The organism is Lysinibacillus sp. BPa_S21 (assembly GCF_023337795.1).
Taxonomy (GTDB): Bacteria; Bacillota; Bacilli; order Bacillales_A; family Planococcaceae; genus Lysinibacillus.
In genome coordinates this window covers 1-57,671 of sequence record NZ_JALIRS010000017.1, presented here as the reverse complement: position 1 = coordinate 57,671, position 57,671 = coordinate 1, and the positions used below count along the sequence as shown (strand labels likewise).

The 57,671-nt window shown below is 37.6% G+C and carries 39 protein-coding genes, 1 pseudogene and 1 riboswitch; of the genes and pseudogenes, 24 read left to right on the top strand and 16 right to left on the bottom strand.

From position 1 onward, the window contains the following. The first annotated feature begins 188 nt into the window (after positions 1-188). The 3 genes from MOK21_RS21605 to MOK21_RS21595 are packed head-to-tail and all read left to right on the top strand — an operon-like array spanning position 189 to position 3,175. Positions 189-956 carry an ABC transporter ATP-binding protein gene (locus MOK21_RS21605; protein WP_249076021.1) on the top strand — a complete coding sequence of 256 codons (768 nt, stop codon included), beginning with the start codon at positions 189-191 and terminating at the stop codon, positions 954-956. Next, positions 943-2,811 (top strand): ABC transporter permease, encoded by a 1,869-nt coding sequence (locus MOK21_RS21600; protein ID WP_249076020.1) that lies wholly within the window; start codon positions 943-945, stop codon positions 2,809-2,811. Before MOK21_RS21605 ends, MOK21_RS21600 begins: the two co-directional genes overlap by 14 nt. A gap of 1 nt (position 2,812) precedes the next feature. After that, the gene (locus MOK21_RS21595; protein WP_249076019.1) at positions 2,813-3,175 is read left to right on the top strand and encodes a YxeA family protein; all 363 of its coding nucleotides are present in this window, start codon (positions 2,813-2,815) and stop codon (positions 3,173-3,175) included. Positions 3,176-3,202: 27 nt separating this feature from the next. Here MOK21_RS21595 and MOK21_RS21590 read toward each other — a convergent pair whose 3' ends face one another. Continuing rightward, complete coding sequence (locus tag MOK21_RS21590) at positions 3,203-4,594, bottom strand: sensor histidine kinase (RefSeq protein ID WP_249076018.1); 1,392 nt, start codon at positions 4,592-4,594, stop codon at positions 3,203-3,205. After that, positions 4,591-5,313, bottom strand: a complete 723-nt coding sequence (locus tag MOK21_RS21585) for a response regulator transcription factor (RefSeq protein ID WP_249076017.1) — start codon at positions 5,311-5,313, stop codon at positions 4,591-4,593. Before MOK21_RS21585 ends, MOK21_RS21590 begins: the two co-directional genes overlap by 4 nt. Positions 5,314-5,850: 537 nt before the next feature. On the opposite strand from MOK21_RS21585, the gene MOK21_RS21580 reads away from it, so the two are divergent. From MOK21_RS21580 to MOK21_RS21565, 4 genes are all read left to right on the top strand, one after another. Next, positions 5,851-6,414 carry a sigma-70 family RNA polymerase sigma factor gene (locus MOK21_RS21580; protein WP_249076016.1) on the top strand — a complete coding sequence of 188 codons (564 nt, stop codon included), beginning with the start codon at positions 5,851-5,853 and terminating at the stop codon, positions 6,412-6,414. Continuing rightward, on the top strand, positions 6,411-7,445 hold the full coding sequence (locus MOK21_RS21575; protein ID WP_249076015.1) for a DUF4179 domain-containing protein: 1,035 nt from the start codon (positions 6,411-6,413) through the stop codon (positions 7,443-7,445). Before MOK21_RS21580 ends, MOK21_RS21575 begins: the two co-directional genes overlap by 4 nt. 462 nt (positions 7,446-7,907) lie before the next feature. Continuing rightward, positions 7,908-9,266, top strand: coding sequence for an acetamidase/formamidase family protein (locus MOK21_RS21570; RefSeq protein WP_249076014.1), 1,359 nt, complete (start codon positions 7,908-7,910; stop codon positions 9,264-9,266). A 614-nt stretch (positions 9,267-9,880) separates the two neighbouring features. Beyond that, on the top strand, positions 9,881-11,326 hold the full coding sequence (locus MOK21_RS21565) for a hypothetical protein (RefSeq protein ID WP_249076013.1): 1,446 nt from the start codon (positions 9,881-9,883) through the stop codon (positions 11,324-11,326). Positions 11,327-11,416: 90 nt separating this feature from the next. Here the strand turns inward: MOK21_RS21565 and MOK21_RS21560 are convergent, their stop codons facing one another. Further along, on the bottom strand, positions 11,417-12,601 hold the full coding sequence (locus MOK21_RS21560) for a CaiB/BaiF CoA transferase family protein (RefSeq protein ID WP_249076012.1): 1,185 nt from the start codon (positions 12,599-12,601) through the stop codon (positions 11,417-11,419). Positions 12,602-13,399: 798 nt separating this feature from the next. Further along, entirely contained in the window at positions 13,400-14,311 is a 912-nt protein-coding gene (locus tag MOK21_RS21555; protein ID WP_249076011.1) for a CAP domain-containing protein, read from the bottom strand. A 434-nt stretch (positions 14,312-14,745) separates the two neighbouring features. Here MOK21_RS21555 and MOK21_RS21550 point away from each other — a divergent pair, with 434 nt between their 5' ends. After that, positions 14,746-16,314: a sensor domain-containing diguanylate cyclase gene (locus MOK21_RS21550; protein WP_249076010.1), complete on the top strand. Its 1,569-nt coding sequence runs from the start codon at positions 14,746-14,748 to the stop codon at positions 16,312-16,314. Positions 16,315-17,090: 776 nt separating this feature from the next. Continuing rightward, positions 17,091-21,458: an S-layer homology domain-containing protein gene (locus tag MOK21_RS21545; protein ID WP_249076009.1), complete on the top strand. Its 4,368-nt coding sequence runs from the start codon at positions 17,091-17,093 to the stop codon at positions 21,456-21,458. A 219-nt stretch (positions 21,459-21,677) separates the two neighbouring features. Here MOK21_RS21545 and MOK21_RS21540 read toward each other — a convergent pair whose 3' ends face one another. From MOK21_RS21540 to MOK21_RS21520, 5 genes are all read right to left on the bottom strand, one after another. Next, positions 21,678-22,457, bottom strand: coding sequence for an SDR family NAD(P)-dependent oxidoreductase (locus MOK21_RS21540; protein WP_249076008.1), 780 nt, complete (start codon positions 22,455-22,457; stop codon positions 21,678-21,680). Between the two features lie 59 nt (positions 22,458-22,516). Continuing rightward, positions 22,517-23,803, bottom strand: coding sequence for an MFS transporter (locus MOK21_RS21535; RefSeq protein WP_249076007.1), 1,287 nt, complete (start codon positions 23,801-23,803; stop codon positions 22,517-22,519). Between the two features lie 343 nt (positions 23,804-24,146). After that, positions 24,147-25,223, bottom strand: coding sequence for an MDR/zinc-dependent alcohol dehydrogenase-like family protein (locus MOK21_RS21530; RefSeq protein WP_249076006.1), 1,077 nt, complete (start codon positions 25,221-25,223; stop codon positions 24,147-24,149). A gap of 58 nt (positions 25,224-25,281) precedes the next feature. Beyond that, complete coding sequence (gene aldA / locus MOK21_RS21525) at positions 25,282-26,724, bottom strand: aldehyde dehydrogenase (RefSeq protein WP_249076005.1); 1,443 nt, start codon at positions 26,722-26,724, stop codon at positions 25,282-25,284. Positions 26,725-26,786: 62 nt separating this feature from the next. After that, a complete protein-coding gene (locus MOK21_RS21520; protein WP_249076004.1) occupies positions 26,787-27,464 on the bottom strand; it encodes a class II aldolase/adducin family protein in 678 nt (225 codons plus the stop codon). 158 nt (positions 27,465-27,622) lie between these two features. Here MOK21_RS21520 and MOK21_RS21515 point away from each other — a divergent pair, with 158 nt between their 5' ends. After that, positions 27,623-29,059 carry a rhamnulokinase gene (locus MOK21_RS21515; RefSeq protein WP_249076003.1) on the top strand — a complete coding sequence of 479 codons (1,437 nt, stop codon included), beginning with the start codon at positions 27,623-27,625 and terminating at the stop codon, positions 29,057-29,059. Between the two features lie 472 nt (positions 29,060-29,531). Beyond that, the gene (locus MOK21_RS21510) at positions 29,532-30,287 is read left to right on the top strand and encodes a DeoR/GlpR family DNA-binding transcription regulator (RefSeq protein WP_249076002.1); all 756 of its coding nucleotides are present in this window, start codon (positions 29,532-29,534) and stop codon (positions 30,285-30,287) included. A 59-nt stretch (positions 30,288-30,346) separates the two neighbouring features. Here the strand turns inward: MOK21_RS21510 and MOK21_RS21505 are convergent, their stop codons facing one another. The 4 genes from MOK21_RS21505 to MOK21_RS21490 all read right to left on the bottom strand — a co-directional run bounded on the left by MOK21_RS21505 (position 30,347) and on the right by MOK21_RS21490 (position 34,427). Next, complete coding sequence (locus MOK21_RS21505; RefSeq protein WP_374110274.1) at positions 30,347-31,741, bottom strand: nucleoside recognition domain-containing protein; 1,395 nt, start codon at positions 31,739-31,741, stop codon at positions 30,347-30,349. Then, positions 31,713-32,438 carry a FeoB small GTPase domain-containing protein gene (locus tag MOK21_RS21500; protein WP_249076000.1) on the bottom strand — a complete coding sequence of 242 codons (726 nt, stop codon included), beginning with the start codon at positions 32,436-32,438 and terminating at the stop codon, positions 31,713-31,715. Before MOK21_RS21500 ends, MOK21_RS21505 begins: the two co-directional genes overlap by 29 nt. Continuing rightward, on the bottom strand, positions 32,435-32,695 hold the full coding sequence (locus tag MOK21_RS21495) for a FeoA family protein (protein ID WP_374110273.1): 261 nt from the start codon (positions 32,693-32,695) through the stop codon (positions 32,435-32,437). Before MOK21_RS21495 ends, MOK21_RS21500 begins: the two co-directional genes overlap by 4 nt. A gap of 427 nt (positions 32,696-33,122) precedes the next feature. Further along, on the bottom strand, positions 33,123-34,427 hold the full coding sequence (locus MOK21_RS21490) for a hypothetical protein (protein WP_249075999.1): 1,305 nt from the start codon (positions 34,425-34,427) through the stop codon (positions 33,123-33,125). 283 nt (positions 34,428-34,710) lie between these two features. On the opposite strand from MOK21_RS21490, the gene mntA reads away from it, so the two are divergent. Both mntA and hepT read left to right on the top strand, forming a co-directional pair. After that, positions 34,711-35,124 carry a type VII toxin-antitoxin system MntA family adenylyltransferase antitoxin gene (gene mntA / locus MOK21_RS21485; protein ID WP_374110272.1) on the top strand — a complete coding sequence of 138 codons (414 nt, stop codon included), beginning with the start codon at positions 34,711-34,713 and terminating at the stop codon, positions 35,122-35,124. Next, positions 35,117-35,492: pseudogene (hepT, locus tag MOK21_RS21480) on the top strand (type VII toxin-antitoxin system HepT family RNase toxin). The gene mntA and the pseudogene hepT overlap by 8 nt, the downstream one beginning before the upstream one ends. Before the next feature lie 139 nt (positions 35,493-35,631). Here the strand turns inward: hepT and MOK21_RS21475 are convergent. After that, positions 35,632-37,290 carry an S-layer protein gene (locus MOK21_RS21475; protein WP_249075997.1) on the bottom strand — a complete coding sequence of 553 codons (1,659 nt, stop codon included), beginning with the start codon at positions 37,288-37,290 and terminating at the stop codon, positions 35,632-35,634. A gap of 439 nt (positions 37,291-37,729) precedes the next feature. Between MOK21_RS21475 and MOK21_RS21470 the strand changes: the two genes are divergently transcribed. Continuing rightward, entirely contained in the window at positions 37,730-38,659 is a 930-nt protein-coding gene (locus MOK21_RS21470) for an AEC family transporter (RefSeq protein WP_249075996.1), read from the top strand. 212 nt (positions 38,660-38,871) lie between these two features. Next, positions 38,872-38,986: riboswitch (TPP riboswitch) on the top strand. Positions 38,987-39,122: 136 nt separating this feature from the next. Then, positions 39,123-40,901: a phosphomethylpyrimidine synthase ThiC gene (gene thiC, locus MOK21_RS21465; RefSeq protein ID WP_249075995.1), complete on the top strand. Its 1,779-nt coding sequence runs from the start codon at positions 39,123-39,125 to the stop codon at positions 40,899-40,901. 655 nt (positions 40,902-41,556) lie between these two features. Here thiC and MOK21_RS21460 read toward each other — a convergent pair. Together MOK21_RS21460 and MOK21_RS21455 are read right to left on the bottom strand one after the other, a co-directional pair. Then, a complete protein-coding gene (locus MOK21_RS21460) occupies positions 41,557-43,062 on the bottom strand; it encodes a catalase (RefSeq protein WP_249075994.1) in 1,506 nt (501 codons plus the stop codon). A 439-nt stretch (positions 43,063-43,501) separates the two neighbouring features. Further along, positions 43,502-44,947, bottom strand: coding sequence for a response regulator transcription factor (locus tag MOK21_RS21455; protein WP_249075993.1), 1,446 nt, complete (start codon positions 44,945-44,947; stop codon positions 43,502-43,504). 233 nt (positions 44,948-45,180) lie between these two features. Between MOK21_RS21455 and hutH the strand changes: the two genes are divergently transcribed. The 9 genes from hutH to MOK21_RS21410 all read left to right on the top strand — a co-directional run bounded on the left by hutH (position 45,181) and on the right by MOK21_RS21410 (position 57,169). Then, positions 45,181-46,695: a histidine ammonia-lyase gene (gene hutH / locus MOK21_RS21450; protein WP_249075992.1), complete on the top strand. Its 1,515-nt coding sequence runs from the start codon at positions 45,181-45,183 to the stop codon at positions 46,693-46,695. Positions 46,696-46,808: 113 nt separating this feature from the next. Further along, complete coding sequence (locus MOK21_RS21445; RefSeq protein WP_374110271.1) at positions 46,809-48,137, top strand: YjiH family protein; 1,329 nt, start codon at positions 46,809-46,811, stop codon at positions 48,135-48,137. 15 nt (positions 48,138-48,152) lie between these two features. Beyond that, positions 48,153-49,823 (top strand): urocanate hydratase, encoded by a 1,671-nt coding sequence (gene hutU / locus MOK21_RS21440; RefSeq protein WP_249075991.1) that lies wholly within the window; start codon positions 48,153-48,155, stop codon positions 49,821-49,823. After that, a complete protein-coding gene (gene hutI, locus MOK21_RS21435; RefSeq protein WP_249075990.1) occupies positions 49,820-51,106 on the top strand; it encodes an imidazolonepropionase in 1,287 nt (428 codons plus the stop codon). The genes hutU and hutI overlap by 4 nt, the downstream gene beginning before the upstream one ends. Positions 51,107-51,416: 310 nt before the next feature. Further along, entirely contained in the window at positions 51,417-52,217 is an 801-nt protein-coding gene (locus MOK21_RS21430; RefSeq protein WP_249075989.1) for an NUDIX domain-containing protein, read from the top strand. 89 nt (positions 52,218-52,306) lie between these two features. Next, entirely contained in the window at positions 52,307-52,858 is a 552-nt protein-coding gene (locus MOK21_RS21425; protein ID WP_249075988.1) for a cysteine hydrolase family protein, read from the top strand. A gap of 15 nt (positions 52,859-52,873) precedes the next feature. Beyond that, a complete protein-coding gene (locus MOK21_RS21420; RefSeq protein ID WP_249075987.1) occupies positions 52,874-54,355 on the top strand; it encodes a nicotinate phosphoribosyltransferase in 1,482 nt (493 codons plus the stop codon). A 3-nt stretch (positions 54,356-54,358) separates the two neighbouring features. Then, positions 54,359-54,973: a nicotinate-nucleotide adenylyltransferase gene (nadD, locus tag MOK21_RS21415; protein ID WP_249075986.1), complete on the top strand. Its 615-nt coding sequence runs from the start codon at positions 54,359-54,361 to the stop codon at positions 54,971-54,973. Between the two features lie 348 nt (positions 54,974-55,321). Continuing rightward, the gene (locus MOK21_RS21410; RefSeq protein WP_249075985.1) at positions 55,322-57,169 is read left to right on the top strand and encodes an SLC13 family permease; all 1,848 of its coding nucleotides are present in this window, start codon (positions 55,322-55,324) and stop codon (positions 57,167-57,169) included. Positions 57,170-57,671 lie beyond the last annotated feature (502 nt).

Sequence of the window (57,671 nt, the reverse complement as noted above, 5' to 3'; positions counted from 1 at the left end):
TGGTAGATAAAACATGAAAGTTGGTAGATAAAATTCAAAAGTTGGGTGATAAATCTCAAAAGTTGGATGACATTTTGCTAAAACGTATATCATGCGGATAAGTTGATTTAAGGTTGTTGTAAGCTTGCGACAAATTTGCTGTAAGTTTGGAGGGGTATACTAAAGTCAGAAAGAAGAGGTGAGCGTTTATGACGCCATTATTAAAGGTACAAAATGTAGAAAAAACTTACGGCAAAGGCGCAAATACATTTACAGCGCTATCGAATATATCATTTGAAGTAGAAAAAGGAGAGTTTGTTGGTGTAATGGGACCTTCGGGGGCTGGGAAATCGACACTATTAAATGTGTTAGCGACAATTGATACACCAACGACTGGTGAAATCATTATTGGTGATACAAATTTAGCACGCATGAAGGATGCAGAGTTAGCAGATTTTCGTCGTGACAACCTAGGTTTTATCTTCCAAGACTATAACTTACTTGACTCTTTAACAGTTCGTGAAAATATCGTACTGCCGCTTGCAATAGCAAAAGTGCCAACAAAGGCAATTAACGCAAGGGTAGACCGTATAGCTTCACTATTTGGAATAAAAGAGTTACTCGATAAATATCCATATCAAATTTCTGGTGGGCAAAAGCAACGTACAGCATCATCACGTGCGTTGGTTACAGAGCCGAAATTAATCTTTGCGGATGAGCCGACAGGTGCACTAGATTCAAAATCAGCAACAGACTTGCTTGAAAGTTTAAGTGATCTGAATAATTCACAAGCGGCCACGATTATGATGGTTACGCATGATGCATTCGCAGCAAGCTTCTGCCAGCGCATTCTATTTATTCAGGATGGACAGCTTTCTAAGGAAATTCATCGTGGTACTCAAACTAGAAAGCAATTTTTCCAAGAGATTTTACAGGTGCTTGCTGGCATCGGAGGTGGAGTAAATGACGTTATTTAGTTTAGCGCGAAAAAATATTCAACGTAATTTGTCGAACTACTTTTTATATATTGCTTCAATGGTTTTTAGTATCGTCATCTACTTTACGTTTGTGACATTGAAATATAATGATGATCTTTTAGCTTCAAAACAGTTTTCACAGCAAATTAAAGGACTGATGAGTGGATCATCTGTGGTGTTATTATTCTTTATCGTCATCTTTATGGCGTATTCCAATTCGTTTTTTATGAAAAAACGAAAAAAGGAAGTAGCCCTTTACTCGCTATTAGGTGTGCGTAAGCAGAAAATCGGCTTAATGCTCTTTTTCGAGAATTTAGTAATTGGGCTTGTTTCGCTAGTATTAGGGATTGTTCTTGGATTCTTTATGTCACAAGGGTTATTAATGATTTTAGTACGTTTAATGGGCTTTGAGGTTGTAGGAAGTTTAACATTCTCCCCTGAGGCTCTAGTAAATACAACATGGATTTTTGCGTTACTATTTTTATTCACATCTTTACAAGGCTATCGTGTCATCTATCAATTTAAATTGATTGATCTGTTCCATGCTGAGAAGCAAGGAGAGAAAATTCCACGTGCATCATTATTAGCAGCTATTCTTGGGACAGCGCTAATTGCATTTGGTTATTATACAGCGTCTGAAGATATATTTACGAGCAAGATTTGGCGATTTTTCACAGTGCTAGGTACTCCACTAATGGTTATAGGTGTAACGATTGCAGGGACATACCTATTATTCCATAGCGTTAGCGTATTTGTGTTAACGGCGTTGAAAAAAGCAACTTCTTGGTCATGGAAAGGCTTGAATTTAATTGGTGTATCACAATTATTGTACCGTATTCGAGCAAATGCTAAATCGCTTTCGATCATCGCTATTTTAAGTGCGACAACAATCACAGCTGGTGGCGGCGTTTTCGGAATGTATTACAATGCAGAAGCCAGCGTACGTCATATGCTACCTAACACATTTATGTGGAAGGGCGATGCGGTAAAATTTTCTCAAGAGGACGTTTTGTACAACGAGTCGCTTTCTGTGAAAAATTTACGTGTGGATAATGAATATTCGTTTTTTGAATATACATTATTAAAGGAATCCGATTATAATCGTTTAGCAAAATTGCAGGGGAAAGAGGAAGAACTACACATTGCAGATGGTTCAACAGTTTTACTTGATGCAAGCTTTGATGAACGTTTCTCGCATGATTTTACGGGTGAAGAGTTTAAATTAGAGAACGGGGAATCATTCTATGTTGATAAAATGTATACAGAGAGTGTATTAAACTTTATTCCAGCTGGGACAGTTCTCGTTGTGAATGATAAAGTGTTCACTGCAACAAATGCAGAAGATGTTAAAATGCAGGTAGTTGGTATGGATAATGACTTGAAGCAACAGGCTGTTTCAAAGGAAATATATAAACAACTATCTAAGGAACAGCAGGATGGATTCTCAAGTGTTCCGCAAAGTTATGAGGATGGTTTAGCTACTGTCGGATCACTATTGTTTGTAGGAAGCTTTTTAGGATTAGTATTTTTAGCAGCGACAGGAAGTATTATTTACTTCAAAGTTTTAACAGAGGCAGAGGAAGATCAGTCAAAATATGCAATTTTAAATAAAATTGGTGTTAACAAAAAACAAATATTAAAAACAGTTGCAGGACAGGTTGCCGTTATCTTTAGTGCACCACTCGTTGTTGGTATCGCACATAGTGCATTTGCGCTACTAGCTTTTTCACAGTTATTTAGTATGGATATAACTAAACCCGTCATACTGTGGATGATTGCTTATTCAGCAATTTATGGCATATATTATATCTTTACAGTTCGTTCATTCTATAAAATTATTAGACAGGGGAATTAATATGAAAAAGGTTTTCTTAGGTATAGGAGCATTGTTCTTGTTGTTCGTAGCAGGTCTTGTTGTTCTGATGACTGTAGATTTTAATCGTTTAAATAAAGAAGCTTACTATGTTCATATCACTACTGACGGTGAAGTAGAGGAATTCAAGGCAAGTGATGGTGAAATAATGAAGTCGTATTGGTATGAGGTACCTGCTTATGACGAAAACGGTAAAGAGCAAACATTAAAGTTTTCAGCTCAGAAAAATTTACGTCACGATGCATACATGAAGCTTTATGTAAAAAAAGAAACGGAAGTTACATCATATGATGAAGTAAAATTCAATGAGCTACCTGCAAAAGTACAGGAGCTAATGAAGAAATAACAAGAAGGAGTAGTCCCAAATAAAGGGCTACTCCTCTTTTTCTTCTGGTAAATGAATGCTGACAGTTGTCCCTTGTTGTTCTTCTGAGGTCATAGTGACAGTTCCTCCGTGCGCTTCGATAATATCTCTAGCGATAGCAGTACCTAACCCAGTACCATGTGTTTGCTCAGTATTTGTCCCTCGATAATAGCGCTCAAAAATATGTTCAAGGTCTTTTGCAGAAATGCCATTACCGTTATCAGAAATCGTAATAGAATGATCTTCAACAAGAACATTAACTGAAACATCAGAAGGATTATGAAGCAATGCATTGTGTAAAAAATTCATCACTGCTCGTCGCATAAAATGTTCGTCAATGTGATGCTTGATAACATCTTTAGTTGCATTAAATTCAATATTAGCTTGCTCATATTGTGGTGTATTGAGTGTATCAATAACGATTTCACGAATAAATTGCACCATGTTTACCTCGGTTAAGCTGAGCGGAAGCTGTTGATGTCGTAAGCGCATAGTTAAATTTAAATCATCCAGTAAATTTTGCATATGCAATGATTGTTTTTCGATAATCTGAGTATATTCTGTTTGTTCAGAAGGCGTTAATTTTCCATCATTCAGTAATTCCGCATAACCACGAATCGAGGCAAGAGGTGTTTTCATATCGTGTGAGACATTGCTAATCCATTCCTCGCGCATCATTTCTAATCGTTTACGTTCCTGCTCATGTGCAGCAAGCTCTCTCGATACTTCATTTAAATTCTCAAAAACGGGTTTGTACACACCGCCTGGCATTTTGCTCGTCACATGCTCACGATTCTTTAAATGACGAATACGTTCAATCATTGCGTGAAGAGGCTTGGTCAACGTTCGACCGAAAAGCCAGCCAACGAGTGTAGCTACTAATAAATCAGCAATGACAATGAGTAAACCAAACTTGCCAATGAACTGTAATACGGATGACCCAGAAAAATGAGTGACATATCTAGTAACGCCACTTCCTTCGATGCCGATAAGATAACTAAAACTTTCTTTACTTCCCACATATACGGTTGTGTCGACATCGAATTCTTTATATTTATAAACTTGAATTAAGTCAATCGGCGCATAATGTGAAGGCGCTTGATCTGGAGCGAAATGGGCTTCAACGACCTGTCCATTATGATCAAGTACTTGAATCCAAGCATTTCGCTGATGCAATTGTTGAAGTCCATCCTTGCTTACTGCAGGTGTTTCATTATTTATATCAATATACTGTTGGAACTCGCGTACGAAGTTTTCTTCTGTATACGAAGTTGTTTGATCGTATTTATTGGTCTGTTGGAAAATGAAAAAACTAATTAAAATGGCTGTATTCACGAAAATTACAATAATAACAATAGACAGCACAGACAGAAGGAATCTAGCTGTTAATCTCCATTTCATGCTTGCTCCTCTTTTGGAATGACAAATTTATAGCCAAGCCCTTTTACAGTTGTAATATACATAGGCTTTGATGCATCATTTTCAACCTTTTCACGCAGTCGTCGAATATGCACCATAACAGTATTGTCTGAGCCGAAAAAGTCCTCTCCCCATACACGCTCAAACAGCGTTTCTTTACTTAAAATTCGATTAGGATTATTCATAAAGCAAGCCATCAAACCGATTTCCTTCGCCGTTAGTTCCAATAAATCGCCGTCCTTATGTACCTCCGTTTCATCTCCATTAAGTAAAAATGGACCAACTTGAATCGACTTCCCGGAAGTTACTGAAGCTGCTTCTTGCGTTTGATAGCCAGCTCTGCGAAGCTGTGCCTTCACACGATAGGCAACCTCTTTAGGACTAAAAGGTTTCGTAATATAATCGTCCCCTCCGATAGCGAGCCCTAAAATTTTATCAATTTCTTCATTCTTTGCTGACATGAAAAGCACCGGCACATGCGACACTTCTCGAATGCGTCGACATAAATCATAGCCCTCACCATCGGGAAGCATCACATCAAGAAGTACAATATCGGGTTGTGTCTGTTGAAAGCTCGTCCACGCTTCTTGTATGGAGCCAGCTGTATGAATTTGCTTATAACCTTCTTTTTGTAGGCTAACTTTTAGGAGGTTCGCTAAATCTGCCTCATCATCCACTACTAAAATAGTTGGTTCTTGCATTGTTCACACGTCCTTTCTTCTTTATGTTGTAAATCGTCATTAGAATTTTAAGAATAGCGTATAGCTATTAAGTTTAGCAGTAGCCCGATAAACAATTCTTTATTATCCTAAAAAGATTATTCAATATAATGTGGAGTTGATTACTGTTCCTCTACTCGTTCACTCCAGAATCTTATTTGTGATATTGGTCGCCAAGAATTCACCACGTCTTCACTCCAAATATTATGTTTTAACAAATTTCATCCCTGATTTTTTGTAATGAGTCCTAAAGAAGTTTGATCTATTTAACCAGAATAGAGTCGTGGGTGATAAATTTCTTTAAGAAGTGACCATCTTAGCTTGGGATCTGCTAACAGATTGAAGTTCCTTATGTGACTCATTATAAATGAAACTCGCTTGAAAGAGGAGATTGAAACATTACTGAAGGTTTTTTTAGAAATCTTCATTTTCCACAGAAATAGTTGAGAGTTTTAGTGACTGAGTTTCGATATAGTTAGTGAAGAAGCTTTTTCAAATAAACATAAAGGGGGCAAAATGTTGAGATGTACATCTAAAAACTTCATTAGCCGTTTACAAAACCAAAAAGAAGATGCGCTTGAGTATGTAATTGAACATTATTCTGGCTTCGTACATGCGATAGCATATAAGGTTCTTTCCGGTATTAATAAAGATTCTATTGATGACTGTGTTAATGATGTATTCCTAGCCATTTGGCAAAATTCAAAGCAATTTAAGGGCGAATCAGAGGATTTCAAAAAATGGATAGGGATGCTGACAAAATATAAAGCCATAGATTTATTCCGTAAGCTTGAAAAGCAACAGCAAAGAGAAAAAGGGGACGAGGAGCTTTTGCAAAAGCCTGGCATAAAAGATATACAGCAGGAGCTTTTGAAAAAGGAGCAACGAAACGATTTACTAATTGCTATTAGTCACTTGGAAAATATTGATCGAGATATTTTCATGATGAAGTATTATGTGCAATTAACGAATTCTGAGATAGCAGAAGCGCTGCATTTATCAAAAGCAGCCGTAGAAAACCGACTTTATCGAGGGAAGAAGAAGCTAGCAACAACAATACAGTTGGAGGAGGCATTTATATGACTAAAAGTTATAAAGAGTGGCTGGACCTGGATGTGGATCAAATTGAACCAATCGAATTATCTGCACAACGAAAAATGAACCTTAAACAAACGGTTTTAAAGAAGCAAGCAACAAGAAAGCGTATGCCAAAATGGGTGCGTCATATAGCAGCGGCGGCGATAATTGGCGTCAGTATGGTAACTTCCGTAAGTATTGCTTTTCCTACACTTGCTTCACAAATTCCGTTTATGAAAAATATTGCTAGTTATTTTGATAATAAAAGCACAATGCTGGAGAACTTTGATAGTTATGCAACGGAAATTGGACAGGTTCATTCTAGTAATGGCTTATCTATGATGATAGAAAATGCTGTGTATGACGGTACATCAATGACAATTTCTTTTGCACTTGAAACAGATAAAGATTTAGGAGATTCTCCGTTTATAGAAGGAGATTTCATAGATATCAAAGGAGCTGTAGGTGGTGGAGGAAGTACTCGACTTGAAAAGATAAGTGATAATAAATATGTAGGGTTAGCAAATATAACACCTCATTTTGATAAAGAGGCACCAGATGAATTAGAAGTAATATGGAAACCAGAAGCTTTTCTCAATGTGAATAATGATACAAAAGTGGAAGGGGATTGGGCATTTAATTTTAAGGTCTCTAAGTTAGCAGGTGAGCTACAGCTAGTCAATGAAACTGTTTCAAACTATGATGTCACGGCTCGATTTACAGCCCTTGAAAAAAATGATATGTCAACTGTTATTCGTTTTGAGTATGAAACTATTCCAGAAGTGTTAAAGAAGTGGCCAGAAGTTACAGTTCAATTTGATGAACTACGAGATAATTTAGGCAATACTTATGTGGTAAATGGAAATGGTGCTGCAAGTCGCGACGGTGGTATTTCTTATAAATCAAGTGCCACTGTACAGGCGATCAATCCAACTGCTACTTCCATTACATTTGTCCCTGTTATTTATTTCTCCTTGGGATCAGGAAAAGGTACGGAATTAAAAGAGATGGATCCTGTGACAATCCCATTAAATTAACAGTAGCCGTTGAAAACGTGTGAAGATTGACCATGAAAAAACTCGCACTAGGAGATTAAATATCATAATAAAGATAGACGAAAGGGTTTTTGTGCCATCAAAAAGCACAAAGACCCTTTATTATTGTAAATTGTCATTGGAAATTTAAATACATTTGTATGAGTCTGTGCTTTTTTATGTTAAATGGTTGAAAATACATAAATTAAACGGCATAATTTTCCATGTACTCAATAGCCTTTCTATTGGACGAAAATAATGCATAAAGAAAAAAGGATTTCAACGCGACTTCGAGTTTGCATACATACAATTAGTGACATTCCCCTCGAAATGGCAGGAACTATCAAACTTGATGTCGAAATAAGTTTTACAATCGACAAATCACTAAATTTATAAAAAGTGTTGAAATCAAATGTAACAATCATCTATATACATAAAATAAAAACTAGGAGCGTGATGAAAGAAATGACAAGCGAATTGCATGTACTAGAAAAAGAAGGAATGCAAAGTGAGGACCTTGTACAGGGTCAACTAGCCGTCGAAACATTATTCGTAAATGAGTTCATAGATGGAATTTTAGATCCACGAGAGAAAATGCTTGGTCCGGTCAAAGACGGTGGCACAATTATTGCTAATACAACGCCAGGCTGTTGGGGCCCGATGCTAACACCAACGATTCGTGGCGGACATGAAGTAACAAAGCCTGTATTTGTAGAAGGGGCAGAGGTAGGGGATGCCATTGTTATCAAGATTAAATCAATCCAGGTAACATCAATAGCAACAGCATCTGGGCCCGATGAGGCAATCGTAGATCGATTTATTGGGGATCCATTCGTATCAGTAAAATGTCCAGGCTGTGGTAAGCTTCATCCAAGCACAGTTGTCAAAGGGATAGGTCGACAGGCCATTCGTTGTTCAACATGTGATACAGAAACATCACCTTTTAACATGACGAATGGCTATACGATGGCGTTAGATCATAAAGGGAATATTGGTGTGACTGTTGGCCGAGAAGGGGCTCGTCGTATTGCCCTTGATGCTAAAAATTATATGCGTACACCTGAAAAATCTGTGCAAAACCCTGTAGTTGCATTGGCCCCAAGTGATTTGATTGGTGTTATGGCAAGAATGCGACCGTTTTTAGGGCAGCTTGGAACGACACCATCAAAGGCGATGCCAGACTCCCATAATGCTGGTGATTTTGGTTCGTTTTTAATCGGTGCACCTCATGAATATGCATTTACGCAGGATGAATTAGATAGACACCGTACAGATGGACATATGGATATAAGCCGTGTTCGTGAGGGGGCAACAATTATTTGTCCAGTAAAGGTTCCAGGAGGTGGTTTGTATATTGGTGATATGCACGCAATGCAAGGGGACGGTGAAATTGCAGGACATACAACGGATGTTGCTGGTATTGTTCAACTTCAAGTAAGTGTGTTGAAAAAAGTAGCTTTGGATGGCCCTATTTTATTGCCGAATACAGAGGATTTACCTTATACGGCTAAACCTTTTACAAAGGAAGAAAAACGTCGTGCACGTGAGCTTGCAGATGAGTTCGGCGTAAAGCAGTTGGAGGAAGTATTTCCTGTATCAATTGTTGGCTCTGGGACATCATTAAATGAAGCAACAACTAACGCTATAAGCCGTGCCGCAAAGCTTTTTGAGATGAGCGAGCCAGAGGTTATGAATCGAGCGACGATTACAGGATCGATTGAAATTGGTCGTCATCCAGGTGTCGTAACAGCAACCTTCCAAGTACCTAAAACAGTACTAAAAAAAGCCCGAATTTATAAGCCCGTGAAAAAACAATATGATTAATGGCGGACAGAAAAGAAAGCAAACTAGAAAATTTCATAGTTTGCTTTTTTTTTATAGAGCAAAAAACAATTGAATTTTGTACTGCGAAAAGAGTAACATTGCGCTTGCGCTTTCGATGCAGAAAAAAATTCGTCTAGACGAATTTTTTTGTAACTATTTTTCCGGTTGCTCGTCTACTGTTGTGAGAATGCTTTTTTAATTGTTTTGGTAAGTGATGCATAGCTGTCTAAGTTATGCATCTATGGCGCTAGCTTTGGGTTGGCGTAGGTAATGAGCTATTGTGACAATACAAATGGGCTACCAACTTATGAGTGATTGTCCAATAGCTCATTGCGGTTCTTCTTTAAAAACGGAAACTTAATTTTTTTCCCCATCTATGAGGTATTTACCCGTTATAGATGGCTTTTTTTATGCTGCTGTAAATGGAGTTGTCGATTTTACACGAATATTTTGTTCTATGCAGATCACGATTTCTTTAGCATATGTTGGATAAGATTTGTTATATTGAAGAAAGAGTGTTAAAAGAATTTTACGTGATAGGGGAAGATCTTTGTTGGTTGAATTTGATAGGGGGCTCCATTTGCATGCTGTTGGATTGTGATGAGCGGTTATACATGACATATAAACAAAATGGTGAAAAGGGTGCTGAAAAATTACTTTCAAAATGGTTAGAGGCAGAGATTGACTCACCGGTAGACCCGAAAATTCTAGGTACTGCACTTTCACCAAATTTATTTTTAGTGAATGAGGAAACAGCGATGAATATTGCGTTTTCAACTGCGCGAAAATATTGGGGTCGTGTAACGACAGAAATGCAAACTTTTTTTAACAAGCATGGTTTGGAAGCTAAATTTGTCAATGAACGTCTCAATGCTTTTTTTTATACGCAAAAAGGCAAGGAGACCTTTTTTGAGCAGCTTTTTGCACAGCATACAATGGACTTAGAAAGATTAATCTGGCTAATTTTTGGGAAAAGAATGCAAGTGACAATGCCAGTGAACGAACTACAAACTATATTTTTATATAAATTTGAAAATGAATATTTTGTGCATATGATTTATAAAGAAGAAGACCTTTTTTGGCATTGGCTTTTCCTGAAAAAGGTTTATTCACTGTTTATCCACAAACCATTAGAACAATTCACATTTATCCATGAAATGATGGAGCATGTTGAGAAATCCACAAAAAAAACTTGTGTATATGTGGATAACTTTGTTGATAATTATAGAAAAACTATGGATAAGTGTATAACTTATGTGGATAATCATAATTCTACTTGTATAGCAAAAAAGCAGTTACATCTTTATCAAATTGTAACGCACTATCGCTTATCAGAAGGGGATTATCGATGCGTGAAAGCTTTTATTACTTCCTTTGAAGCGGATTGGCGTTATTCAATGTATGCATTGACAGAGAAAGAAAAAGTTCTGATTGCCTATCTGCAGTTTCATATAGCACATCAAGAACAGAAGCATGAAACTGTTATTCACTACGGTGAGTATTTATTAGAGGATGAACGACTTAATAATTACGCGATAGAGATTTTGTTGGAATATAAGGATTTATTGCCGAATCGTAAACCAACGCCTCCTGCCCTTATTAAAAATTATGAACTTAATTTTTTAGAAAACTTGTATGCAGTATTGCTGGACCATTATGTAAAAAAGGGGCGTTATCAAGAGGGGCTTCTGCTTTTAAAGGAGCATGTACTAGCCTCCAATAAAAAAATACACGCCACTTTAGTGCAGCGTAACTATAGCAATGAGCAATTTATTGCGATTGAGGCATCAGTTCAGCAGGATATTGCTCTCCATGTTAATAATTCATTACAGCATATCGGCTTATCTGTGGACGAATGGCGGCGACATTATCGTCAACTAGAAACGCCCTACTATTGGGTAGCACAGAGCGCATCCTTGCATATGCTCAATATTTTAAAAGTTTTATTTGTGACGGAGCAGTATGAGCTGTTTGAAAAACTAATGGAAATTTATAAAAAGTATTTACTCATTGACGATCATTTCGAAAAGCTACGAGTCTTTATAAGTGCGTATGTTTAATTACTATCAGCGGATTAGAAATAAAAAAAGTGTCTAATGTATGATAAATACAGCATTAGACACTCTTTTTATTTGTGCAGTGGACCTATATTATTCTAAAACCCCTTTGTCCTTTAAGTCTGCGATTTGCTCGACGCTATAGCCAAGTGAAGATAATACTTCATCATTATGCTCTCCAAGCTTGGCACCGACATGCTTGTACTGTGGCTTAACACCATCAAACTTGAAAGCAGATGCAATTTGTTTTTGCGTAGTACCGTCGCTTTTGGGAATATCCACAATCATATCACGAGCCTTCAGCTGAGGATGCTCGCATGCCTCTGGAAATGTTAAAACTGGTTCGACACATCCCTCGAAATCCTCGTTAAATACTTCAAGCCATTCTTCGTAAGTCTTCGATAAGAACGCATCATGAACAGCTTCTTTAAAACGAATTTGTGTGTAGTAGGAATCATTAAACGTATTATCAATGAGCTCAGGAATATCAAGCGCTTCACAGAGTAATCTCCGGAATTGAGGTTCAAGACTTCCTACCGAGAAAAATCGGCCATCCTTTGTTTTGTAAAAGTCATAATAGCTACCACCATTTAAAATTTCCTGCTCGGGCTGAGGAACACGGCCACCGCCAATATAGGCAGATCCATACATAGCATTGAGTGAAAATACAGCATCGGTCATACTTATATCAATATATTGCCCTTCACCTGTTTTTTCACGATGTAAAGCAGCTGCGAGTACGCCAATTGCTGAATGCATCGTGCCCCCAGCAATATCTGCTAGCTGAATACCCATTGAGACAGGTTTTTTATCTTTATGGCGTGAGTAATCAAGTATGCCAGCTAATGATAAATAGTTATTGTCATGTCCTGGCCGATTGCTATATGGTCCAGTTTGTCCATAGCCTGTAATAGCACAATAAATAACTTTAGGATTTATTTCTTTTAGCGCTTCATAGCCAATGCCAAGTCGTTGCATGACACCGGGTCGAAATCCTTCGATAATGATGTCGTACTCTTTAACAAGTGACTTAACAATTTCTATAGCTTCAGGCGATTTTAAATTTAATGTTAATGATTTTTTAGAACGGTTCAAATGTTGATGAATATATGCCTCATGGTCATCGTCGTAAGGAGGCATAATACGTGTTAAATCTACGCGTTTTGATGATTCAACGTGAATAACCTCAGCGCCTAGATCAGCAAATATCATTGTCGCCATTGGACCCGGTAGTAATGCAGAAAAATCGAGAATTTTTAACCCCTTTAAAATACCCAAATCTCCCAACCCCTTTTTGTGTAGGCTACATTGTATTTAAGAATGCATTGTAGCGCTTTTCTCATAATCCCCATTTTGTGAAAAGCATTTATTCACACTGTATTACTACAGATAGAATGTAAATTATCAGTATTATAACAGAAGAATTGATGGCTTGACTATGTTAAATTTTATTATAAAATAATTAGTCAAAAAATTATATGTCAGAATAACAAAAAAAGTAAAAAAATTTAGAATATAGATTTCCGTTCTGAATGGGTGCTACAGAAAACACGGGATTGGTCACGAATACGTTACCACAGACGCGATGTTTATGGCCTACGCTCCTCTATTGCTAATTCCATTGGCACTGTGACCCTACTGTTGTTTTCCGAAGCATTCCGCTCGCTTTCCGCGGGCGAGCGCCGAGCCTCCTCCTACGCTTCGCTTCGTGCGGGGTCTCGTCTGTCTCGCTTTCCCGCAGGAGTCGAGCGATGCTTCTCCAAACAACGCAATGTATCATTCTATTATTTTAGCAACGCTTTCCTTTAAAAGAATTAATGTGCACTGATGATTTCAAATCAAGAAACTTCTTAATTTAAGTCCATGCATGGCGATTTACGTATATTAAAGCTACTAAACGAAAATAAATAAGAAATAGAGACAGAAATAAGGCACTTCCTGTTCAAAATTGAACAAGAAGCGCCTTATTTTTATCTGGAAAAGGTTCACTATTATAAAAAAGTAAGTTTTTCAGTGCCTTACATTTCTGCATAGAGATTTTTGTATATATATTGTTGATTAACTTCAACCGTTCAACTACTTAGAATAAAAATTAACCGTATAATAGGGTGCACCGTTATCTTTAAAGCAAACACCAACAAAAACATGTGTAAACTCTTTCCTTAAAATATTTATACGATGTCCCTTTGAATTCATCAGTGCTTCATGAGCAAATATACTATTGTGCTGACCTTGTGCTATATTTTCGCCATACCAATAGTGATTAACTCCACCAGCAGTGAGGCGGTCGTTGGAATGATTACCTTTATGATCTTCATGACTAAAAAATTGATGTGTGATCATATTGCTACTATGCTGCCGTGCAATAGGATTAGACCCTTTGTCATAAATGAGAGGCAGTAAACCTTCTATTACTCGCTCATGGTTAATAAGGTCAACCATTAAATCTTCAAGCCCTGTTCGTAGTTCGTTAGAGGGCTTGCCATAATAACCACGTTTACTAAATTCTGTTTTGGCATGAATCCAAACAATAGAACGAACAATATTGTTTTTGTGTAAATCATAGAAAAAAGTAACATAGTGACCATCAATGAAATAGGTCCCATGTGTAATATTACCTTTACAATCATTGTAATCGAGCAAATAGCTTGTATGTTCATATTGAATGGAACTAAGCGGAAGACCGTATTTTCTATTTACATCTATTCGATTAGCACTGATACGAATACCAAATACGCTATGCCCCGTACGTGTTTCATATCCTCCAACCTCATTAGAATTATGTCTTCCTACGAGGGAAAATTGGGAGTAGTCTGTTTCTAATCGATGCCATTTCATTTTATAGTCACTTTGGAAGCTGTATAGTGATAAAGATTTTTGTGTCTTTGTTACATTCAAACGAGCTGACTTATTTAGGTGGAAAGAAGTATTTGTCCATAGAGCCATACTAAAACCAACCATTATTGGAGCTACTTTACGTAACGACATATTAAAACCCTCTTTAAAATAAATTTATAATAAAAATCTATCGAAATACTAAAAGTTTTATAGATATAAATTACTATATTTTTGTTCGGTTAACGATGCTAAAATTATGGAACTTTCCCTACTATATGGCTTCTGAAGGGATGATATCTGTTAAATGTGTGCCAATAAGTTGATTGGAGTGGAGGCTGGGCGACTCCTGAAAGCTCTGCTCTGCGTGAAAGCAAAGCGGCAGCTACAAAGCGCTCAGCAGGAACGGAAATCAACCCACGTTATGATAGCGGGCCTACTATTTACTTTTGTAATAAGAGGGTCTTGAGAATTACTATTTTTACAAATACTTTTCACTCATTATAAGAAATTTTCTTAATAAGGAATTTTTTTGTGCTTTAATAGAATAATAGAGGAAATTATAAACTAGGGGTAAAAGATAGAAAATGAAATCAAAACAGATAAAGTTAAAGTATTTAATCATGGGAGTTGCGATAGCTGCTTTTATCTTAACAGGTATCGGTAGTATTTGGAGTGGTTACCGAATGAATGTTGACTCGATTAAAGAGAATACGCTTGAAACGAATCGAGTCTATGCACAAAAATTAGCAACAACTGCTAGTTCCTATCTTGAAGAATCTTTTCAAATTTTAGGATATAGCGCTGGTACGATAAAAACGAAAATGCATGATAGCAATGCTTTGAATCAGGAAACTGAGCGTTTGAAAATGCAAAATGACATGTTTAATTCTGTCCTGATCACAAATGCAGAAGGTCGTGTATTATCTATTTCACCACCATCTGAAGAGGTACAAGGTGCAGTGTTAACATCTGCTGGAGCAAAGGAGGCTTTATCTAAAAAGAAGCCTCTTGTCTCAAAGCCTTATAAGGGAATAACGGGGAGGCTCCTTATTTTTATATCGTATCCTATATTTTCAGAGACAAATGAATATTTAGGAATGGTAGCTGGGACAATTTATTTAAAGGAACGAAATGTTTTTAATGAATTACTCGGAGAGCATTATTATCATGATGGATCATATGTATATGTAGTTGATTCGGATGGGCGTGTTATTTATCATCAGGACCCAAGTCGCGTTAATGATATCGTTATTGATAATAAAGTTGTCCAAGCAGTAGTTTCTGGAAAAAGCGGGGCTTTTCAAGTAGTGAATACTAAAGGAGTTGAAATGCTTGCTGGTTTTAGTACCGTACCTTTAACGGGTTGGGGAGTAGTGGCTCAAAGGCCGATAGATGTAGCATTAGCTCCTTCGTTTGATAGAGTACAGGAAGTTGCTATAAAATCCATTCCGATTATGCTAATTTCAATTTTAATTGTCCTTTGGGCGGCAGCGCGTATTGCAAATCCCTTACAGCAATTAGCTACTTTAACAGAGGAAAGCATGGAATCGAAAAATGTAGAAGGCTTGAAAGCTGTACGTAGTTGGTATTTTGAAGCGCATTATCTTAAAAGCGCTCTCGTTCGGAGTTTAACATTTTTACAGGGACAGGTGTCCTTTTTTAAAGATCAATCTACAACAGACCCGTTAACAGGTCTAACTAATCGTCGCACAATGGATGCGATGCTAGCGGAATGGCTCGATAATGAGTCGCCACATGCCCTCATTTTGCTTGATTTAGATCATTTTAAAAGTGTTAATGATACGTATGGTCATGCAGTAGGTGATAAAGTGTTACAATTTTTAGCCTACAATATGAAAGCCGTCGCTCGTGAGGGAGATGTTTGCTGTCGCTACGGAGGGGAGGAATTTGTGCTGTTATTGCCGGCTACTACGGCTGAGGAAGCGGCACAGGTGGCTGAACAACTGCGCGATATTTTAGCACATACTGTAAGTCCTTGTGGTCGCCCGGTTACATTATCAGCAGGTGTGGCAGTGTATCCACAAATGGCCGACACGACAGAAAAGTTATTTGAAGTTGCGGATAGTGCATTGTATCTTGCAAAACAAGCCGGACGGAATCGAGTCATAGTTGGAGAGCAAGAAAATAAATAAAAAAATGTTTAAAATAAGTGTACATTTCTAAATTTTGGGGTACATGATTAATGCAACGATCATTTGGGCAAGCTATTTTTAAGTCATCCCCTATATGACTTAAAAAGGATGTTTAAAATGATACGTAAACTCGGGACACATCTCTTGATCGACTTGACAAGATGTAAGGTTATCCCCCTTTCCCTTATGACATCGCAAGTACATCTAGATGTATGCCTATATATCGTCAAAAGCCAAGTGAGCACCGATGCGCCTTGGCTTTTTTTTATGTTAAAGGGAAAAGAAATCGAAAAAAGATAAGGGATTGGTTAGTAATGAGATTTGGATGGCTGAAAGTGTACAGTGTCTAAGATAGTTTTTTGATTCATCACAAAGGTTGAAACAAAACGTATGCCATTGTATAAGTTGATTGGAGTGGAGACTGGGCGACTCCTCGGGGATTAGCGATATAGAGGAACGAAGGCTAAAAGCATCACGTCCTGTGATAACGCCTTCGTGAGCAACGCGAGTGAAGATGCTCATCGGACGCCCCCAGGAAGCTTTGCTCTGTGCGAAAGCGACAGCAACAACAACAACACCAACAACAAAGCGCCCAGTCGGAACGGAGATCAACCTCACGTTATGATGGGGAACCTTTTTTGCTAATTATTATTAACAACTTTCTTCCATTAATTTAGATTTATCTATGAAGGTTCACTATCAACCTGTCGATATAAAGGGTATGAGGAAAATGATATTTTGAACGTATCAAATACATAGATGGAAGGAAGAGTGGGATGGATAAAACAAAAGTCCAAAAGGTGAACAAAGCACTCATAGCAACTGTTTTTGCTACTAGTGGGATTGCTGCTGTAGTGCCACCACAAACGGCAGCTGCAGCTACTTCACCATTTAAGGATATTAACCAATATTCAAGCCATTACGACAATATTTTAAAGTTATACTCTCAAGGTGCAATTAGTGGGTATCCAGATAATACTTTTCGACCATATCAAAATGTAACACGTGGTCAGGCAGCAAAAATGTTAGCGACCGTTTTAAACTTAGATTTAAAAAATGTTCAAGATCCATATTTTAAAGATGTCCCAAAAAGCAGTGAGTATTACAAGTATATAGCTGCATTACAAAACGCAGGAATCATGTCTGGATATTCAAACGGAACATTTATGCCTAATGAAGTGATGACACGTGGGCAATTAGCAAAAATTTTAGCGCTCGGCTTTAAATTTGAGGTAGCATCTAATTACAACCATAGTTTCAAAGATGTAACTAGCCAAACAAGCAACGCGATCTATATTCAAACTTTAGTAGATTTAAAAATTACAGAAGGAACAACACCTGTCACTTTCTCACCGTATAATCCCGTAACACGTGGACAAATGTCATCTTTTATTGTGCGTTCACAAGAGAAAAAGAACAACGCCACATCTTTCAAGATTACAGGTGTTGAAGACGATATTGTCTACATAAATGCTGAGCCATACGCAGTTCCGGAAAGTCTCTCGCATATTTTTAACGAAGATAATGCACCGGTATTAAAAGGTGCACTTATTGAAGGGAATCTTTCAGGAAAAACGATTCGCTCTGTTTCGAAGCTCACATTGAATGCTAGTGGGACAAAATCTAGATTTCTAGAGTTTGATGGTAATCATGGATCCTTTGGAGCGACAATCGTTGTCAATGGGAACTATATTGAATTTTCCAATGTTACATTGACTGGTACAATGCTTGTCAACGAAACAGTTCGCCCACCTTTACAATTAGGCTACTATCAGCCAATTTCGTTTGGCCGTATTGCAAGTACTAATACTGGATTTATCAACTGGTCTAATCCAGATAATCCAAATAGTGAAGGCTCATCCAATAACGGTTCGACAACAGATCTTCAAGATTGGGCAGATCAGAATTCCGACAAGAATCCTGACAAAAACAAGCCATTTGAGAACTGGTCTAAAGATAAAGTGACGATGAAAAATGTTGAAAAACATATTGAATTTTATAACAGTACTGTTTCGCGTCTCGTTGTCTCTCAAAGCGGTACAAAAATCGAAACAAATACGAAGCTACCACGTGTAGACATCATCGGGAATGTCCGTGAATTTGAGATTCAAGGAAATATCGGCACATTGAACCTTGATACAGAAACAAAGCTGACAATTTACGGAACTGGCAATATCGACTGGATTAACTACAATAGCTATACAGATTTAGAGCTGTATATCGATGGTCGAGTAGGCACGCTGTATGTTGATAATGTATATGGTTGGGTTGATCTTGGAGATTACACATATGTTGATAAAGTTATTATGCCGAAGGATGAGTCGCCGAATAATATCTTCGACGACTTCCTAGAGGATAAAGATAATATCGGCAATATAGTAGATGAAGACGGTAAACCAGTCGATAAAGACGATATTGATAATCAAAAACCAGCGGATAAAACAAAACCGTTAATCGACATTACGAATGTAACAGTTTTAAATGGTAGTGATATTCAGGTAGACTTCACTTCAGATAAAGTTGGAACCTACTATTATATTGTTCGTGAAAAAGACGCTGATGCACCGACGAAAAAAGAAATGGTCAATCGCATTTCTAGTGACAATGTAGCAAGTGGAACAGGCGCAGCAGTAAATGGCAAAAACACTTTTAAAGTCACTAATTTAGGTGAGAAAAAAGAATATGTCGTTTACGTGATGGTCGTTGATGGAGCGAAAAATGTTTCGGATATTAAATCGCAATCATTCCAAATGAAAGATGCAACACCGCCAGTCGTTAAAGATTTAAAAGTAAACCCTTTACATGGCGGAAAACGTGCAGAGTTTACATTTACAGCAAGTGAGCCAGGCGACTATTACTACTATGTCCGTAAAAAGACAACTGCAGCTGATCCAACAACAGCAGATATTGTTGCTAAACCAACAGGCAAGGGCAAGGCAGTTGCAGGTAAACTTGGGATTACTGAAATGTTAACAGGTTTAGAGGCTGAAACGGAGTATCAATTGTATGTAGTAATGAAGGATGCTTCAGGTAATTATTCAAAAGATCCTGCAGCAGTGAAGGAATTTAAAACGAAAGCACTTGATAATATCAATCCATACGTGGAAAAGACTAAACTTGAACCTGCTGGGAAGGAAAACCAATTCTATATTTATCTAAATGAAGCATTAGATCCTGAAAGTGCTCGAAATGTAAATAACTACGATTTATCAGGAACAGTTATCGTCAATACGACAGGGCAGAAGAAAATTAAACCTTCTGCTGTAGAGTATAAAGAAGGTGATAAAAAAGTATTATTAACAATTCCATCTGAAACAGGTTTTGTCTATGGAGATACATTACGCGTAACCGTATTACCTGGCGTTAAAGACTTAGCAGACAATGAATTTGAAAATGCCAATACGGTTGAACCTGGCAAAAATGCTCGAAACTTTGCAGAATATGTGCATGAAAAATTAGATATGCCTGTAATTAAGATTGAAAATGTTATTAGTAAACCTGATCAATCTGATAATTATAAACGAGTAGAGGTAGAGTTTAAACCAAATAAAGCGGGTACGTACTATTACATGGTGCTACCTGATACTGTCGTAGACAACAATGAAACAAAAACATTTGAGCAATATTTAAAAGATAAAGGTATTACTGAGAGAGATTTCTATAATGAATTTGCGACTGAATCATCATTAAAATCAGGCTACTTCCAAATAGGCGGACAAGATATTTATATTGAAATTGGCTCTGGTCCGGCCGACTTAGAAAATGACACAAAGAAATTCCCGGTTGTTATTGATAAAGATAAACTAAATCCATTTATAAGCTATTCGGTTCATATGATATTAAAAGACCGTGGCGGAGAACTATCCAAAATAACTTCTAAAGAAATATTTGGGGACTCCAAAGCACCATTAGTTACCGAGATAGCAGTGAAGTCTGGTACTACTAAAGGCTATGATGATACGAAAGCCACTGTAAGTTTCAATACAGATGAGACAACAAAGCTTCATTATTGGTTCGTACCAAAGAAAAATGCTGATGGAACAGATAATCCAGATGCAAAGCTAACTATTAACACGGCAGCAGAAAGAAAAACGTTAGAAGACAAACTTAAATCAAGTCCTTCAGTCACAAAAAGTGGAAAAGGTGCATCTGGAACTTTAGATATGCCAGGAATTATTTTAACACCACATACCGAATACGTTGTTTATTTAGGTGCACAGGATACGTATGGTAACTTTACAGTTTATATGGCCAAAGATGGAATTCACGATGAATCAAATGCTGGTTGGATGAGACAAGATTTCTATTCCGATGGCACACCACCACGTTTTGAGATGACAGTTGATAAAGAAAAGAAACGCAATATTGTATATCGTAATCCAGATAATACGTTTACGATTTCATTCAGTGAAGCCATCATGCGAGATGAAAAAGGTGATTCTTCAATTAAAGATTTAAGTTTCTTAACAATTACTGACGAGACCGATCAAGATATAACTTCGCAATATCAGTTTGTTAAATATACACAAGGTACAAAAACAACTGATGAAAGCCAATTAATTATTAAGCCAACTGGTTCAGGTACGGCGGATAAAACATTTACCGTTAAGATGAAAGATGAAGCACGTGATTTCATTTTCAATGATAAAGGTAATAAGTTTGATTTAGCAGACTTCGGTAAGTATGTATATCCAGGATCCATTAATAACAGAATTGATGATGCTGTAGTTACAGGTACTAATATTGGTACAGATGATGTCCCAGCATCAAAAACTATGCGTGCTATTGTTTATATTGATGCGGATCTATCATTTGATCAACGTTACTACTATGCAGTAACAGGGGGAGCTACAACTATCGATCCTCAACTAGTAATAGACTTGGTAAAAGACCCTAAAACACAAAACAATACAATACTTGCATATGGTAGTGATAAATTAGTTGCTCAAAGTCCTGCTAATAAGCAATTTACATTAAACTTAACTGCACCACCTGCTGTCGATCCGAAATATACGCCAGTATTTACAAAAAATAATAACTTCTTTATTTTCACAGTTGACCAATACGGAAATATTGTATGGGCTAATGATGCAAAAAATCCTAACAATACTTACTTTAAACTTGGTTCTAATATTAAACCTTAATAAATCGAGACCCTTTTCAGTATCAAACACGACAAAAGGCATAGAGACGTAAACTCTCAATGCCTTTTGTCATTTTTCTATCTTGTTTTTTTAAAAGAAAGTGGTTTTCACTCACCGAACATTTCTCTTTATTAAGTGGCATGCTATGTTCAAGTAGTTAGTTTCTTAATTCCATATAAAAGACATCGAATCTTTATAAATATTCCCTATAACCTACAACTACAAAGCAGTATACCCACCATCCACAGTAAACACACCACCTGTAACAAAAGAAGAAGCTTCCGAAGCTAGGTATAACGCGATACCACCTAGTTCATCTGGTATCCCAGGTCTACCCATGGGGGTTAGATTCATCCAAGTATCAATCATGTCGCCCCCTTGTTCAAAAAACGGCTTTGTTAGCTCTGTTTTCATATATCCTGGGGCAATTGTATTCACTTTGATATTATACTTTGCCCATTCCATTGCTAAACTTTTCGTAAGCATAATCACACCGGCTTTTGATGTGTTATAAGAAGATTGGCATTGTGGAGTATTAGCAATGATGCCAGACATAGAGGATATATTCACAATAGATCCTCGCTTTTGGTCAATCATTACTTTGCCAACAGCTTTTGATACTAGAAAAACTCCATTTAAATTGATATTGATTACTTTATTCCAATTTTTAAATGACATCTCTTCGGCTTTTTCATGAATTGTAATGCCAGCGTTATTGAATAAAACATCTATTTTACCGAAATGGTTCAATACCTTGGTTACCATATTATTGACTTGTTGTTCATTGGTTACATCCATTTTGATCGCAAGAGTGTTTATTCCTTCATCACGCTGGAATTGATCAGCTGTTTTCTGGGCTTCCTCTAGATTTAAATCTGCTATGACGATATGAGAACCGGCCTGAGCTAAAGCAAGAGCCATTGCTTTTCCTAATCCCATAGCGCCTCCAGTTACAATAGACACCTTATCTTTAAGACTAAATCTATTTAAAATACTCATTTATTTACACTTCCTTTCATTTGATATTACCGCTTTCATTAATAGGGCTACATCTAAATTTAATGTGCAATTTTGACTGATGAATTGTCTTCAGTAGCTGATTTGCTCAAGTTTTGATCAACTTTCATGAAGAATGTCAGTATAAAGCCGACTATATACAATGCAGTAAGTGTCCAAATAGCACCTTCAACTCCAGCGATCGGCACAACAGCTGTTACAATTGCTGGTCCAACAAAGTTACTTAAGCCTGCTGATAAATTGTGCATGGATACTGCTGCACCCTTATGGGATGGTTCAAGTGTTGGGAAAATAGCAGACATTGGTACGAATGCAGCAATGGCAAACCCAAAGAATATAGCTACAAATAAGCCAACCCAAATATTTGGCCCAAAGGATATTGGTAAATAGTAAAAAATTAATGTAGCGATAGCCATACCTATACAACCAAACCATCTTACCTGTCTAACCCATCCGAGTTTATCTCCAAGAATACCCCACATTAGGTTTGTGAAAATAGTTGTTGCATAAACAGCTCCCCAAATACGCAGCCATTCGGACATTGTAAATCCGATTTGTTCTGTAAAGACGATTGGTAGTATCACAACAAAACCAAAGAGTGAGATTTGGTTAATAATACGTACAGCTGAAGCGATAACAATTTGTAGGTTTTTCGCAATTGTAATCCCTCTTAGTAATTCTCGCAGTGGTCCTTCATTTGTCGTATGTTGTTTATAACTATTAAAGTCATCTTTTATTAAAAACATCGCCATTAAGCCACCGATGGCAATAAAGAGAATTGCTGACCATAATGTACCCATAAATCCAATTGCAGGAATCGAAAAGCTTGGCAGATAGGTACCGAAGACTCCTACTCCTACTGAATACATACACCAAAACCAACCCATTGCAGAAGCTAATCTTTGTTTTGGAGCAGCATAGGCAATCCAAACTACAAAGCCGTAAATAAACATCGGATAGGCAATACCGCGTATCCCATACATAGTCAGCATCATAGTAAAGTTTTTTTGCTCAAGACCTAATGTTAAAAAACCAACATGGAAAATAATCCAAAATACAAAACCTATGATCATTGTACGACGTGGCCCAATTATCTCTGCCAATACTCCTGAAAGCCAAGATGCCACGGCAACAGTGAGTCCGTATACAGTAAAGACTAATGAGGCTTGTTGAGTAGAAAACCCTAAATCAACTATATATTTTGATAAAAATGCTTGTTCAATTCCGTCTCCTGTCATAAAGAACGCAATAGCAACATATCCCCAAATTAACGCTATTGGTAAACCAAAGATTTGCTTTGAAGGAGATGCAGTTAAGCTACGATTCATAATGTTTCCTCCTTAATCCTTTTTATCATAACGCCTTGATCATTGTCTCACGCTTTTGAACTGTGCCATAAACCTGCAGGATGCAGGGGGCTAGCCATTGATTTCTGTCGATTTAACTTCAGACAGATTAATTGCCGTGACCATTTGAAGTGGCGCTCTAGTTTGAGATCTTTAATTTAGTTACTGTCTGCTTACAAAAAGAGACTCTACAATCGTATTTAACTATTCAACTGTAAGAGGGGAAATATTCGATAGCAGCCGCTCAGCTACAAAACTATGCGAAAATGAAAAGGGTTCCTAACCTTTGGATGTATTGTTTTTTGGGGAGGAACCCAATTTTTATCTATGGTATTAAAATTACTTTTAAAGAGTTTGTTCCGCTTTTCACCATTTCAAAACCTTTCTTAAACTCTTCTAGAGGGAGCTTATGAGTAACTACCCCTTCAGTAGGGAGTGCGCCAGATGCAATTCCATTAATAACATTTGGATAACAGTAGGGTCCTAAGTGCGCACCTAAAATATCAAGCTCTTTACGATCACCTATAATACTCCAATCGACGGTTACCGGACTTGAAAACACACTAAACTCCACAAAGCGCCCAAGCTTCCGGATGGCGTGTAAACCCTGAATTACACTAGCGGGTGCACCAGTTGCTTCGATATAAATATCACATCCATAACCCTCAGTCATATTTTTAATTTCTTCTACTACATTCACCTTTGAAGGGTTGAGAACGATATCTGCACCAAATTGTTTAGCAAGCTCCAGTCGATCATCTCGTATATCTAAAACTATTAATGTACCAGGACTTCGTAGCTTAGCTGCTGCTACCATTCCTAGTCCCAACGTTCCGGCACCTGAGATGACAACAAAATCTCCTATTTGAATATTAGCTCGATTTACTGCATGCATTGAACACGCATATGGTTCGATGAGAATAGCTTTTTCAATAGGCAAATCATGAGGAACTTTATGGTTAATCGCATTTACTGGAAACTTCATATATTCGGCCATTCCGCCATTCACATTGAACTGAAAACCATATATATCATGCTTTTCACACATCCAGTATTGACCGCGCTTACAATATCGACAAGTATTACAAGGGACAATTTGTTCTGAAATAAGGCGGTCTCCAACAGAAAACTCTGTCACGTTCGTACCTACCTTGACAATCGTACCTATAAATTCATGCCCAGGGATGACTGGAGTTTTTACATAACTAGGCTGTCCATCCTCTCCGCCCCAAAACATTGGGGCTCCATCCCAAGCTTTTACATCGCCTGCACAAATACCACAGGCTTCTACTTTAATAAGAACTTCACCTGCTTCAGGAGAAGGTACATTCACAGTTTCAAGTAAATATTCACCAGGACCATGACATACAACCGCTTTCATTTTACTAGCAACATCTGACATAATTATCCTCCCTTTTTGTTATCTATATTTTCAGAAAAAATAATATCTACTACTATATTTAATATTTACTTTGAAGGTAGACAACATGCGTTTGTAAATATTCTTCGAGACCATGTCTTCCATCTGCACCACCGATACCTGACTTTTTCCATCCAGCATGGAAACCTTGTATAGCTTCAAAGTTTTCACGATTAACATACGTTTCTCCAAACTCTAATTCCTTACTTGCGCGTATTGTTACATCTAAGTTTTGGGTGAAAATAGAGGATGTTAGACCGTACTCACAATCATTAGCTAGTTCAAGTGCTTCATCTAAGTTATTGAAAGTAGCAATCGGAAGTACAGGACCGAAAATCTCCTGTTGCATAATTTCCATTTCATTATTTACATTTACAAGTACAGTTGGTTCATAAAAATAACCTTTTTCCTTAGAAGAGCGCTTACCTCCTGTTAAAATTGATGCCCCATTCGTGACGGCTTCCTGTACCATTTTTTCTACCGACTCGAGTGCCTCTTTACTAGAAAGGGGTCCCATATCAATTTCTTTATCAATTAATGGGTCCCCATAGGTTACCTCGGACATGGACTTTGTTACTTTTTTAATAAATTCGTCTGCAATGTCTTTATGAACATAAACACGTTCTGTGCAGTTACATACTTGTCCTGTATTAATGACACGAGAGGCTACAATTGAACGTACTGCTAAATCTATATCAGCATCATCCATAACGATAGCAGGCGCTTTTCCTCCCAACTCTAAAGAAACTTTTGTAATATTTTCTGCCGCTGCCCTCATAACAGCAGCACCAGCATTGTAGCTTCCTGTTAAACTCACCATCCCTATCTTTGAATTGCCAGCCAGTTCTTGTCCAAGGGTCGTTCCGCTACCTGTTACTATATTGATAACTCCTTTAGGTAAGCCTACTTTATCAATGATCTTTGCAAACTCTAACGCATTATTAGGGGATAAATCACTTGGCTTTAGAACAATCGTATTACCTGTGATTAAAGCAGGTGCTGCTTTACGAGCAACTAAGAAAAATGGGAAATTCCATGGTAAAATACCAGCTATAACGCCAATCGGTTCTTTATGAATAAAAATTTGCTCATTTGGTCTATCACTTTGTACGATTTCTCCTTCATAGCGTCTTGCCCAGCCTGCCATATAGTCTATATAATCTGCAGTAAAGTTGACCTCTGTTTCAGCGAGGGAAAGAGTCTTCCCCATTTCCTCTGATATTGTGCGTGATAAGGTCGGAGCATTTTCACGTATTTCTCTAGAAATTGCTTGCAAGTACCTTCCTCTCTCAATCGAAGGAAGCTTGGCCCAATCCTTCTGTGCTTTCTCAGCAGAATCAATAGCTAGTCGTACATCTTCCACAGTTCCTTTAGGAACCTCTGAAATAATTTCTTCCGTTGCTGGATTAATGACTTGTGTTAGCTTACCCGAGCTAGAACTAACAAATCGCCCATCAATGTACATTTGTAAATATTTTCTCATAGTTCTTACATCTCCTTGCAAAATGTATTTTTAAAAATAAAAAACTAGTTATTTGTATATCCCTAGAGATTAGGAAAACGACCAGGAACTTTGAATTTCTCCTCGCGTAATTGAACCAATGTTGTTACTTGTTCTTTTGTTAACTCCTTTGGTTCTCCAATTGCTGAAGTTAGATAAAGAAGCTTCGCATAAAATTCCATGGACTCCATTTTGAAATACGCACTCATTAAGTCGATACCACAAGTAAGCGCACCATGATTGGCTAATAAAATGGCATCATGATTTTGAAGGTAAGGAACGATTGAATTAGGTAACTCTTCTGTGGAGGGAGTCCCATATTCCGCAATAGGAACTTCTCCTAAAAAAATAGTCGATTCCGGCATGATTTGCTTGTTAAGTGGTATACCGCAAATAGCGAAGGCAGTTGCATATAAGGGATGAGCATGTACAACCGCTGTTACGTCGGGCCGTTCCTTATAAACACGTAAATGCATCTTAATTTCCGAGGATGGCTTTGTGTTTAATGAATTTTCTTCAATTAACTCTCCTTGATTATTAATCTTGCATATCATATCTGGGGTCATGAACCCTTTAGAAACTCCTGTAGGGGTACATAAGAAAGAATTTTCTGAAATTTTAAGAGAAATGTTTCCATCATTTGCAGCCCCCATGTCTTTCATATACATTCTTTTTCCTATATCACATATTTGCTCTTTTAAAAATTGTTCTGAAACATTCATTAAAGATCTCTCCTTATTAATTTCTAAATCTTAGATTAGATTCTATGTCTTTAATTCTTCTTTGTCAACATAAACAAAAATATATTTCTTTGTTAATGTCTGTTTATGTTGTTTTTTGAGCGGGGTGTGGAGTAAAATGAAATAGGGATGGTGAGACTATGATGACTAAATACAGAAAATGTTTAGCTTTTGATTTTGGAGCATCAAGCGGAAGACTAATAGCAGGGGTTTATGATGGAGAAAAGATCATTTTAGAAGAGATTTATCGTTTTAAAAATGAACCAGTTACAATAAATAATCATTTACATTGGAATCTTGAACTTTTGTATAAACACATACTGAGTGGTTTAGAATTGGCTTCGAAGAATATGGTGAAATTTGATAGTATCGGAATTGATACTTGGGGAGTTGATTACTGTTTTTTAGATAAAGAAGGGAAACCTATTCATTGGCCATTCCATTATCGGGATACTAGAACAGAAGGTATCTCTTCAAAATTGCCAATTCAATTTGAAGAATTCTATTCTAAAACAGGCATACAATTTTTACCCTTTAATACAGTTTATCAATTATTCACTGAAATCAAAAATAACCCAGAGCTAAATCAACAGGCTGAATATTTATTGTTTATGCCTGATTTATTTAATCATTTTTTAACAGGAAACAAAAAGACGGAATATACAATTGCATCAACTAGTCAGCTTTTGAATGTAGAGGGCAAGCAATGGGATTATGACATTATTAAGCGATTAGGATTTCCTAAACACCTTTTTCAGGAAATCATTTTCCCTGGCGAGATTTACGGAATGTTAGATAAAAAACATATGAGGAAAATTGGATTGAGTAATTCGGTTCCTGTTATCTCAGTAGGAAGTCATGATACTGCTAGTGCTGTTGCTGGAATACCTTTAGAACATGAAGATAGTGCATATTTAATTTGTGGGTCTTGGTCGTTATTAGGACTTGAAATCCAAAATCCTATAGTTAATAAGAAATCTTTGAAAGAGTCTTTTAGCAATGAAGGAGGAGTATTAAATACTATCAGATTTCTTAAAAATATTAATGGCATGTTTTTATTGCAACAATTAAAAAAGCACTATAATGAAACGTTTACAGGAAAAATAGATTTTGCTGATATTATTAATGCTGCGAAGTTATCGAATAAAAGCTTTTTTATTAATCCAAATCATTCTTTATTCTTATCGCCGGATAATGTTATGGAAGCTATCGATTCCTATTGCATCTCTACAGGACAAGGTAAACCTGAAAATCTTGGTGAGTGGGCAATTGCTATCTATAACGGGTTAACACAAGAATTTAACAATCAATTACTTAACCTTGAGAGTATCACTGGTAAAAAGATAAAGCAGATTCATATGGTAGGAGGCGGTATTCAAGACGAGTTATTATGCCAAATGACGGCAAATGTAACAAACAAGAAAGTGGTAGCTGGTCCTGTTGAATCCAGTGTTCTAGGAAATATTATGATGCAACTATTTGCTTTGGGAGAGTTCTCAACTCTTTCAGAAATAAGACGTGTCATAAAAAAGTCTGTTTCCTTAAATGCATATGAACCACAATCTAAAAGGTTGTGATTAGTCCGTTCAAGAATATATTCCTCTAGGAGTTTTCCTCTACCCAGTTTAATAGAGAGAATCATTAGCAAAAATATCTACGGAAGAATAAAGATAGAATAGTTTTAAGAGAATACACTTTGAAAAAAGCGAAAATTCACGTATCGTAATTGTTATCTAGGTAATAACACGATAATGAGTTTTCGCTTTAAGCTCTTCATTTTCTGATCGATACTACTGTTACTAATTTTTGTAATTATCTTCTTTCCTAAGTACAATGTTATACAAAGCGAAAAACATTATATGTACTAGTGGAAATATTACTTCCCGACGGAGAATTGGCAATAGCATTTATAGAGCTAATCGAATTTTTAATATCAGTTTTCTAACGGAAAATAATATCTTATCAAAACGAGATATTTCCTCCGCTTTTGCTTGGAAATTATCATCTCGATTTTTGAAGGAGAAAATAAAAGGAAAATGGGGATTTATTATGTTACCAAAAGAACGATTGCAAAAAATAATAGATTTAATCCAAATCGAAAAGAAAGTTTATGTTTCTGAACTAAGTCAAAAATTTTCAGTTACAGAGGAAACCATTAGAAGAGATCTTGAAAAATTAGATAAAAGGGGAATTGTATCAAGAACTTATGGAGGGGCTGTAATAAACCGGAATGGCTCAGAAGATTTACCTTTTAGCACGAGGACATCTCTCAATATAGAATTTAAAAAATCAATAGTTTCAAAAATACATCACCTAATTAAAGATGGGGATAAATTAATGGTTGACCCTAGCTCAACAGCTTTTGAATTGGTCAAAGCACTATATGATAAACAAGATTTAACGCTAATCACTAATTCCATAAAAATATTAAATGAGTTTAGCGATTCACACTTTCAAATTATTTCAACTGGGGGGGAGTTACGAAAAAAATCACTTTCCCTAGTTGGTCCTGCTGCAGAAGCTACTGTTAATAGATACTTTGCAGATATTCATGTGTTTAGCTGCAAGGGGATATCGCTTGAACATGGTATTACGGAATCTAATGAACCTGAAGCGGAATTAAAGAAAATTATGCTTAAAAATTCTAAGGTCAATCTTTTACTAGTAGATCACACTAAATTTGATAAGGCGGCATTTTTAAAACTATTTGATCTAAGTAATATTGATGTTCTTGTAACAGACAAAAAACCATCCACAGAATGGATAGAGAAATTAAAAGCAAATAATGTCCAGTTAATTTATTGAGTACCTTAGTTTTTTCAAAGAATAAAAAAAGAGGGGCTTTTAAACAGCCCCCTCCATCATTAAACCCAACCAAACGCGCGAGCAACTGTCGCCGTTAGCCATGTTACGCCAATAGCAATAACAGTTGGAATTAAAAACGACATAAACGTCCACTTCGGACTTTTTGTTTCTTTATAAATATTGACTAAAGTCGTTCCGCACGGGAAGTGTAGCAGGGAGAACAACATCATATTTAAAGCTGTTAACCAAGTCCAACCTTGGTCGATAAACACTTGTTTTAGCTTCGATAAATCCTCGATTTCTAGCATAGCGCCTTGCGATAAATACGCCATGATCAGGATAGGGATGACAATTTCATTGGCTGGTAGCCCAAGAATAAATGCAGCCAAAATAAAGCCATCCATACCAAGAGCGTGACCAAACGGCTCTAAAAAGTTAATAAAATGCATTAGAATACTCGTGTCACCAACGTAAATATTAGCGAATACCCAAGTTAAAATTGAGGCAGGCGCAGCTACGATAACTGCTCTTTTTAATACATACCATGCTTTATCAATACTTGCTCTTAAAATTGTATTCCAGAACTTTGGTTTTCGGAATGGTGGAAGCTCTAATGTGTAATGAGTTGGTACACCCTTTAAAGCTGTTTTAGAAAGAACCCATGACACAGTTAATGTCACAACGACGCCCAACATAACAAATCCTATTAAAATGGCTGATGTGACGAGGGTACTTGTTGCACCTGAAAAACCAGTTACCATAAATAAGGATGCTAATAAAATAAGTGTTGGCCATCTCCCGTTACAAGGGACAAAATTGTTTGTTAAAATGGCTAACATTCGTTCACGAGGAGATTCTATAATTCTCGTAGACATGATAGCAGCCGCATTACAGCCAAAGCCCATTGCCATTGTTAATGATTGTTTCCCGTGTCCACCAGCTCGTTTGAATAAACGATCCATATTAAAGGCTACTCGAGGTAGGTAACCGTAGTTTTCTAATAGAGCGAACATAGGGAAGAATATAGCCATTGGCGGTAGCATAACACTAATAACCCAACCGGTACCTCTAAATAGTCCAAGAATTAAAATACCGTGTAGCCATTCTGGTGCGTGCATTGCTTCAAAAAGAATGGTTAGCTTCCCCTCTAGGTAGCCAAATAAGTTTGCTAACATATCAGATGGTAAGTTTGCGCCAGCAATAGTAATATAAAAGACAGCCCCTAGCAAGATAAGCATAATAGGGAATCCCCAAATACGGGATGTGAAAATTTCATCTAATTTATCAGATCGGTACATTGCAGGCTGCTGTGATACTACCTTTTTACATAAAGATTTGCTTTTAATATAAATATCACTAACGATTTCATCTCGAATATCCTCATTCGAAACTTCGTTCACTTCAGCTAAAATAGCCTTAAGTGAATTATGATTTAACACTGACTGGGACTCCATTCGTTCTCACCTCGTGCTGTTTATTATTCTTATGATTTTGCAGTTTTAAGATCAATTCCTCATCACCGTCAAGTAAGCGAAGGGCAACCCATCTTGATGGGTATTTTTCATCAAAATAACCTTCTAATTTCAATTGTATCTTTGTAATGGCTTCCTCTATTTCTTTCGAGTATTTCATGCGATACGGAGTTGTCACAATTGACCCATTCACCAGCTGATTTAATGTATCCAACAGCCGATTAATACCTTTTTTATTTCTTGCAGATATTTTTACGACTGGGACCCCTAGCTCGCGGGCTAATCTCCTGTCATCAATGCGAATACCTTTTTTCTCAGCTTCATCGATTAAATTGATACAAATGATGACGTTATTAGTCATTTCTAAAACTTGGAGCGCAAGATTTAAATTTCTCTCTAATGATGTTGCATCAAGCACAACGATCGTTGCATCTGGTTGGTCAAAAACAATATAATCTCTGGCAACTTCTTCATCGGCTGAATTGGAAAATAGAGAATAGGTTCCGGGTAAATCCACGAGTACATATTGCTCTCCTTTGTGTTCAAAAGATCCTTCTGCATGAACAACCGTTTTCCCTGGCCAGTTTCCAGTATGCTGCCTCAATCCTGTTAATGTATTAAACAATGTGCTTTTCCCCGTGTTTGGGTTTCCTGCTAAAGCGATTCTATTTATTTTCATTTTGTATTCCCCCTAACAATTTCGCCTAGAATCATTGAGCTTTCTTCATGACGTAGTGCAATCGTCGTATTGCTTACACGATAAGCAACGGGATCTCCTAAAGGACTTTTACGAAGAACAGAGATTTCTGCTTCTTTTACAAAGCCTAAATCCAATAATCTTCTTCTTAAGGGACCCTTAATGTTTATTTCTTTTATTAAAAAGCAATCTCCAAACGAGCATTCAGACAGAGGTTTTAATGTTTTTTCCATACGCATTTTTTATTCCTTTCTATAATAATATTTCCTGAATCTCATAATGTTTCTCTAAGGAAACTTTATTAATGATTATGCCTGTTTTATGACAAATGTCAATGGTTTTCTGAAAATTTTTTAAAAAACTCAAGCAAACTATAGAAGGGAACAATGGCACATTGCTTTATTAGATGTTGGGCGGATATGTTGGGAAAGGGAACTGAGCGAAGTTGTTGATGTAATGATTGAAAAGGCCCTCTTTATGATTTATTAATGTAGGTAAGATTTCGTTACAGGCGCCCATCAAATTTTTAACGTCTTTCAACAGATATTTTTTGTAGGTCAGCTGCAGTTGTAAATTATGCCGAGGCATAATAGAAGAACTAGCAAAGCTGAAAAAAACATAACCCTCTGCAAATAATATAACTGGCAGAGGGTTATGTTTATTAGGTTAGTATCTAACGATTTGGAATGAATCAGATGTATTTGTTTGAATGAAATGACGATTTCCTTCTACTGTGTAATCAGCAGGCTCTCGATCGCCAAAGTCAAACGTACGAACGATGGAGGCATTTGGTGATAAATTATCGATAATGATTTCCATATTAGCTTCAAATTCAACTGGTTTGTTATTTAACGTTGCTTTGAATGTAATACGATTCAAATTTCGTGTAATTTGAATTTCCATAACACCAGTATCCTCATTAAGAAGAGTTGCTAGCGGTGGAATAATAACTGTCATATTAGATTTTGTTGTTAAAATGAAGCGTTCTGTACTAATTTCCGAGTCAGCCACGTTTATTTTTGCTGTATAGGTATTTTTGTTCCTAGTCATAGCGGTAATTTTACCAGGTACGGCTGCTATATCCGATAAAATTGGCGTTTTTGATCCATTCCCTGTAGTCGGTAGCTTATATTTCCCATTTACAAAGTCCACTAAAGTCCAGACATTAGGGACAAGCTGCTGTTGCACAGGCGTTAAAGCTTCGAAGGCTGTTTTCACTGCTTGTACATCTTGGGCAGTAGATGTTTTAGGCGATAAAGCTGCAATGGCGTTTTCCACTTCCTTAGCTGCTGCCTTATCCTTCACAACAAGCTGTTCAGCATCTAATAAAAGCTGCTCAACGCCAACCGGTAAAGAGACGTTTGTAAATTTGCGTAATGCAGTAAGCTCAGCTCTAGCATTGGCTACATCTTGATGGAAGGTAATGCGAGAAGAGTTTAACATTTGGATTTTGTTGACCACTTTATCGAAAGATGTATTTGGCGTGATATAGGATGTCAGTATTTTTTGTGATTCCGCACTTACAAAGGTCTTTTGTGCTGCATTTAACGTATTGTACCAATCTTTCGTCTCCATAACATTTTGATAGTAATTAATAGAGGTTGAATCTACTGAAGCTAATTTTTCTTCAATTTGTGCAGCGAGCTTGCGATACGAAATTCTCGTCATTTGATGGTCTGACAGCGTTGCATAATTCGTAACATACATTTTTTCTGTTTCAGTTAACGCATTGTAGGCTTTGATAGCTGCTTCTAAAGATGTTTGAAATGAAGCAGCTGTATGATTAATATTTGAAATAAGCTGAACAACATTCGCAACGTTAGAGTTGTAGTAATAATTATTATTGTATATGTAAGCAGCTTTTGTCTGTCCAGTAATATCAGCAGCCGAAGCTGACATTGTAGGTGCAGTATAGATGAGTGAAGGGACTGCAACTAAGGCGAGTAAGGCTAGTTTTCTTTTGTTTTTCATAATATGGGGAACCTCCTAGTGCTTTATTATTTACCTACCGAAAAGAGTCGTGGTTAGTTGGGAATATCCTAATATATGTTGATAAACCAATTTTATCATAGCTTAGGGTTTTTTTATCTATAATTTGGGTGAATAGGAAGATTGGTTATCTATTTTTTTAATACTTTGTGTCTTATGTACTTTTGAAAATTTGAACCAGAAGTAGGTTGCTTTTTAATAGAGAGGGATAGAACCATCGTATGAAGGGTAGAGTTTGTTATCATATTTTTAAGAAGGAGTGGGGGTGTTTAATTTGCAACAAAACTGGCAGAAGGTAGTTGTTGAAAACCTATCCTCGGCTGTTGATCCGGCATTTGTTATTGTTTTTGGTTCTTATGCGCAGGGTTTGATTCGTGAAGATAGTGATTTAGATATTGCGTATTTTGCAGATAAATCGCTCTCAGGTTATGAACGTTTTCTATTAGCCGGAGAAATTGCACAGGTCTGTAATATTGATGTTGATTTAGTCGATATGAAGACGGTTGATACAGTGTTTGCAGCACAAATTTTTTCAAATGGTAGGGTCATTGATTGCCAAGATGAAAACACCTTTGTGAAAGAACGAATGAAGGCCCTATCCATGTACGTGACGTTAAATGAACAACGTGCGGGCATTCTGAAGGCAATTGAAGAGAGGGGTAGTGTCTATGGTGAATAATGATATTATTCTAAATAAGGTTGCTACAATTGAACGCTGTGTGAAGCGTATCAACGAGGTGTATGGTGATAATCCAGAGAATTTGCAAGATTTTACGAAGCAGGATAGTATCATTTTAAATATCCAACGTGCCTGTGAAGCAAGTATTGATTTGGCGATGCATATTGTGAGTGATTTAAAGTTGGGTTTGCCTAAAACGAGTCGTGAAGCATTCAAGTATCTTGAGTAAAACGATATTATTGACCATGCATTGGCTAAAACTTTAATGAATATGGTAGGCTTCCGCAATATTGCTGTGCGCGATTATCAAGTTATATATACTCCAAGCAATTATTGAGAGTCTTTTAAGTGATTTTCTGACTTTATAGAGGCAATATTACTTGTATAAAAGAAATAACAGGCTACTGGAGAAAAATAAGTACGATTGCACCGGTAGATGTTTTGAGTTAGATGTAATTTTTATTTGAGATAAAAAAGGACTCTGCTCGGCGCAGAGTCCTTTTTTAGTTAATTTTTTAAACCTGGATATGATGCATTTCGATACCTGATTAAAGCGGTAGATAAATCGTTAGTCGCATTTGTAATTTGGTATTGATACGCATAAGGATCACTTTCTACCACTTTAGCTTGTTGAACAGCGTCTTCTAGGAGACGTCTTTCACTCAGTGTTGTCCATTTTTTGGTAGTTTCAACATCAGTTCCGTTTCCTGTATAAGAAACTTCTACGTATTCATAAATAGAGATAGAATTAATAAGAGATGATAGGCTAGATTTATCTACATTATTCCCATGCGGTCCATACCTATAAGCATTTTTGTAAGTCCAGATAGCATTGTTTAAATTATTTGTAGCATAGACAATATCATTTTGAGTAGAGCTGTAATTATTCACAACTGATTGAGCTGATGAAACAGCTGAAGCTAAAGCATTTCGCTCAGTTGGCGTTGTCCAAGGCATATCATAAGGGACGTTGAAACCATCCCAGGATTCAGCTACATATTGAACAGAATTAATAAGCGATTGAAGTGAAGCCCTATCGCCATAACCATATTTTGATCCATTTTTTTGTGCGGCTTGATAAACGGCTAATGCATTTCTGTATTGTGTAATAGCGTTATTTACCTGTTCCTGAGTGGCGTTAGAATTATTAGCCACCGTTCTAGCGCTGCTTACGGCAGATTCGAATGCTGTACGTTCAGCCTGCGTCGTCCATTTTTCCGTTGTTAAAACATCATTTCCGTATATAGATACGGCCACGTACGGTGGTGTAGCTACTAAATTACTTAGCTCAGTTTTATTCACCACAGGTAATGTTACAGAGGCTTTTTTATCATCTATCTGCACCTTGTTAATTAGATGGCCCGAATCTAATGCCACCTTAGCTCCATGCTTAACGATCACTTGCTCAATTTTACCTTCGCCATAAAGGCTAAAATCTTGCTCAACATCGATTGTCAGCTTATCAACATTAGCGATAACTTCAAATGCTGTAACTTTACCTACTACATCAACTTTAGAAATAGTTTTATCAGCAATCACATTTACTTTTGAACGCTCCATGTTAATGTTTGGAGATTTAATATCTTTTAGGGAAACATTTAACCACTTAATATTTCTCGCCATTAAAGGTTTAAACGTGATTGTATCCCCGATAGCAACGTTATCAATTGTAATTGCCTTCTTCACACGATTTGTTACAATCAGTTCATCTTTAATAGTTACATTTTGAACTTTTACATAATCCGCATTTACAGTTAGGCTTCCGTCAATTTGTGCGTCACCGCCATCAAAATACATCGCTTTATTGTTCGTACCAGATTTAGTAAGTGTTAGTGACGTAATACTTGTAATCTCACCGTTCTTTACGACTATAGTAGCTTCGGCATTTGCCAATACAGTGCTATTTGATGTCTTTAAGAGTGGCTTCAGCGACTGACTGATTTTAAATTGGCCGTTGGATGTACGTACTTTATCTTTAGTGATATTGTTAATGGTAACGGTTTGTCCCTTTGCTTTGGCTGCAGCTACCTGCCCATCAATTTGAATTGAGTGGTTTAAAGACGAATCATTAGAAGCAGCGTGAACAGATGCAACTGGCAGAACTAAGGTTGCCGTAATAGCTGTTGCCATAAAAGTCGATATCGCTTTATTTTTCAAGTAAATCACTCCAATCTTAGTATTTAGTAGATAATATATCATATGTTTCTATATATTGGTATACGAAGGGCATGTTTTACTAAGGTGATAAAAAATAAATGGATAAATAGTCCTCTTTTATATAATTTAGACCTTCTGGGTAATGTGATTGAAATTCTGAAAGCCCTTAAAAATCTACTTAATTCGATAAGTCCTTCAATGTGGTGCGGCCCTCTTTTCGCTATCGATATATTTGAAAATGGAGGGGTGTTGGAGTATTGCTTTAAACGATTAACACGAAGAGCTACCAAAGATTTCAGAGTCTATCAATAATATGAATAGAAATCCAAAAGAATGACAAGAATTTGTAGTTTGCATGAAAGTAAATTATTTTTTACGTAATATAGTAGATGTTGGTTCAGTCCATTGACCAGGTGTAAAAATAGCACTACGAAAGGGGGGCATCACTATGATGTATCTCGGTATGATTTTTTTCCAAATTGTAGCTCCGATATTAGTGCTTCTAGTACTGGGGGCAGTTTTACAAAAGAAATTTCGCTTTAATTTAAAGGCATTATCTCAACTTATTACATATTGCTTCATGCCAGCAGCTGTTTTTGTGAACCTATATGAAACGAGTATAGAGCTGTCTGTGCTTGGTGAGGTTGCGTTATTTATTCTACTTTTCATAGGAAGCCAAATGGTGCTTAGTCACTTTCTAGCAAAGGGACTCAGATTAGTAAAAACAGAGGCAGCTGTATTTAAAAATAGTGTTGTCCTCATTAATTCAGGCAATTATGGTATCCCGGTTGCGCAAATGATTTTTGTGACCCAGCCGATTGGAGTAGCGATTCAGGTCATTCTTGTCATATTTCAAAATATGACGACCTATACTTATGGCTTGTACAATTTAATTTCTTCAACAAAATCGGGCATGTCAATTATAAAAGACTTCCTCAAAATGCCTATTATTCATGCGCTTATTATTGGTGTGGCAATGAACTATTTTAATATCGCTATTCCGCAGTTTGTAAGAATTCCGATCGACCATGTGGCAGATGGCTTTATTGCTATAGCGTTAATAACTTTAGGGGCACAACTATCACAACTTGAAATCAAATCCATGTTCAATAAGATGGTATACATAAGCTGTTTTACACGACTAATCTTAGGGCCTACCGTAGCATTGCTTATCATTTTTGCGCTTGGTCTTGATGGTGTCGTGGCACAATCACTTTTTATAGCTAGTTCGTTCCCGACTTCGCGTAATAGCTCTAGTCTGGCATTAGAATATGACGTAGAATCAGCAACTGCTGCACAAACAGTTTTATTTTCAACCATCGTAAGCTGTATAACGGTGACGATCGTGATTTATGTAGCGGAACTGTTGTTTACCTAACAGCTATAAAAGTCGATAAAAACTGTAATTGTTCCGATAAATCTTCAAAGTGTTCATATAAAAATGAATTCATCACAATAACGTTTCTTGAGGGCCTATGTGCTTGCTTTCTAGAGTCTCATCTGACGCTGACTCTTGGTGAATGTACCAAAAATAATAAAATGAAGCTTCCATCTATTAGCAATATCTGCTACACTAACATCAAACTTAATAGCATTAACTAGGGGAGTCTGATGAGTCAGGCTGAGAGGGAAACGCTTAGAGGTTTCTTGACCCTTTGGACCTGATCTGGCTCATACCAGCGTGGGAAAGTTAACCATTATTGCACTCTATGTTATTTGCAATAACTTTACCTTTACATTCTTAGCCGGATCCAAAATTATTATTTGGATTCGGCTTTTGTTTTTGTTGGGGTTAGCTAGATTCGGTCCTTGTATAAATGTAAAAGGGAGCGAAGTAGTTTATGACAACAGTTAGCGACAAGAATATTACGATTATGTCTAGTTTTGATGGAAGTAAAAAAGTTTATGTAGAAGGATCACGACCAGATATTTTAGTGCCAATGCGTGAAATTGCATTAAGTCCGACGACAGGAGACTTTGGGGAAGAGGAAAATGCGCCAGTACGTGTTTATGATACGAGTGGTCCATACACTGATCCAGCGTATAAGGTGGATATTACGAAAGGATTGCCAGCTTTACGTAGTGCATGGATTAGAGAACGGGGTGACGTTGAAGAATACGAAGGTCGTACGATCAAGCCAGAAGACAATGGATTCCGTAATGCTGATGATCCACGAATGAAAGAAAACGTTTTTCCTGATTTATCTAGAAAGCCTTTGCGTGCGAAGAAAGGTAAAAATATAACGCAGCTTCACTATGCTCGAAAGGGGATTGTTACTCCAGAAATGGAATTTGTGGCGATTCGTGAAAATATGGACCCTGAATTCGTGCGCTCAGAGATTGCGGCAGGGCGTGCTATTTTGCCATCAAATATTAATCATCCTGAGGCCGAACCAATGATTATTGGACGTAATTTCCACGTAAAAATTAACGCCAATATCGGCAATTCGGCGGTGTCATCCTCTATTGCGGAAGAGGTAGAAAAAATGACGTGGGCTACACGCTGGGGTGCTGATAACATTATGGATTTATCAACTGGTAAGCATATTCATACGACACGTGAATGGATTATCCGTAATGCCGCGGTGCCAGTAGGGACGGTACCGATTTATCAAGCGCTAGAAAAAGTAAATGGTGTGGCAGAGGATTTAACGTGGGAGGTGTATCGTGATACGTTAATCGAACAGGCTGAGCAAGGCGTTGATTACTTCACGATTCATGCAGGGGTATTGCTGCGTTATGTGCCATTAACGGCTAGTCGTGTAACAGGCATAGTGTCTCGGGGAGGCTCGATTATGGCTCAGTGGTGTTTATATCACCATCAAGAGAGCTTCTTATATACTCATTTTGAAGAAATTTGTGAAATTATGAAAACCTATGATGTTGCCTTCTCTTTAGGTGACGGTTTACGTCCTGGTTCTATTGCGGATGCAAATGACGAGGCTCAGTTTGCAGAGCTAGAAACGTTAGGAGAATTAACGCAAATTGCCTGGGAGCATGATGTCCAAGTGATGGTGGAAGGGCCAGGGCATGTGCCGATGCATCTGATTAAAGAAAATATGGATAAGCAGTTAGAAGTGTGTAAGGAAGCCCCTTTCTATACTTTAGGGCCCCTGACAACAGATATTGCTCCTGGCTATGACCATATTACATCGGCCATCGGTGCTGCAATGATAGGCTGGTATGGTACGGCAATGCTATGTTATGTGACGCCAAAAGAGCATCTTGGTTTACCGAATCGCGAGGATGTTCGTGTAGGGGTTATTACGTATAAAATTGCTGCACACGCTGCAGATTTAGCGAAGGGGCATCCGGGAGCACAGCAGCGTGACGATGCACTATCTAAGGCACGCTTTGAATTCCGCTGGCGCGATCAATTCAACCTATCGCTGGATCCAGAACGTGCAGTCGAATATCATGATGAAACCTTGCCTGCGGAAGGGGCAAAAACGGCGCACTTCTGTTCAATGTGTGGACCTAAGTTTTGCAGTATGAGAATCTCACAGGATATTCGTAATTATGCAAAAGAAAAAGACTTAAATACGACTGAAGCGATTCACCAAGGGATGCAGGAAAAGGCCGAGGAATTTAAAAAAGCAGGCAGTCAAATTTATCAATAATTATTAGAATGGGCTTGTGTCTAAATTAGGCACAAGCTTCATTTTGGTTAATGCCAAAGGTGAGGAGATGAATGCGGATGTGGTTCCCTTTCTATGGTTGTGCAAACACCTAATTAATGAAGATAAAACCTTCGGCGGGTCACGGATTTTCAAAGGAATGAATTGCGCAGGCACAATTAAAATCCGGACGCATTGTTTATCTGCGTGGAAGTGATGCGTTGATATAAGTTGATTGGAGTGGAGGCTGGGCGACTCCTTGGGGATCAGCGATAGGGGAACTAAGGCTAAGAGCATCACATCCTGTGATAACGCCTTCGTGACCAACATCCTGCTGCTGCCGCTGCGTTAACACTACGCTTTCGCGCAAAAAACATCTGTTGCCCCGACGCCCCCAGGAAGCTTTGCTCTGTGCGAAAGCGTAGTGTAACGAAGTGACAGCAACAAATGTTTTCTGTAGCGAAAGCGAAGCGTCAGCAACAAATGTTTTATCTGCGCGAAAGCGAAGCGGCAGCGGCAAAGCGCCCAGTCGGAACGGAAATCAACCACACATTATAGTGATGAATCCTTATTTTGTAATTAAGATAAAAAAACTCCATGTGAAGATGCCTTCACATGGAGGAAAAGTTGGATTTGGATATCAATAATAAGTGGAGAATTAAACGTTTGTTGCTTGTTTTTCGTATGGATTTGAAAGGTCCATACCTTCTAATGAAAGACCCATAGCTTTTGCTACACCCTCACCATATGCTGGATCAGCTAAATAGCAGTGAAGGATGTGACGACGTTTGATGAACTCTTCAACTGATGCCATATCATTAGCAGTATTTTCGAATAGGCGTTGTTGCTCTTCGGCAGTCATTAGGCGGAATAGTTTACCTGGCTGCTCGAAGTAGTTGTTGTCATCTTCACGGAAGTCATGGATACCGGCATGACCGTCAATACGTAATTCAGGCTCTTTATAGTCTAAATTATGCTCCCATTCACCATAGCTATTTGGTTCGTAACCTAAAGTTGAACCAAGGTTGCCATCGAAACGCATAGCACCATCGCGGTGGAATGAACGGAATGGGCATTTTGGTGCGTTTACAGGAAGCATATAGTGGTTTACACCTAAACGGTAGCGTTGTGCATCTGCATACGCAAAGATACGACCCTGTAACATTTTGTCTGGAGAGAAGCTAATACCAGGGATAATGTTAGATGGGGCAAATGCAGCTTGTTCAACTTCAGCAAAGTAGTTGTCCGGATTTTTGTTTAACTCGAATTCACCCACAGGAATTAATGGGAAGTCTTTTTTATACCATACTTTTGTTAAATCAAATGGGTTATACGGTAATTCTCGAGCTTGTTCCTCTGTCATTACTTGAATGTACATTTTCCATTTAGGGAAATCGCCTTTTTCAATTGCCTCATAAAGATCGCGTTGTGAAGATTCGCGGTCATTACCGATTACTTCAGTAGCCTCAGCACCAGTTAAATTTTTAATGCCTTGCTCTGTACGGAAGTGGAATTTAACCCATACGCGCTCATTTTCGGCATTAATAAAGCTATAAGTATGAGAACCGAAACCATGCATGTTGCGGTATCCAGACGGAATACCACGGTCAGACATGACGATTGTTACCTGGTGAAGCGCTTCAGGTAATGAAGTCCAGAAATCCCAGTTTGAATTCGCGTTTTTCATATTTGTACGTGGGTCACGTTTTACAACGTGGTTTAAATCTGTAAAGTGTAAAGGATCACGGAAGAAGAATACAGGTGTGTTGTTACCAACTAAATCCCAGTTACCTTCTTCAGTATAGAATTTAAGTGCAAAGCCACGAATATCGCGCTCAGCATCTGCTGCACCACGTTCACCTGCAACTGTTGAGAAGCGTGCGAACATTTCAGTCTTTTTCCCAACTTCTGAGAAAATTTTTGCTTTTGTATATTTAGTAATATCATGCGTTACAGTGAAAGTACCGAATGCACCTGAACCTTTAGCATGCATACGACGTTCAGGAATAACTTCACGATTGAAGTTTGCTAATTTCTCAACTAGCCATACATCCTGGAGTAATAGAGGACCACGAGGACCTGCTGACATTGAATCGTGGTTGCTTACTACTGGAGCACCACCTGCTGTTGTAAATCGACGGCTACGATCATTTCCGTTTGTCATATTAGTTTACCTCCTAAAGAAAATTGTGAGTCAAACTCTTCATCAATAACTATAACAAATACAAACTAGAATTGCTAGTAAATTATAATAATTATCGTTAAAGAATTCTTATAGTAAGATATAAACTATAAATATATGCTAGATTTATAGAATTTATGAATAGTTTTTACCACAAATTTAGTTTTTCTAAACGTTTTCGAGAATTATTTGAATAAGTTATAAAGAAGAGAGAGAACAAGAATAAAAGAAATTAAAAAGAATTCTCTTGTTTATTTATTATTATTGAAAATAAAATATGTTAATTGAAAAAATATTGATGGCAATGAAGACTAGGAGACTACCGGTCCTCTGAAGCAAGCTAGTAGAGGACCGAAGGATGAAGCATAAAAACACTTTCTCCCAAAGCGCAAGTCGAACGTAAAGAATCCATTGAGCCCATTTACGCTTTACGATAACGATGAGGCGTAATTCCGATGTGCTGTTTAAAAATTTTAATGAAATAATTCGAATCATCAAAACCATTTAAATAGGCAATTTCACTAATAGCAAAATCCGTTTCCACAAGCATCTTTGTAGCATTATGAATGCGGACCTGCTGTAGGTAGCGCTTCAATGGCAAGCCTTGCTTCTTTGAAAAAATGGTACTTAAATAATTGGGGCTAATCCCTAATTTATGGGCGACGAAAGGTAAAGATAACCCACTATCCTGAAATTGTTGGTCGATAATTTCTATGGCCAGTTCTACATAGTCAGCCCGTTTTTCCATTCGTGCCTCACGAGCTAATTCAATCAGTCTTTGTGTAAATGATATGATGCTATTTAGAATGGTATAAAATATAGGATGTTCAATAATTAAATGGAAAAGCTGACGATAATTTTGCTCAATTGCGGCTTTTTCATGTAATTTATACTTCAGCATAAAGCGTCGAATTTGTGCCAAAACACTTGTTAGATGAATACGTAAGTCATCTTGCTTGTAATAAATTCCCTCGTTAGATAGTCGATATAAAAATGCTTTGACAGCCTCAATATTGCCGTCCTCTAAACTACTTATTAGTAATTGTTGTTCTTCGGGTGTTAGCAAAGGATCGAAGGGCTGTGTTTCCAATTGTTTGCTTGCATAAAAAATGTGTCCATAGCCTTCGTAAAAGCTTTGATGGAGTGCCCGCTTTGTTAAGGTATACATATTCTTCATGGTAGTCGGTTCCCCATCATAAATGCCGATATTTAAAGAGCTATTATTTGTTACTCGCCATTCCTTCATTAATGTACGAACATCCTTCTCTAAATCATTTGTTTGGAATAGACAAACAATTTTTTCTGATAAAGGATAAATCCTCATACTAGAATAAATAGGCGTTTGCTGAAGCCAGTTGTATAGTTTGGTAAACATTTCGGAATGCTCGGGCTCGATCATTGTGAAATGGATATTTGGCTCTAGCGTATTAGTTTTACTATCTAAAAAAAGTTGATAGTAAAAAGATTCATCTGTAGCTTCTTGATACACTATTTCTGCCTTGGGTGTTCGAAGGGAAATAGCGGTGAGTTTTTGCTTTAATACTTCTAAATCAATTGGTTTAACGAAGAGATGTGCGACCTGTAAGTCGATTGCTTTTAATGCATTTTTAAACAATGGCTCTGTTGTCATAGCTAAAATAGTTCCGGAATGTTTTTGTAAAACACGATAAAGTGCAGTTAAACGATTATTCGAGAATAGGTCAATATTGAGTAGTATCACCTCAGGCTCAAATTGCTGGATACTTTGAAGTGCTTCATTAATAGTTGTACTTATTTCAATCGTTACATCGCCAGGAAAATATGTATGTAAAAACCAACGGATTCCTGAAAGATCAGTGGAGTCTCTATCAATTAATAACAACTTCAAAACGGCAAACCTCCCTTAAAATTTTCTAGTTTCATAAAAAAATACTATTATATTATTAAAATAACAAAAATTCTGAAATAATTCATGTTTTCTCTTTTAAAATTCCCTATTTTCTGAAAAAAGGAGTTAGTACAATGGAGTTAGCGTTATTGTTATTTATTTTTTGTAGCGATAGCGAAATGGATTAACAGCATTTTTACATAGCTCTAAGAAAACAGGGGGATGTCATTATTATGAAGTCTATTATTGAACTCGATGGCAAGACATTAACAAGACAACAAATAGGGAAAATTGTAGACGGTAGTGCCACGGTAGCTCTTTCTCAAGATAGTGTGGAGCGTATACGTTTAAGTAGGGAACGAATTGAAAAGCGTTTAGCTGAGGGGCAAACGATTTATGGTGTGAATACAGGCTTTGGAAAGCTAAGTAATATAAAGATTGAAGAGGATGACATTGAACTTTTACAGTTAAATTTATTGCGCTCAGATGCAACGGGTGTCGGTGCACCGTTCCCAACAGATGTGGTGCGTGCCATGATGGTTTTACGTGCCAATGCTTTAGCTCGTGGTTTTTCAGGAATTCGTCTGGAAACAGTGCAGCTACTATTGGATTTTATTAATAAAGGGGTCCATCCGGTTGTACCATCTCAAGGTTCAGTTGGAGCAAGTGGAGATTTAGCGCCGTTATCACATTTGGCTTTAGTACTAGTAGGTGAAGGTAAGGCGGAGTTTAATGGAGAGGTTATGAGCGGCAGTGCGGCGTTGCAGCGAGCCGGACTAACACCTGTCCGACTACAGGCTAAGGAAGGGTTAGCGCTTGTAAATGGTACACAAGCAATGACGGGTATCGGAGTTTTAACAGTGAACGAGGCAGAGCGTATTGGGCTAGCGGCAGATATGGCAGCGAGTTTGACACTTGAATCACTGAAAGGGATTACTTCAGCATTTGATCCAGCGCTTTTAGCGGTAAGGCCACACCCAGAATTAGAGCTTGTTGGCGGACGAATCCGTAAGTGGCTTGATGGAAGTAAACGTGTGACAAAGCAAGGTGAAATCCGCATGCAGGATGCCTATTCACTACGTTGCATTCCACAAGTGCATGGTGCTTCATGGCAGTCGTTTTTCTATGCCGAGGACCGCGTGAAAACTGAAATGAATGCAACAACAGATAATCCAATTGTTTTAGAAAATGGAGAAGTATTATCTGGTGGGCATTTCCACGGTCAACCAATTGCATTAGCAATGGACTTTTTAAAGGTCGGTGTAAGTGAATGGGCTAATATTTCTGAGCGACGTACAGAACGCATGGTTAATCCACAGCTTAATGAAGGATTGCCGCCATTTTTAGCGACAAATCCTGGTATTGAATGTGGACTAATGATTGCTCAATATACAGCTGCCTCTATCGTATCTGAAAACAAAGTATTGGCACATCCTTCAAGTGTAGATTCTATACCGACATCAGGTAACCAAGAGGACCATGTGAGCATGGGAACAACATCTGCCCGCCAAGTACGCCAAATCGTACACAATGCGGCTCGTGTTATTGCAATAGAAATGATTTGTGCTTCGCAGGCGATCCATTTGGATAAAGCAGAAGAGCAGTTATCTCCAACAACGCGCAAGTTTTTAGAAAAAGTTCGTGAATTTTGTCCACCATTGTTAGCGGATCAACCAATTGGCGATGAAATTGAAGCGCTTTCGCAGTATTTGTTAACAAGTGATGATCTATTAAATGACTATGTGTAAACCATAAAGCGATAACTTCCTATAGGAAATCTGAAAAAATGTTCAACTAGTCTGGATTGACAGGGCGTACTAGTAGAAAAAGCTTTTACTATTAACGGTCAAGGGGGAATGGTATGGAGTTTCAGCAACAAGAGCTGAGGCAAGACTCGCAATTTCGAGTCTCCTCCGCTTTGAAGATGATTGCATGCAGTTTGGTCGGAATATTCAGTTTCTTCATATCGTTTGGATGGCAAGGGAAGAATACAATTTTAATTGATCACATTGTGAACTTTATTCGTACCGAAGCACCCCTACTTGTAACTGTTTATGTGCTCATAATGCTTGTAGGTGGAGCGATTCATCCATTCCTTACTAAGAAATGGAATAAGTCAATAGTCAATATTGTATTGTCAATTTTTAAAGTGGGCGGTATGGTTGCCGGGATTTTATTAATTTTTAATATAGCTCCTGGATGGCTCGCCAATGAAAGTATCGGTCCGTATTTAATGGAGAAGCTTATTAAGCCGGTAGGGGTACTAATCCCGATTGGATCTTTGTTTTTAGCACTTCTAGTAAGCTATGGGTTACTTGAATATATCGGTGTTTTAACACAGCCGTTTATGAAGCCTATTTTTAAAACACCTGGACGTTCAGCAGTGGATGCAGTGGCCTCATTTGTCGGCAGTTATTCGGTTGGCTTACTTTTAACGAACCGAGTTTATATGGAAGGTCGTTATACAGCGAAGGAAGCCGCAATAATTGCAACAGGGTTCTCGACAGTATCGGCAACGTTCATGGTCGTAATTGCAAGTACGCTAGATATTATGCAGCATTGGAATGCGTTTTTCTGGGTGTCGCTCGTTGTAACATTTGTGGTCACTGCGTTAACGGCGCGCATTTATCCGCTTCGTTCAATGAGGGATGAATACTACAAGGGTACGACGCCGATGCCAGAAAAGATTGTCAAGAAGGATCGCTTTAAAGAAGCGTGGCATCAAGCGATGGATGCGGTTGATCAAAATCCACCTTTATCTAAAATTTTATGGATGAATTTAAAGGATGGCTTCATCATGGCGATGGGGGTTATTCCGTCGATTCTGTCAATTGGTCTGCTAGGGCTTGTACTTGCAACATATACACCAATTTTTGATTGGCTTGCGTATATTTTTGTACCATTCACATATTTGTTGCAAGTTCCAGAGCCATATTTAGCAGCAAAAGCACTGTCATTATCGTTAGCAGAAGTATTTTTACCAGCACTTGTTGTCACACAAGCAACACTTGTGACGAAATTTATTGTGGCGGTTGTATCAATATCGGCAATATTGTTCTTTTCAGCCGTTATTCCACTTATTTTATCATCTGAAATTCCATTGTCGTTGCGCCAAATTTTACTCATTTGGTTTGAGCGTGTCGTATTAACTTTAGTCATCGTAACACCGATAGCATTTTTACTATTTTAAAGGAGCGTGTTTTTAATGGTAGTTAAAACAAATATTCGTGCACCACGTGGGAATGAATTATCATGTAAAGGTTGGACACAAGAAGCTGCAATGCGTATGTTAATGAACAATCTAGATCCTGAAGTAGCAGAAAATCCAGATGAGCTAATCGTCTATGGTGGAATCGGTAAAGCTGCGCGTAATTGGGAAAGTTATGAACAAATTATTGCGTCCTTAAAAGAATTAGAGAATGATGAAACACTTCTTATTCAATCAGGAAAACCAGTGGCAGTATTCCGTACGCATGAACATGCACCGCGGGTATTAATTGCGAATTCTAATTTGGTGCCTGCGTGGGCAAATTGGGAGCATTTTTATGAATTAGAGGACCGTGATTTAATGATGTACGGTCAAATGACGGCTGGTAGCTGGATTTATATTGGAGCACAAGGGATTTTGCAAGGAACATACTTATCATTCGTAGAGGCAGGCAAAAAAGTATTTGGCACAGCAGATTTACGAGGCAAATTCATCCTTACAGGTGGTATGGGTGGTATGAGTGGTGCACAGCCTTTAGCTGGGAAAATGGCTGGTGCTGTCATTTTAGTAGTGGAAGTAGATCGTGCTCGAATCGAACGTAAAATAAAAGAGGGGTACTGTGACTATCTAGTGGAGACAGTAGATGAAGCTATTGAATTAGTCAATAAACTTCGTGACCAAAAAGAACCTGCGTCTATCGGTCTTGTTGGTAACTGTGCAGACGTTAACCGTGAGCTATTGAATCGTGGAATTATCCCTGATTTTGTAACGGACCAAACATCTGCGCATGATCCGATAAATGGCTATGTTCCAAATGGTATGACGTTTGAGGAAGCGCTTGAATTGCGTAAAAGTGATGTGAAAACGTATGAGCGAAGAGCTAAAGAGACGATGGCTGAGCATGTTCGTACAATGCTTGAATTCCAACAAGCAGGTGCAGAAGTATTTGATTATGGTAATAATATTCGTGCTTATGCCAAGGAGATGGGGGTAACAAATGCCTTTGATTTCCCTGGTTTTGTTCCAGCATATATTCGTCCATTATTCTGTGAGGGGAAAGGACCATTCCGTTGGGCTGCACTTTCAGGTAACCCTGAGGACATTTATAAAACAGATGCACTTGCCAAAGAAATGTTTGCGGAAGATGAAGGTCTTGTGAATTGGATTGATATGGCACAACAAATGGTTAAATGGCAAGGGTTACCGGCTCGAATTTGCTGGTTAGGTTATGGAGATCGTCATCGTTTTGCGTTGAAGGTTAATGAAATGGTGGCGAATGGTGAGTTATCGGGGCCAATTGTCTTTGGTCGAGATCATCTAGACTCAGGCTCCGTTGCATCACCAAATCGAGAAACAGAGGGTATGCTTGATGGCTCAGATGCAGTATCTGATTGGCCAATTCTAAATGCACTTGTTAATACAGCCAGTGGTGCAAGCTGGGTAAGTGTGCATCACGGTGGTGGTGTAGGAATGGGTTATTCGCAACATGCTGGCCAAGTGTTAGTAGCGGATGGTTCTGAGCTAGCAGCTGAGAAAATTGCGCGAGTGTTAATTTCGGATCCAGGAATGGGTGTTGTGCGTCACGCAGACGCAGGCTATGACATTGCTATAAATACAGCAAAGAACAAAGGTGTACGTATACCAATGCTAAAGGATGATGCTAAGTGACCATTTTAATCAAAAACGCCAATGAAGTGATAACGTTAAAAAGTGCCGTACAAGGTCCTCGTACAAAGGAACAAATGCGTGATATTGCAATAGAGGAAAATGGCAGTGTGTTAATGGAGGGAAATAGCATTGTTGCAGTAGGGTCACTTGCACAGCTAGAAGCGGATTTCCCGGATCTTGTAAAGATGGCTGAGGTTATTGACGCTTCAGGTAAGATTGTTATGCCGGGGCTCGTTGATTGTCATACACATTTAGTGCATGGCGGTACACGTGAGCAGGAGTTTAATATGCGACTCAATGGCGCCACATACATGGAAATTATGAATGCTGGTGGCGGAATCCATGCTACAACAAAACGGACAAGAGAAACTAAATTTGACGATCTATATAGAAAAACGATGAATCATTTAGATGTGTTTTTAAAGCATGGTGTCACAACGGTTGAGGCAAAATCAGGCTATGGTTTGGATTGGGAAACTGAAAAGAAACAGCTTGAAGTAGCAAAGGAATTGCAAGCAACACATGACATCGATGTTGTGAGTACCTTTATGGGGGCGCATGCGGTGCCACGTGATTATAAGGGACGTGAGGATGAATTTGTCGATGTCGTCATTCATGACATGCTACCGAAAGTAGCTGAGCTAAACCTTGCGGAATTCAATGATGTATTTTGTGAAAAAGGTGTATTTACGCCAGAGCAATCAAAACGTATTTTAGAGGCCGGGAAAGCGTTGGGGTTAACACCGAAAATACATGCAGATGAGATTGAACCTTATAAGGGAGCAGAACTTGCTGCGGAAGTAGGGGCAATTTCGGCAGAGCATTTATTGGTTGCTTCTGATGAGGGTATACAAAAAATGGCTGAAGCGGGCACGATTGCGGTGTTGCTACCTGGTACAGCATTCTTCTTACGTGCGCCATTCGCAAGGGGACGTCTAATGATTGATGAAGGGGTACCTGTAGCTATATCAACTGACTTTAACCCTGGTTCATCGCCAACGATGAGTCTGCCCTTTATCATGAATTTAGCTTGTATGCACATGGGTATGACACTAGAGGAAGTGTTAACGGCGACAACTATTAACGCGGCGTATGCACTTAACCGTGGACATCAAATTGGCTCTCTAGAAGTGGGCAAACAAGCTGACGTCATTATATTGGATGTTGCTAATTATAAGCAGTTGCAATATTTCTATGGCATGAATCATACGAATACTGTCATTAAAAATGGGCGAGTTGTCGTACAAGATGGTATTCTTTTGAAAAATCAACTAGTGAATTAAATCATAGAAAAGGCATAAATAAGGCAGAGATGCTTTGTTTATGCTTTTTTTCATGCCCCGCTATCTTTATTCTCATTTTGTATAAAAAGAGTTGAAATTGTTAATTGGAAAAGTTATCATATCATTAAATAGTAATTGTGGAATTACGAATTACTGAAGGTTATTTGCGGAAGATTGTATAAAGTATTTAAGTTTATACGTGCGGAAGGAGCGAAGCGAATACTCGTGCGGCCATAAGAAGTCATTACACTTCATAAGGACCTTTATCATCATTTCTGTAAAAACATTGAATCAAAGGAGTTTTATTAAAATGACAAAATACCGTTCACAAGAAGAAGTTCTTGCGAATTATGATTCCTCAAAATATTTAACACCTGATGGGTATACATCAGACATTGCAATTTTTACAATAACATCTGAAAAGATAGAGGAAAAAGCACCACCGATGATGACGCTGAAAATCATGTTGATTAAACGAGCTGATCAAGATCATGAAGGTAATCCGAATATTGAAGGTGGAAAATGGGCGCTTCCTGGTGGATTTGTAGATGCGACAAAAAGGGAAACTGCCATTATGGCTGCTAAAAGAGAATTGAAAGAGGAGACGAATGTAGATGGTCTACACGTTAAACACTTTGGTGTCTACGATGATGTAGAGCGTGATCCCCGAGGTTGGATGATTTCAAATGCTTTTTATGCCATTGTTCCGGAAACGTATATTGATCAGCGTCAGGCCAATGATGATGCGGTGGAAGTAGAGCTATACAATATAAGTGAGGTTTTCACACTTGAATTGGCCTTTGATCATAGGAAAATTATTTCAGACGCCTTAAAATTTATTAAGAAAGATATGGTACAAACAACTGTTGCCAAAAACTTTTTACCGGAAGAATTTACTTTATCTGAACTACAGAGAGTTTTATTGACAGTGGGGGATGATCCGCGCATTTCAAATGACTCTGTGTTCTTTACAAAAGCGCCCAAGTTGCCTTTTATTGAAAAAGTTTTAGATGAAGAAGGGAAACCGAAGAAAACGAAAAGAAATTCATTTAGACCATCGCAATTATATACGTTTAATGACTGTGAAATCGTAGAGTCAATTTATCATTAGGAAAGCATCTGTCTTTCCTAATAAATTTTCAATATAGTAATTTGTAATTTGTGAATTATTAATTAAGAAGAAAGTGGAGTGATGAAATCATGTCGAAACGTGCATTGATTAATATTGATTATACAGTGGATTTTGTAGCATCAGATGGAGCTCTAACTTGCGGAAAACCGGGGCAATTATTGGAACAGGTAAATACACAATTAACAAAGGATTTTATCTCAAATGGAGATTTTGTAGTTTTTGCGATTGATGTTCACGAAAAAGAAGGTAGCTATCATCCGGAAACTAAGCTTTTTCCTCCTCATAATATTCGAGGTACAAAGGGAAGAGAGTTGTATGGCTCCTTAAAAGAACTATATGAAGAAAATAGAGATGCAAATCATGTCTATTACTTAGATAAAACAAGATATTCTGCGTTTGCAGGAACGGATTTAGAAATTAAATTGCGTGAAAGAGACATTACAGAACTGCATTTAATAGGTGTATGTACAGATATTTGTGTACTGCATACAGCGGTAGATGCCTATAATAATGGATTTAACATTGTTATTCATAAAAATGCAGTAGCGTCTTTTAATCAAGCTGGGCATGAGTGGGCGTTAGGCCATTTCGAGCATTCTCTCGGTGCTATTATTATTTAAACGGAGGAGAAGGAAATGAAATATGCAGACGATAGCTTAATGTTGCACACGGACTTATATCAAATAAATATGGTGGAAACTTACTGGAACGATGGTACTCAAAATCGAACAGCAGTTTTTGAACTGTACTTTCGACAACTTCCGTTCGGGAATGGCTATGCGATATTTGCAGGCTTAAAAAAGATTATGGAGTTTATCAAAAGCTTCGGTTTTTCTAGTAGTGATATTCAATATTTACGCGAGGAAGGAAAATATTCAGAAGCGTTTCTTAAATACCTTCAAAGTCTAAAATTTACAGGCACTATTTCTGCAATGAAGGAAGGTGAATTGGTATTTGCCAATGAACCTATTTTACGAATTGAAGCGCCATTGGCAGAAGCTCAATTAATTGAAACGCCTCTATTGAATATTGTAAATTACCAAACTCTTATCGCGACGAAAGCTTCGCGCATTAAACAGGTGATCGGAAAGGCTGTAGCGATGGAATTTGGGACACGTCGGGCGCATGAATTTGATGCAGAGATTTGGGGAACTCGTGCAGCTTATATTGGTGGATTTTCTGCAACTAGCAATGTAAGAGCTGGAAAATTATTTGGTATCCCTGTATCAGGGACTCATGCACATGCCATGATACAGGCATATCGTGATGAATACACGGCATTTACAAAGTATGCAAGTACACATAAAGATTGTGTTTTCTTAGTAGATACGTATGATACATTACGTTCGGGTGTCCCTAATGCAATTCGGGTCGCAAAGGAGTTCGAAAATAACATTAATTTTATAGGAATTCGTTTGGACAGTGGAGACTTGGCGTATCTTTCAAAAGAAGCAAGGAAAATGCTAGATGAAGCTGGCTTCACTGAAGCGGAGATTATAGCGTCTAATGATTTAGATGAATACACAATTATAAATTTGAAGTCACAAGGGGCTAAAATTAATACGTGGGGAATCGGAACTAAGTTGATCACAGCTTACGATCAAGCAGCCCTTGGAGGGGTATATAAATTAGTATCTATCGAAGATGAAAACGGGAAAATGGTTGATACCATCAAAATCTCTGGGAATCCTGAAAAAGTAACTACTCCAGGCCGTAAACGAATCTATAGAATTATTAATAAAGAAAATGGTCATGCGGAAGGGGATTATATTGCATTAGACTACGAAAACCCGCAAGAGGAAAATCGCTTGAGAATGTTTCATCCTGTGCATACTTATAACAGTAAATTTGTGACGAATTTTACGGCAAAAGAATTACATCATGATATGGTAGTAAATGGATCTATTCTTTACAAAGAACCGACACTTCAAGAAATTCAAGCATATGTAGAAGAAAATTTACATCTACTATGGAGTGAGTACAAAAGAACAATGAATCCAGAAGAGTATCCCGTAGATTTAAGTCAAGCGTGCTGGGATAACAAAATGATGAGAATTAAAGAAATTAAAGAAAAAGTAGCGAAGATGGTGAATGGGAGTAGTGGAACGGAGGGATAGATAATGGCGAAAATAGGGATTTACGGATCGTCTTTTGATCCAATTACAAATGTCCATCTTTGGACCGCAAGCACAGTTGCGCATCGTTGCAAATTAGATAAAGTGATTTTTTTACCATGTTCAAATAAACGAAAGGATAAGGAGATTAAAACAGACAATACGCATCGCTGGAATATGTTACAGCTAGCTATTGCAAAGGATGAACGTTTTATTGCAGATTCATATGAAATGGAGCAAGAAGGCTGGAATATTTACACATATGATACGATGAAATATTTTAGAAAACAACACCCGAATGATGAAATTCATTTTATTATGGGAGCCGATTTATTAGTTGATATTGGCGCGGGATTGTGGAAAAAAGGAGAAGCGTTAGTAGCTGAGAATCATTTTATTGTCATGGCAAGGCATGGGGTCGATATGTTATCAACAATTAGCCGTTCTCCAATTTTGAGAAATCATGATGATGGAAGATTTCATTTGATCGACAAAGGCTTAGCGATGGAAATTAGCTCAACTTATATTCGAGAAGAATTCGCAATGGGCGGTGAACCCAAATATCTATTGCCTGATGCTTGTTATGACTATATTAAGGAGCATAACCTTTATCGTAAATAAGTTAGGTATGGCAATGCATTAGGTGGACCTCGTTATGTAGCAATTGTAAGGAACTGTTATGCTTTCCTTACGTATCCCGTTGTAATTCAAGGATTGTTAAATAAAGGATAAAGGGGCTGCTGATTTTTCGCGGACAGTAGCTCCTGTGGGATTAGCTTACACGAAATGGGGAAGTGATCAACCTAGGATGAGTCTTTTATTTCGAAAAGATGGTGAACTTTCTCATTTATAGTAAAGGGTAAGATATAATAAATCTAAGTGATATAGAAACAGGCATTGTGCTTTACAAAACGATTTGTGTATAACCTTTTGTAAAGACAATTTAATGTTAGAAAGGAATTCTTAGATGTGCAGCTTACATTAACATTTCTTATTTTAGGGGCGACAATTTTTGCATTTGTAACAAATAAATTGCGAGCAGATTTAGTTGCCATTGTGTCACTTCTTGCCTTTGTTATGACTGATATTTTAACGCCAACAGAGGCGCTTGCTGGCTTCTCGAACTCTGTAGTTTTAATGATTGCGGGGTTATTTGTTGTGGGCGCAGGTATTTTACGCACAGGACTTGCAGGGATGGCGGGGCGACTATTGTTGAAATGGTCAGGTGATAGTGAGTTAAAGTTATTTGTGTTATTGCTCATTATTGTAGGGACTGTAGGTGCCTTCATGAGTAATACAGGTACTGTAGCATTAATGATGCCTATCGTAGTTAGTATTGCTATTAGTATGAAGGAGAGTCCTTCGAAATTCTTGCTACCACTTTCTTATGTTGCGAGTCTTTCTGGGCTTATGACATTAATTGCTTCACCAACAAATTTAATTGTCAGTCAGTTATTAGTAGATCGTGGCTATCATAAACTAGGTTTTTTTGAAGTGACACCCATCGGTATTGTAGGAATGATTGTTGGTATTGTCTATTTAGTACTCGTGCGTAATATTCTTTTGCCAAATGAAAAAAATCGTACACAATCAAAAGCTGACTATCAACTATCGCCAAAGAAAATTATTAAGCAATATGATTTAAACAATCGTTTGTTTAAAGTATTTGTACCTGAGGGTTCGCCGATTATTGATGCAACATTAGCAGAATTAAAGCTGCCGGCTAAATATACGCTTTGTATGATGAAAATTCACCGTCGATCTCAAGAAGGTATTAATTTTTTACCGGTGACATATCAGGAGATGGCAGGTCCGACTAGTGTGATACATGCCAAAGATGAATTGTATGTTCAAGGTGAGGAAGATAACATTCGTCGCTTTGCTTCGGATTATAGCCTGGAGATGCAGGAACTAGCAGAGGGAGAGGCTGATGAATTGGTATCAAAGCATCTTGGTATTGCAGAGGTATTATTAACGCCAAATTCCAGTTTTATTAATAAGACTGTTAGCGCCCTGGGCTTCCGAGAAAAATATAATCTTAATATAATTGGCATTAATCGTAGAGGTGGCTATAAACTTCAAGATATGGTGAAGCATAAATTGAAGTTTGGAGATGCCATTTTAGTGCAAGGTGCATGGGATGAGATTCTATTACTTGCAAGGGAAACGCAGGATGTCGTTGTTGTTGGCCAGCCGAAAGAGCATGCGAGTGTAGCGGCGGCAACAGGTAAAGCCGGTATTGCCGGAGTCATTATGCTTTTGATGATTGTGTTAATGGCTTTTGAAATTTTCCCTGCTGTTATTTCTGTTATGATTGGTGCCGTATTGATGATATTAACCGGTTGTCTACGTAATATGGAGGATGCATACAGCAATATGAATTTTGAAAGTATTGTGCTTGTTGCTGCGATGCTTCCGATGGCGACTGCATTGGAGAAAACGGGTGGTATGGTTATTTTATCTGACGGTATAATTAACGCACTTGGAGATTATGGACCCTATGGAGTGCTAGTTGGCATATATATTTTAACAGCTATTTTTGGACAATTTATTAGTAATACGGCAACTGCTGTTTTGTTTGCACCAATCGCTATGAATGCAGCGATTGCAATGGAAGCAAGTCCGACGACATTTATGATTGCTGTTGCTGTAGCGGCAAGTATGGCGTTTGTCACACCAATTGCTTCCCCGACTAATGCGCTTGTGATGACAGCTGGTGGTTATAAATTTATGGATTTTGTGAAAATCGGAATCCCGTTACAGATTATTATGTTCATTGTTATGATGCTAGCTATTCCATTTTTCTTTCCGTTTTAAAAAACTCGGTCTATATACCGAGTTTTTTTGTGAAATCTATTAATTTTTTATGTAAGGTTATGATAAAATTTTATTTTAGATAGTAAAAAAGGTTAAATTAGCTTAAGATGAGAGTTTATTTATAATTATTTTATAAGCATATATAAATAGGAAGCTTTTCAATGGAATGAAAAAGTATTAAATTTTATTAGAAAAAGTGTTGACCTTTTTATATTATGAGTGTAATATAATACAAGTCGCTAAGATAACTAATGACGAAACAATAAAAATTAAAAATAGTTGTTGACATCAAGTTGGTAGTGTGATATTATATAAGAGTTGCTGTTGAGAAAACAGTAACGAAATGAACCTTGAAAACTGAACAAGCAAAACGTAATCAATAAAGTTTTTAGTAGCTAACCTTGAGTTGGTGAACAAAACAAAATTTTGGACATCAAACATGATGCCAGCAAAACAATTTGAGCTAATCAAATTTCTTTTTATGGAGAGTTTGATCCTGGCT

Coding starts and splice junctions, on each gene's coding strand:
- MOK21_RS21520 (WP_249076004.1), bottom strand. CDS start 27,464: ATGAATGTTTCAGAACAATTTTTAAAAGAGCAAATATGTGATATAGGA.
- MOK21_RS21575 (WP_249076015.1), top strand. CDS start 6,411: ATGACTAAAAGTTATAAAGAGTGGCTGGACCTGGATGTGGATCAAATT.
- MOK21_RS21600 (WP_249076020.1), top strand. CDS start 943: ATGACGTTATTTAGTTTAGCGCGAAAAAATATTCAACGTAATTTGTCG.
- MOK21_RS21570 (WP_249076014.1), top strand. CDS start 7,908: ATGACAAGCGAATTGCATGTACTAGAAAAAGAAGGAATGCAAAGTGAG.
- MOK21_RS21470 (WP_249075996.1), top strand. CDS start 37,730: ATGATGTATCTCGGTATGATTTTTTTCCAAATTGTAGCTCCGATATTA.
- MOK21_RS21505 (WP_374110274.1), bottom strand. CDS start 31,741: ATGGAGTCCCAGTCAGTGTTAAATCATAATTCACTTAAGGCTATTTTA.
- MOK21_RS21555 (WP_249076011.1), bottom strand. CDS start 14,311: ATGTCGTTACGTAAAGTAGCTCCAATAATGGTTGGTTTTAGTATGGCT.
- MOK21_RS21535 (WP_249076007.1), bottom strand. CDS start 23,803: ATGAATCGTAGCTTAACTGCATCTCCTTCAAAGCAAATCTTTGGTTTA.
- MOK21_RS21495 (WP_374110273.1), bottom strand. CDS start 32,695: ATGCGTATGGAAAAAACATTAAAACCTCTGTCTGAATGCTCGTTTGGA.
- MOK21_RS21530 (WP_249076006.1), bottom strand. CDS start 25,223: ATGTCAGATGTTGCTAGTAAAATGAAAGCGGTTGTATGTCATGGTCCT.
- MOK21_RS21590 (WP_249076018.1), bottom strand. CDS start 4,594: ATGAAATGGAGATTAACAGCTAGATTCCTTCTGTCTGTGCTGTCTATT.
- MOK21_RS21490 (WP_249075999.1), bottom strand. CDS start 34,427: ATGAAAAACAAAAGAAAACTAGCCTTACTCGCCTTAGTTGCAGTCCCT.
- MOK21_RS21445 (WP_374110271.1), top strand. CDS start 46,809: ATGGAGTTTCAGCAACAAGAGCTGAGGCAAGACTCGCAATTTCGAGTC.
- MOK21_RS21430 (WP_249075989.1), top strand. CDS start 51,417: ATGACAAAATACCGTTCACAAGAAGAAGTTCTTGCGAATTATGATTCC.
- MOK21_RS21510 (WP_249076002.1), top strand. CDS start 29,532: ATGTTACCAAAAGAACGATTGCAAAAAATAATAGATTTAATCCAAATC.
- MOK21_RS21515 (WP_249076003.1), top strand. CDS start 27,623: ATGATGACTAAATACAGAAAATGTTTAGCTTTTGATTTTGGAGCATCA.
- MOK21_RS21425 (WP_249075988.1), top strand. CDS start 52,307: ATGTCGAAACGTGCATTGATTAATATTGATTATACAGTGGATTTTGTA.
- thiC (WP_249075995.1), top strand. CDS start 39,123: ATGACAACAGTTAGCGACAAGAATATTACGATTATGTCTAGTTTTGAT.
- MOK21_RS21550 (WP_249076010.1), top strand. CDS start 14,746: ATGAAATCAAAACAGATAAAGTTAAAGTATTTAATCATGGGAGTTGCG.
- MOK21_RS21420 (WP_249075987.1), top strand. CDS start 52,874: ATGAAATATGCAGACGATAGCTTAATGTTGCACACGGACTTATATCAA.
- hutU (WP_249075991.1), top strand. CDS start 48,153: ATGGTAGTTAAAACAAATATTCGTGCACCACGTGGGAATGAATTATCA.
- MOK21_RS21565 (WP_249076013.1), top strand. CDS start 9,881: ATGACATATAAACAAAATGGTGAAAAGGGTGCTGAAAAATTACTTTCA.
- MOK21_RS21545 (WP_249076009.1), top strand. CDS start 17,091: ATGGATAAAACAAAAGTCCAAAAGGTGAACAAAGCACTCATAGCAACT.
- MOK21_RS21460 (WP_249075994.1), bottom strand. CDS start 43,062: ATGACAAACGGAAATGATCGTAGCCGTCGATTTACAACAGCAGGTGGT.
- nadD (WP_249075986.1), top strand. CDS start 54,359: ATGGCGAAAATAGGGATTTACGGATCGTCTTTTGATCCAATTACAAAT.
- MOK21_RS21595 (WP_249076019.1), top strand. CDS start 2,813: ATGAAAAAGGTTTTCTTAGGTATAGGAGCATTGTTCTTGTTGTTCGTA.
- MOK21_RS21540 (WP_249076008.1), bottom strand. CDS start 22,457: ATGAGTATTTTAAATAGATTTAGTCTTAAAGATAAGGTGTCTATTGTA.
- MOK21_RS21605 (WP_249076021.1), top strand. CDS start 189: ATGACGCCATTATTAAAGGTACAAAATGTAGAAAAAACTTACGGCAAA.
- hutH (WP_249075992.1), top strand. CDS start 45,181: ATGAAGTCTATTATTGAACTCGATGGCAAGACATTAACAAGACAACAA.
- MOK21_RS21500 (WP_249076000.1), bottom strand. CDS start 32,438: ATGAAAATAAATAGAATCGCTTTAGCAGGAAACCCAAACACGGGGAAA.
- MOK21_RS21585 (WP_249076017.1), bottom strand. CDS start 5,313: ATGCAAGAACCAACTATTTTAGTAGTGGATGATGAGGCAGATTTAGCG.
- aldA (WP_249076005.1), bottom strand. CDS start 26,724: ATGAGAAAATATTTACAAATGTACATTGATGGGCGATTTGTTAGTTCT.